The sequence below is a fragment of the Pseudolactococcus chungangensis CAU 28 = DSM 22330 genome (assembly GCF_002441885.1).
GTDB classification, from domain to species: Bacteria; Bacillota; Bacilli; order Lactobacillales; family Streptococcaceae; genus Pseudolactococcus; species Pseudolactococcus chungangensis.
Genome location: NZ_JXJT01000002.1, coordinates 1 through 57,671 on the forward strand (window position 1 = coordinate 1; position 57,671 = coordinate 57,671).

Consider the following 57,671-nt stretch of genomic DNA (forward strand, 5'->3'; position numbering starts at 1 on the left):
ATTATGGTGCAGTTTGACACCACAGCAACAACTTGGGATAGTCCATACTTCCATAATGATTCGACCTCAACTGGTTATGGTGAAAGTCATCTCAAAGCCGTAATTGACAGCTACTATGACACGGCTATCGCACCAGCTTACAGCAATTACGTTCTACCCGTTGATTTAGATTTACCGAATTGGTCACGTTATCAGAATGCTGGCCTTGCCCCAAATAGCGGTACCTCACTAGCTTACAATGACTGGTACTGGCAAGATTGGCAGTCTTACTATACAGATAACCGTTTTGCGACATCACTCGCATCTCTAACAAATGATAATGATGTTGCCAATGATGTGAATGTTTTAAAACAACAAGCCTTTGCTTTAAGCTATGGCGATATCCAAAGTCTGGATAAAAGCACGTTTAGCGCTACAGGGTATTACAGTACTTTGTTAGACTTTACAGCTATTGATGCCAACTACTTTTCCTTTTGGCTTCGGTCGGCCGGCTACCTCTCTTATAATGCGGGCGCGGTCTATTATGGCTACTTCTACTACTATGATGCTGTGGACTACAGCCTGCCGGTTCGTCCCGCTTTAGCCATCCAATTAAGTTAACAATTTAGCAATAGAGAGATTAAAACCCAATTTAAAAACAAGTCACACAAATGATGTGACTTGTTTTTTTGCAAGCGATCTTTATCGCAACGATTTAGAACAGTTTCGAGACAATTTTGGTACTGACAGCTTTTTTTGTTATAATAGAACCATGACAAAACAGGAAAAACATCAAAAAATCATCGAATTAGATGAACATTTAGCCAATAAAATCGCTGCGGGTGAAGTGATTGAGCGACCGGCTAGTGTGGTGAAAGAGTTACTCGAAAATGCCATTGATGCCAAGTCAACACAAATCACGGTCAAGATTGAGGAATCTGGCCTGAAGTCGATTGAAATCATCGATAATGGTGAAGGGATTGCTCACGATGAAGTGGCGGTCGCCCTCAAGCGCCATGCGACGAGTAAAATCAAAGATGTCGATGACCTCTTTCGCATTCGGACGCTTGGCTTTCGGGGGGAGGCATTGCCTTCTATCGCTAGTGTCAGTGAGCTAACGATTAATACATCAGTCGCTGATAATGGGGATGAGAGTGGGACCTTGCTTGTCGCTAAAGGTGGCGAGATCATCCAAAACAGTCCAGCACCCAAACGCATCGGAACACGGATAAAAGTTGAAAATCTCTTCTATAATACACCCGCCCGCCTCAAGTACATCAAGAGTTTACAAGCGGAGCTTGGGCATATCACGGACATCATCAACCGCCTGAGTCTTGCGCATCCTGAAGTGGCCTTTACATTGATTAATGACGGTCGTGAGATGATGAAAACAGCTGGAACAGGCGACTTGAAGCAAGCGCTGGCTGGTGTTTACGGCATTTCGACTGCCAAAAAAATGATCGCGATTTCGGCGCAAGATCTGGACTTCGATGTAACGGGCTATGTCAGCCTACCTGAATTGACCCGCGCCAATCGAAATTATATCACCGTTTTGCTTAATGGTCGCTATATCAAAAACTTTCTAATTAATCGTGCGATTGTCGATGGCTACGGCTCGAAACTCATGGTCGGGCGCTTTCCGATTGCGGTCATTGACATTAAAATCGACCCGTTTTTAGCCGATGTCAATGTGCATCCGACCAAGCAAGAAGTTAGAATCTCCAAAGAGCGGGAGCTGATGGTCTTGATTTCTCAAGCCATTCGTCAGGCTTTGCAGCCACAAACCTTGATTCCAGATGCACTGGAGAATTTAACTCAGCAGACCAAGCCAGTCTATCCAACCTCAAAATCAGAGCAGACACAGTTGCCTTTGCAAAACAAATCCTTATATTATGATACGGAACGTCAAGATTTTTATGTAAAAGAAAAGGCGACGTTTGAAAAAGTGCCAGAAACACTGTCAGAGCTATCTGAAGCCGAAAAATTAGTACCAGATACAACTGAACAACCCGAAGAAGTTAAGATAAGGGAAACGGTCACGCTGACAGTTGCCGATGAACAGGCAGCTAATAAGACTTTTCCTGAACTTGAATTTCTTGCTCAAATGCACGGTACTTATCTATTATGTCAGTCACCAGAAGGCCTATACATCGTCGACCAGCACGCCGCGCAAGAACGGGTGAAATACGAATACTACCGAGATAAAATCGGTCAAGTCAACTATGATCAACAGCAACTTTTAGCGCCGATTTTTATCAATTTGCCACAAAATGACCTATTGACTGTTCTTGAAAAAAAAGACTTGCTCGCTGAAGCCGGTGTCTTTTTAGATGCCTACGGTGATAATCAGCTGATTTTACGAGAGCATCCGATTTGGATGCAAGATGATGAGATTGAATCTGCCACTTATGAATTGATTGATTTGTTATTGGATGGTCGCGAAGTTTCGGTTAAAAAATACCGAGAAGACTTGGCGATTATGATTGCTTGTAAAAGCTCTATTAAAGCCAATATGTTTATTGATGCCGCTAGTGCGCGTGATTTATTGCAGCAATTGGCACATTGTGAGAATCCCTATAACTGTCCCCACGGTAGACCAGCCCTCGTCGCCTTTTCAAATACCGACCTAGAAAAAATGTTTAGACGTATTCAGCAAGGTCACAAAGGTGGCTGGCACACACAATTTTAAAAGCGAATGAAGGAAAGGAAAATGATGAAAGAACAGCTAGAAAATTTGGTCAAACAAGGGCAAAATTTTACACTTCACGGTGATGTTATCGCTAAATTAACAACAATTAAACCGAATGAGGTTCTCGAAATTGGCGAAGACTTTATCAAAATTGGCATTTCGTACAGAAAAGGTGAACTTCGGAGCTATCAGATTATCCCATTCACGGCTATTTCAGGAATTACGGTGGTTATCTAATGTACGACTATCTCAAAGGCATCCTCGTCAAAGTTACACCGACCTACATCGTGCTTGACGTCTCAGGCGTTGGCTACCTACTACACGTCGCTAATCCTTATAGCTTTTCAAATGTCGTGAATGCTGACATCAAAGTCTACGTTCATCAAGTCATTCGTGACGACGCGCATACCCTTTACGGTTTTATCGACGAAACCGAAAAGCGCCTCTTTTTGCAGCTGATTTCCGTGTCAGGTATCGGTCCCAAATCAGCACTTGCCATCATCGCAGCCGATGACAATCTTGGGTTAGTCACCGCCATAGATAGTGGCGACATCAAATACCTGACCAAATTTCCAGGCGTTGGCAAAAAAACAGCCAGTCAAATGGTTCTAGACCTCGAGGGTAAGTTTGAAAATGTTACAGCTAATGTCGCAAGACCACAATTACCAGCAAGTACAGAGTTGGATGACGCTTTAGAAGCTTTGGTTGCCTTGGGTTATAAAGCAACGGAACTCAAAAAAGTACAAAAAAAGCTCGAGGGTACACAAGATTCAACCGAAGGCTACATCAAAACAGCCCTCAAATTAATGATGAAATGACTAATCGCAAGATTAGTTTTTTGCATTCAGCTAAACGAGCATCAATACGAAATAATATGACGTCAAAAACAACCGGAAACGTCTATTTTTTTGATACAATAAAGATATGGAAAACGATAAATTAACATCAGGGGAGTTACAGGACTATGACATTGAAGAAAACCTAGTCGAACGCACCCTGAGACCTCAATACCTCAACCAATACATCGGTCAGAATAAAATCAAAGAACAGCTGGATATTTTTATCAAAGCAGCCAAAATGCGTGAAGAATCATTAGACCATGTTTTACTCTTTGGCCCCCCAGGCTTAGGTAAAACGACCATGGCATTTGTGATTGCTAATGAGCTCGGCGTCAACATTAAACAGACCTCTGGACCTGCCATCGAAAAAGCGGGCGACCTAGTCGCAATTTTGAATGAGCTAGAGGCTGGAGACGTCCTCTTTATTGACGAAATTCACCGTCTGCCTATGTCTGTCGAGGAAGTGCTTTACAGTGCCATGGAAGATTTCTACATCGACATCATGATTGGTGGTTCGGATGCCAGTCGTAGCGTTCATTTGGAGCTGCCACCTTTTACCTTGATTGGTGCAACGACACGTGCTGGTATGCTCTCAAATCCCTTGCGCGCGCGTTTCGGAATCAACGCCCACATGGCATATTACGACCTAGAGGATCTGACTGAGATTATCGAGCGTACCGCTGATATCTTTGAGGCTGATATCACAGGTGATGGTGCTTATGAAATGGCGCGTCGGAGCCGTGGGACACCACGTATCGCCAACCGCCTGCTCAAGCGTGTTCGAGATTATGCGCAAATTAAAGGAACAGGTCTGATTGATGATGACATCACTCGCCAAGCTCTAACCATGCTAGATGTGGATGCCTCAGGTCTTGATTATGTTGACCAAAAAATTCTGAAAACGATGATTGAGATGTACAACGGTGGGCCGGTCGGCCTAGGCACGCTTGCGGTTAATATATCGGAAGAACGCGAAACTCTGGAAGATATGTACGAACCATATCTGATCCAATCTGGCTTTTTAGTTCGGACGCGTCAGGGCCGCTGCGCAACTGCCAAAGCCTACGAACATTTTGGTTACAGTTACGACAAGGGAGAGTAAGCCTGACCTTTAATCTGATACCATTAGAAGAATTTGAAAAACTTGATATTCCTAGCTTCAACATACTAGATGTTCGCCCACGTGAGTAATTTGAGAGTTTTCATATTCAGACAGCTGTCAACATGCCAATTGGTGATGTAGAGGATGGATGTTTGAGATAAATCTTATGATGTTATTTGTCGGACGACCAATAAAGCTTATCGTGCCAGTCATTTTTTGAAAATGCCGGCTTTTATAGTCAAATGGTCGCACCCAGTATGATTGATTATCAGGGTGAAATTATTCGAAATAATGATGATGATTGGGCTAGGAAAGTGCCAGCAAAAAAGGTTGATATGTGATGTGATTTTACCTTACATTAACCGTTGACTTTTCTGACAAGTCTTTATATAATGAGAAGATAAAGGAGGTATCTATTAGTGAAAGAACGTGAGCTACGACGGTCAATGGCTGTTTTTCCAATTGGCACCGTGATGCAGTTGACAGATCTGACAGCGCGTCAAATTCGTTATTACGAGGATCAAGGTTTGATTTTCCCAGCGAGAAATGAAGGGAACCGCCGCATGTATTCGCTTAACGATATGGATGTCCTGCTTGAAATCAAGGACTACCTCAACGATGGCTTAAACATAGCAGGTATTAAACGTGTTTATGAACAGAGCAAGGAAGATTTGGCTAAAGTCAAAAGTCAGTCCATTTCTGACGCTGAAGTACGTAGAATCTTAGAACAAGAAATTATGCAACAATCGAGATTTAACAAACCCAATACAAATTTAAGATAATAACCTATAAGGCAACTGAGTGTAATAAAGAAAAGGTGGCGTGTTTAGCACGCTTTTCTTACAGATCAAAAAAGATTCAAATAGCTTTTTGGGGTAAAGGAGAACAATATGACGATCACACCTGCAGACATTCTTAGGGAAGTCAAAGAGAAAAATGTCACATTTTTGCGCCTGATGTTTACAGACATCTTAGGGACACTAAAAAATGTCGAAGTACCCGCAACAGAAGAACAACTAGAGAAGATTTTGAATAACAAAATGATGTTCGACGGTTCTTCCATTGAAGGATTCGTTCGGATTAACGAATCAGACATGTATCTCTATCCCGACCTCGATACTTGGATTATCTTTCCTTGGGGCGATGAAAACGGTAAAGTCGCAGGTTTGATTTGTGATGTCTACAATCCAGACGGCACACCATTTGCAGGAGACCCTCGTGGTAACCTCAAACGTGCCTTGACCCACATGGAAGCGACTGGTTTCAAGTCATTCAACCTTGGTCCTGAGCCTGAGTTTTTCTTGTTCAAACTAGATGAAAAAGGGAACCCAACTCTTGAAGTGAATGATCAAGGCGGCTATTTCGACCTAGCGCCGATTGATTCAGCGGATAATACGCGTCGTGAAATTGTCAATGTCTTGACTGATCTTGGTTTTGAAGTCGAAGCCAGTCACCATGAAGTTGCCGTCGGTCAGCACGAAATCGACTTCAAATACACCAATGTCTTAGAGGCTTGTGATAACATCCAAATCTTTAAACTGGTCGTTAAAACCATTGCCCGTGAGCACGGTCTCTATGCGACCTTCATGGCTAAACCAAAATTTGGCATCAATGGTAGTGGCATGCATTGTAACATGTCCCTTTTTAACCAAGAAGGTAACAATGCCTTTTACGATCCAAAAGGCGATTTGGAGTTATCAGAGACTGCCTACCATTTCTTGGGGGGGATCTTAGACCATGCCTATAATTTTACTGCCATTACCAACCCGACGGTAAATTCTTACAAACGACTTGTTCCAGGCTATGAAGCGCCTGTTTATATCGCGTGGGCAGGCCGCAATAGATCGCCTCTCGTCCGCATTCCTGCTTCACGTGGGAAAGGAACTCGCCTTGAGCTTCGAGCAGTTGATCCGACTGCGAACCCTTACTTGGCATTAGCTGTTTTACTGGAATGTGGTCTAGACGGGATTGAGCGTAAACTTGACGCCCCAGCCCCAGTCGAAAATAATATCTATATGATGTCAGGTGATGAGCGCAAAGCAGTCGGCATCACAGACCTACCGTCAACCTTGCACAACGCGGTGAAAGCCTTGCGTGAAGATGAGGTGGTAAAAGCTGCCTTAGGTGAACATATCTATACCAACTTTGTAGCAACTAAAAAAGTAGAATGGGCATCTTACGCCCAATTTGTATCACAATGGGAAATTGATAATTATCTCTACCTTTACTAAACTATCTAATTTGACACTAGCTTTTAGACTAGTGTTTTTTTCCGAACATTTGAGTAAAAAGAAAATTCTAAAAATTACAACTATTGTTGCATTCAATCAAGAAATAATGTATAATGATGGTGTTAGAAATTATAACATATAAAATGTCAGGAGAACTTAACGATGGAGAAAGTCAATATTCCGGAAATCTTTGCTGAAGATGTTTTCACGGATGCGGTGATGCAGCAACGTTTGCCAAAGAGCATTTACAAACAATTTAAAAAATCAATTGAAGAAGGAAAAGATCTTGATCTTGCGACAGCAGATGTCATTGCAAACGAGATCAGAGAATGGGCGATTGGCAAAGGTGCAACTCACTTTGCACATTTATTCCAGCCATTGACAGGCGTAACAGCTGAAAAACAAGATTCGTTTATCACAGCACCTAAAGCAGATGGGAGTGTTTTAACTGCCTTTTCTGGAAAAGAATTGATTAAAGGTGAGCCAGATGGTTCATCATTCCCTTCAGGTGGTTTGCGTGCGACATTTGAAGCGCGTGGCTATACTGTTTGGGATACGACTTCTCCGGTTTTTGTTCGTCATGACGCGGCGGGAACCACACTTTTGATTCCAACGGCATTTTATTCTTATAACGGGGAAGCATTGGACCAAAAAGCACCATTGCTCCGCTCTATGCAAGTTATTTCTGATTCATCTATTAAATTACTTCGCCTTTTTGGCAATACGACTGCTACTCGTGTGGCACCTTCTGTTGGTGCTGAGCAAGAGTATTTCTTAGTCGACGAAGCGATTTTCTTAAAACGTAAAGATTTGATTTACGCTGGTCGTACTTTGTTTGGTGCTGCTGCGCCTAAAGGCCAAGAATTGGATGATCATTATTTTGGGACAATTCGCCAACGTGTCGCTGGCTTTATGAAAGATGTCAATGAAGAACTTTGGAAAGCTGGCGTGACGTCAAAAACACAGCATAACGAAGTGGCACCAGCTCAACATGAAATTGCACCAATCTATGCCAATGCCAATGTTGCCGTTGACCAAAACCAAGTGGTGATGCAGACCTTGAAACGCATTGCGTGTCGTCATGATATGAAGTGTCTCTTGCACGAAAAACCATTTGCGGGTGTCAATGGATCTGGTAAGCATAATAACTGGTCACTCGTGACGGATAAAGGCGAAAACTTGCTTGAACCAGGTTCTACACCACATGAAAACAAGCAGTTCTTGCTAGTTCTTGCGTGTATCATTAAAGCAGTGGATAAATACGCTGGCTTGCTCCGTGAATCAGCTGCCGATCCAGGTAATGACCATCGTTTAGGTGCCAATGAAGCGCCACCAGCTATCATCTCAATTTTCCTCGGTTCACAATTAGAAGATATCATAGATCAATACGTTGCTAGTGGTTCTGCTTCTACTTCTATTGAGGGTGGTGTCTTGGCAACTGGTTCTTCTGCACTTCGTGATATTTCAAAAGATGCGACTGACCGTAACCGGACTTCACCATTTGCCTTCACAGGTAACAAATTTGAGTTCCGAATGGTTGGTTCACGTGATTCAATTGCGTCACCAAATATTGTCTTGAATACGATTGTTGCTGAAGCTTTTGATGATGCATCAGAACGTTTGTCAAACGCAGAAGACTTTGATGCAGCAGTTGATGCTTTGATTGCAGAATATGCCAAAGCACACAAACGCATTATCTTCAATGGAGATGGCTACTCTGATGAGTGGGTTGTAGAAGCTGAAAAACGTGGCTTGCCAAATCTGAAAACAATGGTAGATGCAACCGAAGTCTTGGGAGATGCTGATGTTATCGCATTATTTAACAAGTATGGTGTCTTGTCACCAACAGAATTAAAAGCGCGTGAAGAAGTTAAATATGAAAATTATGGTAAAGTGATCAATATTGAAGCCCTTACGATGATTGACATGGCGACGAAACAAATCATTCCGGCTGTCATTAAGTATACAAAATCATTGGCGGACACTGTTCTTGCTGTTAAAGCAGCTGGCTGTGATGCAGCGGTTCAAGCGGGTATTTTGACAGAAGTCTCTGAGTTGTTGAAAGAAACTAAAGCTGCGCTTGCTGCGCTTGAGCAAGTCACAGCAGAGGCAGCACAACAAGAAGAAGGCAAAGTACAAGCTCGTTTTTACAATGAAGTTGTCTTTAAAGCCATGGATGCCCTTCGTGCGCCAGTTGATAAATTAGAAATGATTGTTGACAAAGAAGCATGGCCAATGCCATCATATGGCGATTTGTTATTTGAGGTTTAATCTAAGCAGATTATAAAATTAAAAGGATTTCAAAAGTTTGAACTTTTGAAATCCTTTTGGCTTGATAGAAGAAATGAATTGGAAATTGATTACTGGCATTGTGGATGCGTGAGGTAGGAGTACTGCGTGACTTTTATATCACTTATTTTGGTGCTAAAAGCAATGCCCTTTATCATATCAAGAAAAAAGGGGGCAAGTCTTATTTTCTTAGTTTTGATGAAGAAGCGCGTTTAGAACTTATGGGGCATTCAGATATCGCAGAATAAAAAGTAAAAGATGACTTTGTTTATGCCCAACTAGCCATGTCAGTTGGCATAAAAGAGCGAGTAGATGATTTAACAAATCGCCTATCTCAAGCGGGTTTTGAAGTCGTCGGGAAACCATGTACAACTGGTGATGGCTATTATGAATCTGTAGGCGTTGACCTTGATGGTGATAAGGTGTAAATTACTGCTTAAATACGAAAATAGAAAAAGACTGTCGACACCCCCAATAAGTCAGGGGATACGTTCACAGTCTTTTGTTTATTTTTCAATTTTTATTTTTCGCCTCGAACATGTTCTGAAGCATATCTTGCGCAGTGTAGATGGATTTGTTGAAGTTGAGCATGTAGCTGACGATGATGACTAGCATAAGATAAGGCATGAGCGCATAGCCAAAGACTTCGCAGCCAATCAGAATCGGCGCCCAAAAGGTGTTCGTTGCGGCAGCAAAGACCGCAGCATAGCCAAGTGCGGCAACGAAAGTAACGGGTAGTCCAAGCGCCAATCCGAGCGTTGCACCAAGTGCAGCCCCAATGGCAAACAAAGGCGTTACCTCGCCGCCTTGAAAACCGATTGCAAGCGTCACGACGGTCAGCACCAGTTTCAGAGCAAAATCCCAAGCAAATATCTGACCGCCACCAAAGGCAGAAGCAATCAAATTAGTCCCAAGTCCCGAGTAGCGTCCATGTCCAAGAATGGTGAAGAGAAGCGAGAGGATAACGCCACAAGCGGCAACTTTGACGTAAGGATTTGGTAACAAAGTCGTCAAGCGAGATTTGGTAAATGTTAGGAGCCAAGCGAATGCAAATCCTGTGAGACCGAAAATCGTTCCTATAAACAGTAGTTTAATTATTAGGCTAGCATCAAGGATTGGTAGCTTAGTCAGTATAAATGAAAATTTTTCTAGTCCCAGAAAGTGCGAGGTTTCTGCTGCGACAGTACTTGCGATGAGGGCGGGGACGATCGCTCGATAATAGATAGCACCAGCAATCAGCGCTTCGAGTGCAAATAATGTCGCTGCAAAAGGTGTTTGAAAGAGACCGCCAAAACCAGCAGCCATACCAATCATCACGATAATATGACGATTTTTAACCTTAAAGATATCGCCCAGAAAGTTTGCAAAGGTTGCTCCGATTTGAACGGCAACACCCTCGCGACCGGCAGAACCACCAAATAGATGTGTCAGCCAAGTTGCTACCATGGCGAGCGGGATGAGGCGCTTTGGAATCACTTCATCAGACTGATGCCCCACACTAAAGACGAGTCCCATACCTTGACTGGCTGTTTTACCAAATCGACGATATAGAAAAACAATCAGTACCCCGATTAATGGTAAAAAAGGAATTAGCATGTTAAAATGTTGTATCCGGAAGTCAGTTACAACATCCAAAATGCGACCGAATAAGGCATCTAATACACCAACACCAAGGCCAATCACAACAGCCAAACCTGACCAAATCACGATATTTCGATAATAAGTTTTCATTTTTTTAACACTTTCTCTTGATAAGCGCGTGAATTTTTCAGAATGTCTTTAAAAGTGTTGACGACTGTCTCTGCATAATCAAGATTTTCAACTTGACTCGCCACACGATCTAAAATTACGAGTTCACGTGAATTATCTAGTACTCTACCACCAGTCATTTTTTTAAAGGTAGCCACTTGTGAAACTAAGGTCATTCGTGCCTCCAATAACTGGACTAACTGAGCATCTAAGGTATCAATATCTGAGCGAATATCATCAAGGTTCATTTTTATCTCCAAAATTTGTTATAATAGTTATGGACACCTCAAAAAAACTCAGATCTGTCACTTTTGGCTAAATTTTCCTATCGCGTCGTTATTGTTTCGCGTCTTGCAGTAGCACAGCACTTTCTATGGCGAGTAATCGCAGCCACAAACCTTGTTGCAATGCCTAGCGCTAGAAAAAATTTAGCTCAAAAGTTATTAAAGCACTTTATGCGGCGAGTAACCGTAGCCGCAAAAGCAGTTTTTAGAGGTGCCCTTATATTATAGCAAAAAATAGGTGAAAATATGACAAAAATAGAGAAGTACGACTTAGCACTTCGACAAATTGATGCGCTGCTTGATGAAACAGGAAATGTTTTATCTAATCTCAGCAATGCCAGTGCTTTATTGCGTGGTGTTTTACCTCGTTCAATTTTTGTCGGATTTTATCTGTTTGACGGTGAGAAACTTGTCTTAGGTCCTTTTCAAGGTGGTGTCTCTTGTGTCAACATTACCTTAGGCAAGGGCGTCTGTGGCGAGGCTGCTGAAAAAGCACAAACAATGATTGTACCTGATGTGACACAACATGCCAATTATATTGCTTGTGATGCTGTAGCACGCTCTGAGATTGTCGTTCCAATGTATAAAAACGGTCAGCTTGTTGGTGTGTTAGATTTAGATTCAGCTCTCGTTGATGATTACGGGCAGTTGGAACAAACGTTCTTAGAACGATTTACCGAAATTTTAATCGATAAAACAAACTGGCAGTTTAATCAATTCACCCTAAAAAATGAGGCAGTAAAATGAGTTATCAAGCCCTATATCGTAAATATCGCAGCCAACGCTTTGACGAGATGGTCGGGCAAGAAGTGGTGGCGAGAACCCTAAAAAACGCTATTATCACGGAACAGATTTCCCACGCCTATCTCTTTTCAGGGCCACGTGGCACAGGGAAGACATCGGCCGCGAAAATTTTTGCCAAGGCGATTAACTGTCCTAATCAAACAGACGGTGAACCTTGTAATATTTGTGAGATTTGTCAGGCGGTAACCAATGGTTCATTGGAAGATGTCATTGAGTTGGATGCGGCATCAAATAATGGTGTTGATGAGATCCGTGACATCCGTGACAAGTCGACATATGCACCGTCCCGTGCCAAGTATAAAGTCTATATCATTGATGAAGTGCATATGCTGACGACAGGGGCTTTCAACGCACTCCTGAAAACGCTAGAAGAACCGACAGAAAATGTCGTCTTTGTTTTGGCAACGACCGAGATTCAAAAAATCCCTGCGACGATTTTATCTCGCGTACAGCGTTTTGCTTTCCGTGCCATTACGAGCCATGACATCACCCAGCATCTATCAGAAGTTCTGACGGCAGAAGGCGTGACCTTCGACGAGTCGGCTGTTGCCTTGATTGCGAATGCTGCCGACGGTGGTATGCGTGATGCCCTATCGACCCTTGACCAGGCCTTGAGTTTCGCGGAAAATGGCTTGACACTGGACGTCGCTCTTCTTGTGACTGGTGCTATCTCAAAGCAAGCTTTAGATGCCTATATCTCTGCCATTGCTGACCAGCAGGTTGAAGATGCGCTAACCCAACTTGATACGATATTTGCCGACGGCAAGAACATGATTCGTTTCACTGAGGACCTAATGGCGCATTTTCGAGATATGCTCCTAGCTGGAACCCCTACGGTAAATGTGGATAAGGCTCAGATTTTTGCCTGGATTGATATCGCAACGGAGACTTTGCAAACTCTGAAAAACACAACACAGGAAAAAATTGCAGCAGACGTGATGACCATGCGGTTGTCAGAAACACTCAAAACGGCTGACTATTCACAAGTGATTGCAGATTTACAACGCCAAGTGTCTGAGTTAACAAGTCAGCTCCAATCTGGTCAGTTTCAGTCGTCGCAAACGCCTCAGCAACCATTGTCAGAGAAAAGAGTTGCACCTAAAGCGAGCGGAAATTATTTCAGTAAAGATTTTGTTTTCAAGGCCTTATCTGAGGCGACAAATGAGGCACGAACTGCTATTCAAGGTGCTTGGGAAGAAACCATCAATTCTTTCGACAGTGGCTTTGGTAAGTCGATGCTACAAAATACATCAGCCGTGGCAGCCTCTCAGCAATTCGTTGTCGTCACATTTAAAAGTGAATTTACAGCGCAAAAAGCCATGCAAAATCAGGAATTACAAGTCAAATTTGGGAATTTCATGTCAAATATCGTTGGGTTTGCACCTGAAATCATTGCGTTGACGGATGCTGATTGGCTTGCAATCAGAACAGAGTATGCCCAGTTACGTAAGCAAGGAACATCAGCTACCAGTCCAACGCCTGACGCTAGACTGAAAGACTCGTCCGAACCTGTCAAAAATGCGGTTGTTGATGAGGCACAGGCCTTGTTTGGAGATGTTGTTAAAGTGATTGAGGATTAAAAAAACATGTCAACTTATAGGTTGATATGTTTTTTTGATTGGCGTGATAAAAAACTGCTATTATGATAGACTAAAGATAGAACGTTAAATAAAAAATAAATAAGGAGATTTTATGATAAAAACGAAAAAATCTAAATATTTTTAATCATTTCAGCCTTGGCAATTGTGATTATCGGTTTGATTATCACTTTAATGGTTATTTTATTGCCAAATAAAACAGAGCCACGTCTGACAAGTCAAGATTTTTCGATCAGTTCTGTCCCTTCTTCAAGTCACAACACCTCGTCAAGTAGTAGAGAGTTGATTACTGGGGCAATGACAAGATTAAATCTCAAAAGTTTTGATTTGCAAACTAAAACTTTTACAGGAGATTTCGGTAGCTTAGCCCTTAATAATATCACTAAAATAACTGAAATCTATGGTGATGATCAACATAAAGATCAATATCTCAGACTTGATTTTTCGATAACCAATCCATCAACACATGACATGCCCGTAGCCGATCTGTTGCAAATGTTGATACTCCAGCAGGATGAGGGTGTATTTGACAAGGCGGAGCGCTTGGAGCCGATAGATGCGGATGATTATCCTGAGTTTGGTTTAGACCATCAGCAGACGAATTTGGCTACCACGGTCAAGGCCAACACGACAGTGACAGGTTTTATCGTCTATGATTTGGAAACAGATCAAAAACCAGTTCAGTTTTTGCTTTCAACTGGTGAGAAAGTATTTGAATTTCAATGAGATGAAAAAAGTGTACAGCGATTAAGCTGTACACTTTTAAGTTACATTTTAACTTAAAAATCTGGTCAAGAATTCCTTCGTCCGTTCCTCCTTAGGCGTAACAAAAATTTCTTCTGGTGTGCCACTTTCAGCAACGACACCTTTATCCATAAAAATGACACGGTCAGACACTTCGCGGGCAAAGTCCATTTCGTGTGTCACGATAATCATGGTCAAGCCGCTTTCAGCTAGTTCTTTCATCGTTTTCAGAACTTCGCCGACCATTTCAGGGTCAAGAGCGCTAGTTGGTTCATCAAACAAGAGAACATCGGGATTCATTGACAGCGCACGAGCAATTGCGACACGCTGTTTTTGACCACCTGAGAGCTGATTTGGTTTGGCGTTAACAAATCTATCCATGCCAACAGCAGTCAGGTTTTCTAAAGCGATTTTTTTCGCCTCGGAACGTTGACGTTTCAACACGGTTGTCTGTGCCACGATAACATTTTCTAGCACATTTAGGTTATTGAAAAGATTGAAAGATTGGAAAACCATGCCCAGGTGGGTGCGGTATTTGTTAAGGTCATAGCCTTTTTTGAGGACATTTTCGCCTTTGTAGATAATTTCGCCAGATGTTGGTTGCTCAAGTAAGTTGATGGAGCGAAGTAGGGTTGATTTGCCACTACCTGAGCTACCAATGATAGAGATAACTTCACCAGAGGCAACAGTCATGTGGATGTCCTTGAGGACTTCGTTTTGTCCGAATGATTTTTTGAGATTTTTAATGTCAAGTACGATATCGCTCATTTTTCGCCTCCTAACTCAATAGTTGCCTCTTTTAACGGCAGCTGCATTTGATTAGTGCCCGTGGTATAGTTTTCAGAGTCAAGTTTTTTCTCAACAAATCTTAAAATACGTGTGACTGTGAAAGTCAAAACGAAATAAATCGCTGCGATAATCGTAAAGGTTTGGAAATATTGGTAGTTTTGTTGTGCAACCGTGTTACCCTGGAAGAAAAGCTCAGTAATCGAAATGACATTCAAAACAGATGTATCCTTGATGTTGATGACAAATTCATTACCTGTTGCAGGGAGGATGTTACGGATAACCTGAGGCAAGACAATCTTACGCATGGTTTGACCATGGTTCATCCCCAAAGCACTTGCGGCCTCAAATTGACCTGTGTCAACGGCGAAAATCCCACCACGTACGATTTCACTCATGTAAGCCCCAGTATTAATTGAGACGATAATGAGAGCAGCTAAAGTCTTATCCATAGAAAGACCGAGGAACTGCGCAGAACCATAATAGATGACCATGGCTTGTACAATCATTGGCGTACCACGGAAAATTTCAACGTAGATATTGATAACCCAACCGACAAGAGTTTGCAGTATAGCAAGCGCACGGTTAGCAGATTTTTTAGCGGTGCGGAAGACCCCAATTAAGAGACCGATAAAGGTGCCGATGAAAGTCCCGATGATTGAAATGAATAAAGTCATGCCAGCAGCACGAACGAAATCTCCACCATTGTCTTTAATGATGGCGCCAACTTGTGCCCAAAAACCAATTTCTTGATCAGAATGGGTTTGGAGCCCAACCATGTCATCCATGATTTTAGTTTGCTCAGCTTGACTCATTGTGGCAAGCACTTCATTTATTTTTTCAAGATTTTTATCACCCTTGCGTAGACCGACAGCTGTTTGCGTATCATCAGGGTTGGTTTTGAAACCATTCCCTTCAGAAAAAGTAATCATTTTAAATTTCGAATTTTTTGACTCAGCCGTAATCCCTTCAGGGCGTTCTCCTACGTATCCATCAATGGTACCAGCCTCAAGGGCAACACGCATGGCCGAAAAATCGCTCATAGCAGGTTCTTGTGTGGCGCCTATCATCTGTGGAATTAAATCATAGTGGAAGACCCCTTGTTGCCCAGTGATTTTAGCACCTTTGAAATCATTGATAGATGTGGCATTGGCATATTTGCCGTCTTTTCTGACCATGACAACTAACTGACTTGTATAGTAATTTTGTGAGAAATCAATCTCTTTTTTACGCTCAGCAGTCGGGCTCATCCCAGCGATAATAGCATCAATTTTACCAGAAGTGAGGGCGGGCAGGAGGCCGTCCCATTTTGTTTTGACAATCACTAATTTTTTGTCTAGCTTTTCAGCGATTTTTTTAGCAATTTGAACATCGTAGCCATTAGCGTATTGGTTACTACCGTCAATTTTGACAGCACCATTAGCTTGTGTTTTCTGGGTCCAGTTAAAAGGCGGGTAGCCTGCCTCCATGCCGACACGTAATTCATTGTCATCACTAGCAGCACTAACAAGTGTCGCAGGTACAAGACTGAAGACAAGAAGTGTCGCAAAGATAAGTGAAAATATTTTTTTCATAGGTCTCTTTCTAATCTCTATAGGTTATCCCTTAATTCTACTAAAAATTGACAGAATGTTCAATATAGATAAGTCAGTATTTTGCCTATTGATAGAATTATTATTAAAAATCAGTAATTATTCACAAAATTTGAAAGAGTTTTGTTATAATGAGATCAAACAGTTGTAAAATAAGTGATACTGAAAGCGGTACGACATCGTCGTAAACTTCTGTAGAAAATTAGGGATTTATGGTTCTGCGCTTGCGCAGGTTCAGAAATCATCTATTTTCCTAAGAAGTTAGCTTGAAGTTCAAACGTGTAAATTAAACATAAGAAAGTAGATAAAATGGAATTTATAAAAGCAATTATTTTAGGGATTATTGAAGGTATCACGGAGTGGCTACCAATCAGTTCGACCGGACATTTGATTCTAGCTGATGAATTTATCAAACTCAAACAATCCACTGAATTCATGAATATGTTTAATGTCGTGATTCAGCTAGGTGCGATTTTAGCGGTTGTTGTCATTTATTTTAAAAAGCTCAATCCATTTGATTCGAGTAAGACGCCACATGAAACTCAATTAACTTGGCAACTTTGGTTGAAAGTGATTATCGCGTGTATTCCGGCAATTATCATTGGCTTGCCACTGGATAATTGGTTGGATGCGCATTTTCATAAATTTGTCCCTATCGCATTCATGTTGATTATTTACGGTTTTGCTTTCATTTATGTGGAGAAGTGGGCGAAAACACGTCCAGATACGTTAACTAACCTTGATAGAATGTCTTATCGATTTGCTTTTTATATTGGCTTAATTCAGGTCTTGTCATTAATGCCAGGTACATCTAGGTCAGGTGTGACCATTCTTGGCGCGATTATCCTAGGCGCATCACGCTTCGTTGCGACTGAGTTTACGTTTTTCCTTGGGATTCCGGTTATGTTCGGTGCGAGTCTTTTGAAAGTCGTCAAATTCATGTTAAGCGGAGGAGGCTTTAGTTTGTCTCAGTTTGCTATTTTAATGGTAGCTAGTGTGACAGCTTTTCTAGTGTCTATTGTGGTCATTAAATTCTTGATGGATTATATCAAGAAACACGATTTCACTTTCTTTGGTAAATATCGGATTGTTCTCGGCGTGATTTTATTAGTCTATGCAGGTATTTCAGCGGTATTTGGCGGTTGAAAAATGTAAAGTCAGGGACGAGTTTTATGCCGATTTATGATAATGTTATTTGCCTATATATTACTCAAAATCATTGATAGAGAAACAGTTAGTGCCTATAATGCGAAGTTGACGCTGTTTCTCATTCCTTGTTCTTAGGCTTGTGAGGGTTATACAAGGCAAACGGTGCAGAAATTTTTGAATGCCTTGATTTTTAACCTTTCGATTATCGTAATCAAGAGGAGTTAAATCACGCTTATTCATTTCCAGCAAGCATGTTAAATTAAATGACCTTGCTAAAAAATGATAAAACCTAGTCGATCTAGGTTTTTAGTTTGGAATTGATAATCTATTCCCTCCTGAATAAATAAAAAAGCTTGCCAAATGGTCAAGTTATATGCTATAATGAATACTTGTGAGCAACCCTCACTTACTCGGGGAAAAGCCCCGAGTCATTAGACCAAAAGGAGGAGATACATCAATGGCTACTACAAAGTACGAAATTCTTTACATTATTCGTCCAAACATTGACGAAGATGCCAAAACAGCGCTTGTTGAGCGTTTTGACACAATCTTGACAGAAAATGGTGCAACTATTTCTGAATCAAAAGATTGGGAAAAACGTCGTCTTGCGTACGAAATCAATGATTTCCGTGAAGGCTTGTACCGTCTTGTAACGCTTGAAGCTGATTCAGCTTCAGCAGCAACAAGCGAATTTGATCGTCTTGCGAAAATCAATGGCGACATCTTACGTCACATGATTACTAAAGTTGACGCTTAATTTTAAGCACACTTTAGTTTTCAGGAAGGACAAAACATGATTAATAATGTTGTTTTAGTAGGTCGTTTGACCAAAGATGTTGAACTACGTTACACCCCTGCCAATCAAGCAGTAGCTACTTTTACCTTAGCGGTAAATCGTACCTTTAAAAATGCTAATGGTGAGCGTGAAGCGGATTTCATCAATGTTGTCATCTGGCGTCAAGCCGCAGAAAATCTAGCAAATTGGGCGAAAAAAGGTGCGCTTTTAGGCATAACCGGTCGTATCCAAACGCGTAATTATGAGAATGCCCAAGGTCAACGTGTTTACGTGACTGAAGTGGTTGCTGATAATTTCCAAATGTTAGAAAGTCGTGGCGCACGCGAGGGTGGACAACAAGGTGGTGGTTACACACCTTCACCGTCTCAACCTACAAACTCAAACTTCGGTGGTAATCAGCCGTCACAAACACAGAGTTCACCTGCCACTCCAGATTTTGGCCGTGATAGCGATCCATTTTCTGGTGGCACACCCATGAACTTGAGTGATGATGATTTACCGTTTTAATCACTGATGGACAGGTATCTGTCTAGAATAATATAAGGAGAAAACACATGGCACAACAACGTCGTGGTGGCTTCAAACGCCGCAAAAAAGTTGACTTTATCGCAGCTAACAAAATCGAAAACGTTGACTACAAAGACACTGAGCTCTTGAAACGTTTCATCTCTGAACGTGGTAAAATTTTACCACGTCGCGTGACTGGTACTTCTGCTAAAAACCAACGTAAAGTTGTAACAGCAATCAAACGCGCACGTATCATGGCTTTGCTTCCATTCGTAGCAAACGATTCTGAATAAAAAATTGAAAGGCAAGTCTTACGAGGCTTGTTTTTTTGTTAGTCTACGAAGATATGAGTAGACTAACAACCAAAAATAGAAAAGTTTTTTTGTTTAGCTACGAGGTATCTGACAATCGCAATATCTGATAATTTTGTCTGAGGAGATTTTGAACATAAAAAACTGACATTAAAGGTCAGTTCAGGTTGTAGACAAACCCCATTTTTAAATCAAAATGGGGTTTGTTTTGATATTTTCTAATTTAGAAATAGCTTAACCGTCGGTTTTCTAAATAAAAATTTCCGTATTTCGTAAAAATCTTAACTAGATTTTTACTTTGTCTTCAGTCTGAACTGACATTAAAGGTCAGTTTGTGTGTTGTGATTTGGCTGATGCTTACATTTCCATTGGTGTCATGATTGTTTCACGGCCCATATTATCAACGGCATGAAACAGTCGTGGCCAGTCGTTGTCAAATTCGTAATTAAAGTCAATAACCATAGACGTGTTAGGGTCATCGTCTTGTGAAAAGCGAACTGAAAGCGTCCCGTGGTTGTTCATCAATTCAAAGTTAATCGTATTTTCCAAAATGAAAACACCTTTGAGGTTGTTGTCAATGATGTACCAAAAACTGTCGATAACTTCGCCAGGGATGGATTGAATAGTGCCGAAACTTGCATAACGGGCGATTGTATTTGTAAAAGCCATAGGTTTACCTCGCTTTTTCTATCCCAAATAGGTATAATATAATCATTCCGACTAATAAAGCAAATACTTCAAATGATTTCTCGCCACTTCGTCGTTGAAAAATAGTTTAAAAGCCTCATTCGCTTTATTACCCAACTGAGTATACGTTTATAACTAAATTATATTTTAAAAGTCAAAAAAGGTCAAGAAATAGGAATTCAAAATGCGAATAGATGATGTTTTAATCCAATATGGTGCTGTCAAAAAATCCGACATCAAAAGAGTCCTACGTGAGAACCGTGTATCAGTTAACAATCAGCTCATAACAGCGCGCAATGAACAGGTCGATAGTAGTATCCATCACCTTACGCTAGATGGTCGTCAAATCAACTTTCCGCCTCACCGATATTTCATGGTTAACAAAGCCATGCGCACCCTCTCAGCCAATAAGGATGCTGAACTACCAGTCGTTTTCGACGCTTTTCCAGATACTATCGACAAAGCAGGTCTCTACATCATCGGTCGTCTCGATTTTCTATCTCAAGGTCTGCTTCTCATCACCGACAACGGCAAACTTGGGCGCAATTTGATCAAACCTGAAGCCCACGTTGAAAAAGTCTATCAAGTAGAGGTGAAAGAGCCTCTAGAATCTGACGACGTGAGAAAATTCAGAGCAGGTCTAGTGATAGATGGTGATGTGTCATTAGCCCCTGCTCAATTAGTAATCCTTTCAGACCATACCGCCATTGTCAGCATTAGCGAGGGAAAAAACCGTCAGATTCGCAAAATGTTTTTGAGTGTTGGAAAACTCGTGACCAAACTGGTGAGAACTCAAATCGGACCAATACAGTTAGACGATAGCTTGAAACCAGGTGATTATCGTGCGCTGACAAAATCCGAAATCCTGAGTCTAGCGCCTTATTTTAAAGCAAATTAAAAAGCTCAAAAACTGAGCTTTTTTTGATTTAAAAATCAATTTCGCGTAACTCACGATTAATGACGTCAAAGTCAAAACCTTTTCTGACAAGGGCGTTGCTGACACGTTGTTTGAGGTCATAGCCGTCATATTTTCGACTGTATTTGCGCATGATTTTGTCTAATTCTTTTTGCAAGAGTTCTGATTCATTGTCTTCATCGGATTCGAGCTCTAAATTATCAATGGCAATTTTACTAATATCGTAAGAAAAGCCTTTACTTGTCAGATTCGTTGCAATCTTCATTTTTAAGGCCTTGAGTGGCAGGCGACTATACTTGCTCATGACTAATTTTTCAGCCAGATGCGTTGCGATATCAACTTGTGCATCATAGTCATAAAGGAGTTCTAATTTTTCAAGTGCCAAAGATTTATCAATACCTTTATTGACCAATTTTTGTTGAATTTGATAAGGGCCAGCTGATTTACCTAAGACTTTGCCACGAACGAAGGACTCAGTGTAGGCATTATCGTCAATAAAATGTGATGCCTCAAGCGCATCAATGATTTTAGCGATTTGCACATTTGGAATCTCGTGGTCAATCAAGTAATAAATGACTTCCTTTTTAGTCCGTTGCTTGAAAGAAATATAATAGAGCCCCAGATTTTTTCCCCTAGAAAAATCAGCGAATTCAGCAATTTTCTCAATCTCAGTATCTTCAAACACAGCACCTTTTGACAAAAAGAACCGAACAATCGTATCCTCAGTCACATAAATCGTGCGCTCATCATCAAAAACGACCTTATATAAACGTTTTTTCTTCTCAAGTGAAATAATTTTAGGCATACTTTATTATACGTAAAAAAGAGATAAAATGGTTGAAAACAATCTATATTTAAGTTAATCGTAGGATATTCTAAAGAATAATGAAATGGTTAGTTGTTTTCTTGTTTTTATATACTACTGAATTCAATAGCTAGGAAAGAAAAATGGCAAAAACAGCGATAGAAATACATCGGGAGTCCGTGGTTCAGCTGCGCTTCTAGCAGGGATTAATTCATATGTATTTAAACCATGTTACTTGAAAATCATCAGGAAGTGAATGCAAATAATGTTAGATAATATTTTATTTGTCCTGCAAGTAGCTGCGGGAATTGCCATGATTTATCATGGTTTATCTAATCGGATAGAAGATTATGATAGAAAGATATTTAAAAATCCTAGATTGTGGTATATAGTTGGTGGCATAGTGCTACTTATCCTATAACTTAAATTAATATTTGACTAAAAATTATTCCAAAAAGAAACGGACAGATTTATTTCTGTCTGTTTTTTTTATTGTATATTTTGAAAATTAATAATATTATAATAAATCAGTATAATGGAAATAGAAAATTATTTGTTTATTTTTGTATAAAACTGAATTTAATAGATAGGAAGGAAAAATGTCAAAAAACGCGGTAGAAATGCAAGAAATTGGAACATATTACAAGCAAGTGCGAGAAGAAAGGGGATACACGCTTTCTGATGTTGCGATGTCTAGTGATTATCTGGATAAATCACAGTTATCTCGTTTTGAAAGTTGTGAAAATATGTTATCGGCTGACAGATTTTTAGCAGCGATCAATGGGCTTAATATGACACCGAGTGAATTTTTTGCTTTAAAGTCGAATGAACCAAGTCAATATCACATTTTTGCAACAAAAATGATGAAGTATGTTATGAAAAAGGAGGTGCAGGGGCTAAAATCTTTGATAAAACCTAAAGCTAGAATGAAGATGGATAAAATTTTCAATATTTTAGCTAAATCAGCCATACTTGATATATCTCAAGAGAATTTGATAACAACTACTGAGAAAAAATTTCTCGAAAATTATTTGTTGAACATACCACAATGGACATTTTTTGAAGTCAATATTTTTGGTATGTGTTTAGAGATTTTAGATGAAGATGAAGTCTATGATTTAGGACAAGATATGTTAGCAAGTAATGAATTAACTCAAATCATTGCTTTTAATGGAGAGATTGTTAAAAAGACAGCGATAAATCTCTATGTTTATCTGATTTCTAAAGGTTGGTACAGACGGGCTGAGAAGATAGAAAAAGAATTTGACACGTTACTAACAGACTGGAATATAGAGGAAAAGATTTCTCTGCATATCTTTAAGACATTTTAAAAATTTTTTTGCAGTACAGACAAGAAAAAAGCACTGAACTGTTGGAAGAAGTTCAATACGATATTGAGATTTTTAAAAAATAGGTGCAATTGGCATTGCTAATCAATTTGAAATGGATATTGAAAGATATCGCTGATCAATTCAGGGTATTAAGTAATTAGGGAAGTATGATCTACTCAGGAAAATGTAATATAATTTTCTCTTGTTATTTTACTTATCTTGATTATGTCACTAAAGAATTTATATTTTAGTAAAGTTGTGAATTCGCAACACTTCAGTTTCAAGCGTTGCAGATTCACAACTTTTAAATTTTGGTGACTTTGACATGATAGAATTATTTTATAAATTAGTTCGACCGATTTACATGAAAAATAGGCTAGTATAAACTAGTTGAAGACTTTAAAAATAAAAATGGAGAAATATTATGAACAAAATTAAACTTTTATCGTTATCTGCTATTGCTCTAACCACATTTAGTGTAACTGTCCCAAGTCTTGTAGCTGTAACGAAAGCTGATACAATTAATCAGGTTCAGACTAACATTGAAAAGTCTGAGGAAGTGTTAACAGCTAAAGAAAAGCAAGAACTGTCCGAGTTTAAAGCGACAACAGGTTTATCACCAGAAAAAATTAGAGAAATTGAAAACGTAGATACAAGTAGGATTTATCTTGAAAATGGCAAAACTTACATAGATGGTGTCGAACAAAAAGATTTACAACGTGGAAAATTAAGTTGGGCAGTTAAAGCTATTAGATCAGCCTACAAAAAATTACCAAATAGTGTCAAAAACTATATAGCTGGTTATATTGGACTTGAAAGCTTTCTAAATATTCTTGATGGCTATACTGGGGCTGTGACAGATGGTATTAAATGGGCATTGGAACAAGCAGGTATGCCAAGTTGGATGGCTGATTTCTGTGCTAAAACCATCACAACATTCATTTTGTAAGTAGGATGAAAAAACGAATTTCTCCTAAAAAATTTTCAATTTTAATATTTATCTTTGCGGTCATTACTAGCAAAGTCATTAGTAAAATTTTGTTTCAAGGTTGGATAGCACAGGTAGTCGGGTGGAGTTTATTAGTTGTGATTTTAATGTTGATTTATTCAAAAAAATTCTGAGTAATACTCGTGAATGTTAAAGAAACAATTTGTATTAGGGAAAAAAATATCAAACAGTCCATATGCAGTTTGGACTGTTTTTGTTATTTATTTCGCTTAATATTTTGTCTTATTCTTGTGAGACTAAAGAAATGATAAAATCAAAGCTTTGTAACCATAAGAGTTTACCTCTATTCATAACTTATCGTTAAGAATAACAGTTTAAAATCTAAAAGAAAATGGTAAAATAGAGTCATGACTCTTAAAATAAAGCAAAAAATTCCACTCAAAATCAAAAAAATTGGTATCAATGGCGAGGGCGTTGGTAATTTTAAGGGGACGACGGTTTTCGTGCCGGGTGCGCTCAAGGGAGAGGATTTATATGCAGAAATTACACAGGTTGAGCGTAATTTTGCCATAGCAAAAGTGCTCAAACTCAATAAAAAATCACCCCACCGCGTGGTGCCGATGTGCGATATTTATAAGCAGTGCGGAGGCTGTCAGATTATGCATTTGGCTTATCCGCAACAGTTACTTTTTAAGCAAGATGTGCTGAGACAGGCGCTACAAAAGTTTAAACCAGAAGGTTATGAAACTTACGAAGTCCGTAAGACGATAGGGATGAAAAAACCTGAGCACTATCGGGCTAAGTTGCAATTTCAAACGCGTTTTTTAGGCGAGAAAGTCCGAGCAGGACTTTTCGCAGAGAATTCGCATCAATTAGTTGAAATTAAAAACTGTCTGGTTCAAGATGAAACAACACAAGCGATTATCAATGAAGTGACTGACTTACTGACTTTTCATCGAATACCAATCTATAATGAAAGAAAGTTCGATGGCATTCGGACAGTCATGGTCCGTCGGGCTAATCATACTGGGGAAGTTCAACTTATTTTCATTTCGTCGACTTCGGTCGAGTTGACGCGCACGATTGCGAGTTTGACGGAGAAATTTCCTGAGATTAAAACGATTGCTTTGAACATTAATCGTAAGAAGTCGTCTGAGATTTATGGCGATGAGACTGAGATTCTTTGGGGGGAGCGTGCGATTTTAGAAGGCGTGCTTGATTATACCTTTGAACTCAGCCCGCGTGCCTTTTATCAACTCAATCCTGAACAAACTAATGTCCTTTACCGCGAGGCGGTAAAGGCGATGGATGCGAGTGCTGACGATGATTTAATAGATGCCTATTCTGGGACTGGCACCATTGGGCGTGCCTTTGTTGGTAAGGTCCGGAGTATTCGAGGTATGGATGTGATTGCGGCATCGATAGAGGACGCTAAGGTCAATGTGCCGGATGGAATTTATGAAGTAGGGACGGCTGAAACGGTGGTGCCTAAGTGGGTGGCTGAAGGATTTAGAGCGACCGCCTTGATCGTTGATCCGCCTCGGACGGGGCTGGACGACAAGTTGCTGGACACGATTATTGCGACGCAGCCTGAAAAAATGGTTTATGTGTCCTGTAATGTGTCGACTTTGGCGCGTGATTTGGTTAAGTTGGCGTCGGTCTATGAGGTTAAATATATCCAGTCGGTCGATATGTTCCCGCACACGGCGCGGACGGAGGCAGTTGTGAAGTTGGTGCGCAAATGATTGAAAAAGCAAGGCTAGAGGAAATATCAGAAATTGTGGCAGTGATTGAGAGTGCGCGTGCATTTTTGAAGGTACAAGGGATTGACCAGTGGCAGAAAAGCGCCTATCCTGCTATGGCAGATATTAGGACGGACATTAAGAATGATGTGGCCTATGTTCTGAAGGTTGATGGTAAGATCGCAGCTTATGCGGCCGTGATGACGGGGTTCGATCCCGCTTATAATATGATTCAAGGCGCGTGGCGTAACGATAAGCACGACTATGTGACTGTTCATCGTATTGCGGTATCAACGGCATTTCGCGGTCAGGCTCTGGGACAGCGATTTTTGACCTCAGTTTTTGAGACGTTCAGTACTTATCAAGACTTTCGTGTCGATACGCATCCAGATAATCAGATCATGCAGCATATTTTGACCAAACTTGGCTTTGAAAAATGCGGTGTGGTGATGTTTGAAGGTGCCCGTTGGGCCTATCAGAAAGTGCTAGAAGATTGATGCTCAGGATTGATGAGAGAAAAGAATAGATGAAGGAGTGTTAGATATGACATATGAACAAGAATTTATGCAAGAATTTGAAGCTTGGGTAGCGACACAAATCATGGTCAATGAGATGGCCATGACCCAAAGCCAAGAGGTTGCGGATGAAACAGATGATGAACGCGCTAAAGATGCTATTATTCGTTACGAAAGCCGGTTGGATGCCTATCAATTTTTGCTAGGCAAATTTGAAAACTATAAAGCAGGCAAAGGATTCCATGATTTACCTGATGGTTTGTTTGATCAAGTTAATTATTGATTGTCCAAAATAAAAAACTTTTTTAAAAACTCTTGACGATTGATAGCTACTTTGATATACTAATAAAGTACTGTTTCGCGGAGATGGCGGAATTGGCAGACGCGCAGGATTAAGGATCCTGTGACCTACTTTGGTCGTGAGGGTTCAAGTCCCTTTCTCCGCACTAATTACCGAGCCTAGCGCTCGGTTTTTTTTTTGTCCTTTTCATATATTTTCTTTTAAATAGACATCAAAAAACACCAAGAATATCCTGGTGCGTGATGTTTGTTTATAGTGCTACTTTGGCAGTCTTCTTAGACGAATAAGCTTTGTAAAGTACTATACAAATGATTGGTAAAATACTTGCAACTAAGTAGATATTTTGAAAAGATAGGAAAGTTCTTAATTCACCTAAAGCATAAGGACCGACCCCTAAACCAAGATCTAGACCAATAAAATAAGTAGAGAGTGCAACGCTGAACCGATGCTCGTCTTTAACAGTTTTTAAAGAAACAGCTTGTCCATTTGACATGAAAGTACCGTAGCCAAGGCCGATAACACCGCCTGAGACTAGGAGCAACCAACTGCTGGTTGTCATGCTAAGTAAAATGAGGCCGGCACTCAAAAATAAATAACTAGGATACATGACAAATTTTTCGCCAAGATTATCAAATATTTTGCCTGAGAGTGGTCGAGTAAAGGTGATAACCAAGGCATAAACAACGAAAAATAAGGAACTGACCTGTACTAAATCAATGACTTTGACATAGGAAGATAGAAAAGCGAGGACACTTGAGTAAGAAAGCCCCATCAAGAAGGCCATAAAAGCAATAAATAATGCTTTTTTTTCAATGAAGCTATCGAAAGTACTTTGATTGAGTGCTTTGATATGTTCTTCTGACAGTTTCACGTTTTTAACTGGGAATAAATAGCACATAACTGTGATAATAAAAACGAGGACAATTGAAAAAGCGACAATAAAGTGAAAATCGGTTGTATTTAGTAAAATTAGGCCAAGAAACGGCCCAATAGCGGCTGCTAAACTGGTACTGAGACCATAGTAATTGATACCTTCACCATGTCTAGCTTTAGGGATATAGGCAGTGACAATAGTGTTTGTCGCAGTTGATAAAGCACCATAGCCAAAACCATTTAAAAATCTGACGAGATAGAGTACTGGAATGGCTGGCACGTAAAGATAAGCAATTGTTGTAAGTAAATAAAACAAAGCACCATATCTTAAAGTCGCCTTCCTACCGATTAGTTCTAGTTTTTTACCAATGAGTAGTCGCGCAAGCAAAGTCCCAATAATATAAATACCAGATGCTAATCCTGCTTGACCTAGTGAGGCATGCAAATTACTTTGTGCGATGACTGCAATGATGACCATCAGAAGATAGTAGACTAAATAGACAATAAAGTTAATAAAAGTAATTGCAATGAAACCTTTGTTAAATAATTTTTCATTCGTATTATTCAATGGTTGGTAGACCTCTTCCTAGATGTTTGTTGACAGATGACCATTTAAGTCATGTAATTTTTGAATTTGGCAAGCAACTTGTGCATAATTTTCAGGATAGCGATCGCTCAACTCATTGATAAATAAATCTCTGACTTCCATGAAAGAAGTTGCAAAGTTAGACAATTCGGTATCCTCATCAATGGTATATTTTAGTTTAAGGAAGAGCAAGTTTTGATAAGCATCATTCAAGAAAACCAATGATTTTTCTTTTTCAAAACGTGCATTGTAGGCAGTGTCTAAACGGTTAATAATTTCATTTGTCCAGTTATTCATGTGTATTGCTCTCTTTCTTTTTTATCGCCATTTTTAGTATCAGAAGCATTAGGCTTAAAATGCAAAAAATGGTTGGTGCGTGTAGGTATAAAATGAGTCAGTTGACTTATTTTCAAAGACAGTTGCATCAACTGTCGATCCCTTATTTAAGTATGGTATGATGATGACCTGATAGCTACTCATTTGCTCCTCCAAAATTAAAATATTGATGACATGTCATAGTGTATCGCTTGAAATAGTTTATAGTCAACTCGAATAGCTACCATATAATTTGCTTATAACCTATAAATTTAACTAAAAAATTGGGCTAACATATTTTCTAGAATATGCTAGAATGTAAAACAAGGGGAAAATTTCAAAATGAATCTAAGAGATTTCGAATATTTTAGTTTTTTGGGAGATGTGCTCTCATTTACATTAGTAGCAAAAAAGTTTAATGTTAGTCAACCTAGTATTAGCTACGCTGTAAAAAGGCTTGAAGAATACTATGGATGCAATTTAATTGAAAAAAGTTCTCTTCATCGTTCGGTTCTTTTAACCAGAGAAGGACAAATTCTAAAGAACCAGCTGAAGAGTATTTTGGAAGAATTTAAGATGATTGAAGAAGCCATTGAGCATGCGAAACAGCAAAAAGTTTATGTTGGTTTTCCGTCATTGATCAAAACAAGAGTTTTCTCTAAACTCTTTAAAACCGAAGATAATGTTGATTTCATATCAAATTTTGAATTGATTTCGGGAAGTTCGACAGATTTACTCAATCAACTGTTATCGGGTCATCTAGAACTTAGTTTACTTGGGAGTGTGACACCTATCGAACATCCTGATTTGAACGTCAAATTACTTTATAGCTACGAATTCAAAATTTATGTCTCAGAAGATAATCCGTTAGCTCAAAAATCTCAAATTACATTTGAAGAAGCGTTAGCCTATCCGTTTATCTTATTGGAAGACGGTTTGTCGCATACCAAAGCTTTTGATCATTTAAATGATAAGTATGACGGGAAAGCCAAGGTCTTGGTTCATTTTTCTGATATTAATACAATAGGTCAACTTGTCAAATCAAATGTTGGCATTACATTAATGACGCCCTATCTCCCCTTTCAAAATATGAAAGGACTAGTTGAAATCTCATTAGTGCCGGAAGATAAAGAGATGTTTTACGTGCAATATGCCTTCTTAAAAAAATCGGTTGTTAATGATAATTTTAGTAAACTTGTGATGATATTAGATAATCTTTCAAAACAAGATGGCTTACTATATTGATTGTCAATGGATGCATAGCTATCTCTAACTACAAATTAAAGATAGAAAATGATATAATGAAGTAATCAGTTCGCTTCTATTACCTGTTTAAATACCTGTTTAAAAAAGTAAAGCAAAAGAAGACGATAAAAAACAAAAGCCATCAAGGCACATGTATTAAGGAGATATAGATTACGATGATGAATATGCAAAAAATGATGAAACAAGCTCAAGACTTGCAAAAAAATATGAAAATTGCGCAAGCTGAAATCGAAACAACAACCTTTTATGGCGCGTCTGCTCAAGACTTGGTAAAAGTTGCCTTTACAGGTGACCGTAAGATGACACAGATTGATATCTCACCAGACTTGATTGACCCAGAAGATTCAGAAACCTTGTCAGACATGATCAGACAAGCTGTTAATGCAGCCTTGGTTGACATTGATAAAACAACAGAGCAAAAACTTGGTAAATTCACAAAGGGATTGCCTTTCTAATTAAAAATTGATAGAATAAAGGAAACGAGAAGAGTATCGTGAGACTGCGTTTATAAAGAGAGTAGGAGGGTGCTGAAAATCCTACAAACGTCCTCATGATTGTTGCTTCTTGATAACCATATACTCAATAGTTAAGTGAGTATAAATAAAAAAATGAGTGTCCAGGCACATGGTGTCTGGGAATTTAGGTGGTACCACGTGAAAGCGCCCTAATCTATTGCGATTAGGGCGCTTTTTGGCTTGATTTACTTGTCTTTACTCTAGGAGAAGATATAGAGAAAATGAAAAATGTCTTTAAAGATATGGTGGAAAATTTTAATATTCAAGACGATGAAAGTTTTCCCATCGTAGCACCATTTAATAACGGCTATTGTGACCCTCAATTTTTTGAAAAAGGAAAACGTTATCCCAACTATACAGCTGTCAATGGTATTTACGGTATTTTTGAAGAGGGGATCTGTCTTTATGTTGGTCAGACTTTAAATGGTCTTGCCAATCGTTTGAAACAGCATTATCGTGATAACGATTGGTGTCAAGCTTTAATCAAAACAGGAAAATGTGAATTAAGATTGCTATATGAATTTGATACAGCGAGGCACACGATACGGAGCGTTTCTTGTTAGATGCGATTGAAAATTATTTTATATACGTATATAAAGAGAGTAATCAAGCAAAATATAATCAACATATGAATACAGTAGCGCTCCAAAAGAGATATCCCCAAAAAACCTTAATTTCATTGCTAGAAAGGCATCCGTATGATTATTATTCCAGACCTTATTTTAATCTTGACGCTTATCGTTTATTTGGTCTTAGTTCGTATTAAAAAAGTCAGATTTCGTTTGACAGTGCTCGCTTTATGGCTGGGAACGGCTCTGTTGGTAGATACAGTGATTGCTTACAGAAAAATAGATTTAGGGGCATTTTTTAATTTTTTGCTGGGTATGCTCTTAATCTCTTGGCTGGTTTCCTATTTCGTTATTCACAGAGATAAAAGACGCTTACTCACAGGTTATCTTTTTAATCTGAGTATTGTGATCACTGTCGGTTATCTTGTCGTGCTTTGTCTCCCTTTTGCCACACCACTGCCGATTATACTCAGTACTATCATTGGGCTGATGTTGCTGATGTTACTAACCTTTGGTGGTTATGGCTTGATTATCTATCTCCTTTGGAATGCTCGCATCGTCTTGAAAAAAGAGAGTCGAACGCTTGGTAATATGCTAACGCTTTTACTAGGTCTAGCTGGTCTGGTACTCATTCTTTTTCAACATTTTTTGTTTAAAGGCGGTAGCGTTTTTGCTTACATTTACATGGTCATCATCATCTTCCTTATCTATTATTTTTTCAGTTTCATAACCGTTTTGACAAGCAGTCTCCTCTTCAATCATATCAAACCCAAATTCAATAAAGACTATCTCATCGTTCTGGGCTCAGGTCTACTTAACGGTGAGACAGTGACACCGTTGCTTGCGGGCAGAATAGATGCAGCCTTGTCGTTTGCGAACCAACAACAAGCAAGAACAGGCAAGCAGCCGCTACTCATCATGAGTGGGGGACAAGGTCAAGACGAAAAAATGCCAGAGGCGGTAGCCATGGCAAACTATGCCTTGTCACAAGGTGTGCCAAAAGCTGCGATTATCACGGAAGAAAACAGTAAAACGACCTTACAAAATTTGAAGTTTTCAAAAGCCTTAATGGATGAAAGAAGTCAAGGCAAGCCGTATCAAAGTGCTTTTGTCAGCAACGACTACCATATCTTTCGAGCAGGTCTGTTTGCTAAGAAAGTTGGTCTAAACAGTGACGGCATCGGTAGCAGAACAGCTAGATATTTCCTCCCCAATGCTTTCATCCGCGAATTTGTCGCTATCATTCTCATGCATAAAAAACGCCATATCGTGTTTACCGTGCTGCTTTTGATATTAATTGCTGCGATTATTGTGATTAATGTGAAGTTTGTGGGGTAAGGGATAGAAATCATTAACGATAAATTGAAAATTTAAAGTATTTTTATCCATTATTTTCACTCAATTGAAAATAATTTAAAACAGTTTAACACTATAAAAAATCAAGAAATAGGAGCATAACATGACAGAACTATCAACAAAATTCAACCCAACCGAAGTAGAAGCAGGTCGCTATGATAAATGGCTAGCTGCTGACGTTTTTAAACCAAGTGGCGATAAAAAAGCTAAACCTTATAGCATCGTCATTCCACCACCAAATGTCACAGGTAAACTTCACCTCGGACACGCTTGGGATACAACCTTACAAGATATTATCATCCGTGCCAAACGGATGCAAGGCTATGACACGCTTTGGTTACCAGGTATGGACCATGCAGGCATTGCCACGCAAGCTAAAGTTGAAGAACGCTTGCGTGAGCAAGGCATTTCACGTTATGACCTCGGTCGTGAAAAATTCCTAGAAAAAGTCTGGGAATGGAAAGACGAATATGCGGCAACAATTAAAGCACAATGGGGTAAAATGGGACTATCGCTTGATTATTCACGCGAACGTTTCACTCTAGATGATGGCCTGTCAAAAGCGGTTAAAAAAGTTTTCGTTAAACTTTACGAAAAAGGTTTTATCTACCGTGGTGAATTCATCATCAACTGGGATCCAGCAGCCCGCACAGCATTGTCAGACATTGAAGTCATTCATAAAGATGTTGAAGGTGCGTTCTACCACATCACTTATCCCTTGACAGATGGTTCAGGCAATGTTGAAATCGCAACAACGCGTCCAGAAACTTTGCTCGGCGATGTGGCAGTCATTGTTAATGCGAAAGATGAACGTTACCAAGATATCATCGGTAAAACTGTGACGGTACCTTTTGTTAACCACGAAATCCCAGTCCTCACAGATGAACACGCAGACATGGCAAAAGGCACAGGTGTTGTTAAAATCACACCAGCGCATGACCCCAACGACTTTGATGTTGTTGAACGTCTCAACGCCCAAGGTCATAATTTGCCGATGATTAATGTCATGAACGATGACGGCACAATGAATGAGCTTGCGGCAGAATTTGCGGACATGGATCGCTTTGAAGCACGCAAACAAATCGTTGCTAAACTCGACGAGATGGGTCAACTCGTTAAAATCGAGAAAATGGTCCACAGTGTCGGTCACTCTGAGCGTTCAGGTGCCGTTGTGGAACCACGTCTATCAACGCAATGGTTTGTTAAAATGGATGAGCTAGCTAAAAATGCCATCGCCAACCAAAAAACAGACAACGCAGTCGAGTTCTTCCCGCCACGTTTCAACGACACTTTCACACAATGGATGGAAAACGTTCATGACTGGGTCATCTCACGGCAACTCTGGTGGGGACATCAAATTCCTGCCTGGTATAACGCAGACGGCGAGATGTACGTCGGTGAAACAGCGCCAGAAGGTGATGGTTGGACACAGGATTCTGACGTTTTGGATACATGGTTCTCATCAGCTTTATGGCCGTTTTCAACCATGGGGTGGCCAGATGAGGAAGCCGAAGACTTCAAGCGTTACTTCCCAACGTCAACTCTTGTTACGGGATACGATATCATCTTCTTCTGGGTCAGCCGCATGATTTTCCAAAGTTTGGAATTTACAAACGAACGCCCATTTAAAGACGTTTTGATTCATGGTTTGATTCGGGATGAAGAAGGCCGTAAAATGTCGAAATCCTTAGGTAACGGTATTGACCCAATGGACGTCATCGAAAAATACGGTGCTGATGCCTTGCGTTGGTTCTTGTCAAATGGTTCTGCACCAGGTCAAGACGTCCGTTTCTCTTATGAAAAAATGGATGCTGCTTGGAACTTCATTAACAAAATCTGGAACATTTCACGCTACATCATCATGAACAAGGAAGCGCTCAGCGCAGCAGATACTTATATCAATGTTGATAAAGTAGCGCAAAAAACAGCAGGTAATGTCACGGATCGTTGGATCTTGACTAAGCTCAATGAAACGATTGACCATGTCACGAAAAATTTCGATAAGTTTGAATTTGGTGAGGCTGGTCGTGCTCTTTATAACTTCATTTGGGAAGACTTCGCCAACTGGTATGTTGAATTGACCAAAGAAGTGCTTTACGGTGAAGATGAGGCTGAAAAAGATGTCACACGTAGCGTCCTTGTCTATGTTTTAGACCAAATTTTGCGTCTCCTCCACCCAATCATGCCATTTGTAACCGAAGAAATTTCGGAAAATCTGGGCTTGATTGACAATAGCCTGGTCGTTGCTCAATATCCAGAAGTTCGCCCAGAATTTTCTGATGCTGCAGCCGTTCGTGGTGTAGAAGTGCTTAAAGACATCATCAAATCAGTTCGAAATATCCGCGCTGAAGTGAATACAGCACCAAGCAAAGCAGTGCCGATTTTGATTAAGACAGAAAATGCTGAAATTGAAACATTCTTGAAAGAGAATAGCAACTATCTAACACGTTTCACAAATCCGGAAACCTTAGAGATTTCAGCTGACATCATTGCCCCAGCACAAGCTATGACAGCGATTCTATCAAATGTTGAAATCTACTTGCCGCTTGCAGGTTTGATTAATATCTCAGATGAAATTGCCCGCTTGACTAAAGAATTAGCCAAATGGCAAAAAGAATTGGACATGGTCTCACGCAAACTTTCTAATGAGAAATTCGTTGCCAATGCCAAACCAGAAGTTGTTGAAAAAGAACAAGCTAAACAAGCGGATTATCAAACAAAATTCGATACAACACAAGCACGGATTGCTGAACTTGAAAAATTGTAACAAGAGCTAAGAAAACTAGATGAAGATTCTAGTTTTTTTGTTATAATAATAATAAATAAATTAAGTAATGGGAATTTTTTTATGACAATATTTATGCGACTCAATCGGACGCTCAAACTCCGGATTATCATGACTTTTATCGGGGTTCTGGGATACAGCACGGTGGGGTCTAGTATGACAATTTACTATAATCACTATCTAGGTGCGGCTATTACAGGTGTTTTGCTGATTATCTCAAGTGTATCAAGCTTTCTAATCGGACTTTATGGCGGCCATTTGGCTGACAGGCACGGTAGACGACCGATTCTCCTCATCGGCTCGATAATTTCAATTTTGGGAGCCTTAATTGCGGTGCTGTCAAATAGTCCGATATTTCAAAATCCTTGGACAACATTTGTTGGTTTTTTCCTTTTGAATTTTGGTTTTTCTTTTGAATCTGCGGCAGATAATGCCATGATTATTGATGTATCAGATGAAACTAATCGAAAATATGTTTACAGTCTGAGTTATTGGATTATTAATGTCTCGATTACTTTTGGTGCAGCGCTCAGTGGCTGGTTGTTCAGAGACTACTTGTTTGACCTGTTACTGGGTTTATTAGTCGCGCAGTTGATTAATGGTAGTATCAAGTATTTTTTAATCAGTGAGAGTTTCGTGCCAGCATCCAAAGCCAAAAAAGAACGTGAAAGTTTCATTCAAAACTATGGGGTCGTTGTGCGTGATAAAATCTTCCTCTTGTTTATCGGTGCCGTCATCTTAAACAAGGTGATTTTTGGAAATATTGACTTCTATCTTCCAGTTCACTTGTCAGACAGTTTCAAAACAACGACGATTTTTGGCTTTGAAATTTATGGTCAGAGAATGTTGACCATATTTCTCATGTTAAATACCCTCATCATAATCTTCAGCATGACCTTTATCAATCAACTCACCACCAAGTGGTCAGAGCGAAAAAGCCTCACCACCGGTGCCTTATTACAAGGGCTAGGATTTGCTGCCGCCTTTTTAATGAACAGCTTCATACCGTTAATTCTAGCATCCATTGTCATGACGATTGGTGAGATGATCCTCGTGCCGTCCTCACAAAGTCTGCGCGCCGATCTGATGAATGAGGAGAAAATCGGGACTTACTCAGGTTTTGTGACAATTACAGATCCGATTGGGAGCGTCCTGTCTGGCAGTCTGGTCAGTTTTTCGGTTTACATCCACCACACGGGCGTTGCCGTGGTCATGGTCGTGGTAACGGTGTTGTTGGTCTTATGCTTTAATCAAGTGATGAAGATGAAAACTCAGGCTGATATCGCGTCAAGTAAAAATACTTGACAAAATGCTTGATTTCTCGACTAGACTTTGTTAGAATAGATAAGTATTGAGAAATCAAGGCAACATTATGCTCGGTTATTAAATGAGTATAACAATAAAACCAAAGGAGATTTAGGACAATGGCAGTACCTGCACGTCACACATCAAAATCTAAGAAAAACAAACGTCGTACGCACTACAAAATGACAGCACCAACAGTTTCATTTGATGAAACAACTGGTGATTACAGCCGCGGCCACCGTGTATCCCTCAAAGGATATTACAAAGGTAAAAAAGTTACAAAATAATAGAAAGGACAAACTAAGATGCGCGTAAATATTACTCTTGAACACAAAGAATCTGGCGAACGTTTGTACCTGACTCAAAAGAACAAACGTAACAACCCTGACCGTCTTGAACTTAAAAAATACTCTCCAAAATTGCGTAAACACGTTACTTTTAAAGAGGTTAAATAATTCAACAAAGAAAAGCCCTAGAAACTCAGATTTCTATGGTTTTTTATTTTTAAATCAGATAAACTAGTCAAGAAAATGCCAATACTTCCAGATATTAAAATTACAGACTGTTTTTGCTATCCGTTAATAATTGAGCTACAATAGAGGTGAGTGATATGCATTTAAGTAAAAAATCGAGACACTTATCGCCTATGGCATTGGAGTGGCTGCTTTAGTGGTTTGCGGAAAAGTGACTTACAACATGGCTTAGCCGTTGACTTTGGACCAAAATTGCTCAAAAGTTGCGTTCCCATTTTTTACTCAAACAAGGATAGGGAGATTTTTGTGATACATTTATTGCGCTATGCAAAGGCATACCGAAAGCAGATTATTTTGGGCCCCTTTTTCAAGTTTTTGGAGGCCGTTTTTGAATTGGTGCTACCTTTATTTATGGCACGCTTGATTGACCAAGGCGTGAGAGCAGGGCATCCAGCCACAGTTTGGCGAATGACAGTTTGGATGGTTACCATGTCAGTCATTGGTATGATTTGTGCGGTTATTTGTCAGTATTATGCCTCAATTGCATCGCAAGGCTTTGGTACAAAATTACGCACGCAACTCATGAAAAAAATCAACCAGCTGTCCCATCAAGATTTAAATCAATTTGGAACAGATACGCTGATTACACGCTTAACCAGTGATATTAATCAACTACAGCTTGCTTTAGCTATGTTAATTCGTTTGGTTGTTCGTGCACCATTTTTGAGTATCGGCTCTGTCATCATGGCTTTTTATATTGATTGGCAAACAGGGTTGCTTTATTTAATTTTATTGCCGATTTTTTGTGCTATTTTATTTTTTATTGTGCGCTACAGCGTGCCACTTTATAGACGTGTCCAAGCAAAATTGGACCAGCTCAATGAACTGGTCAATCAAAATCTTAGCGGTGTGCGCGTCATTCGAGCCTTTGCCCGCCGAAAAGAAGATGTCAAACGTTTCGATGATGCGGCTGATGATTTGGCAAACATCTACCAGCGCGTGACCAATCTATCGGCACTCTTGTCACCTGCAACGACACTAGTCATGAACCTCGGTATTGTCGCCTTGGTTTATATTGGTGGCTTTAAGGTCAATACCGGTCATCTAGCACCCGGCGAAGTCCTAGCCTTAATCAACTACATGAACCAGATGCTACTGGCTTTAATCGTTGTCTCTAACCTAGTGGTTATCTTTACCCGCGCAGCAGCGTCTAGTGTGCGTATCAACCAAGTCTTTGAAACGACCCCATCTTTGACCCAGCCCCAGCAAGCACAAACCGCACCGAGTCAGCTAGATTTTATCCGCTTTGAAAACGTCGCCTTTCGCTACGATGCAAACGGCGGTCTAGCTTTACAAAACATCAACTTTAGCCTCAAACCTGGTGAGTTCATAGGCATCACAGGCGCAACTGGTAGTGGTAAAACCACATTGACCCAGCTCATCCCACGTTTTTACGATGTAGCAGCAGGGCGTATCCTGGTCAATGGTTTAGATGTTCGAGAATGGGATTTGGCGGCGCTACGCCACCAAATAGCTTTCGTGCCACAGACCGCAGTACTCTTTCATGGCACGATCCGTGAGAATTTGCAATGGGGGAAAGCCGATGCGACTGATGCAGAATGTTTCCAAGCTTTGGCAACGGCCCAATGTCGTGAATTTGTCGAAAAATTACCAGAAGGACTAAATACTATGGTCATGGAAAATGGTAAAAACTTTTCAGGTGGTCAACGCCAACGTCTAACGATTGCACGCGCCTTAATTCGTAAGCCTAATCTCTTAATTTTGGATGATTCACTTTCTGCTCTAGACTATCAGACTGATTTAGACTTGCGACAAGCGCTCGCACGAGATTTAGATAGTGCTATGATTATTATTTCCCAACGCGTCCGCTCGATTCAGAAAGCTAAAGAAATCTTAGTCTTAGATAGCGGTTGTTTAGTCGGCAAAGGTAGCCACGAATCATTGCTTGCAAGCTCGCATGAATACCAAGCAATTGTTGCATCACAGGAGGAAGAACATGACTAGAACAAATCAAAAAGCCTCGTGGCGGTTCTTTTTACCCTACCTACTTGCCTTTCGCTTAGAGCTTATCTTATCAATTATTTTAGGCTTGGCTAGTGGTGTCACAGTCGTTTTGACGACATATTACATTGGTTTAAGTGTCGACCAAATGGTACATCAAGGTCAGGTTAATTTCTCAACACTTCGTTACATTTTAATGCGACTTGTCGTTGTCTTACTTGTCACAGTCATCAGCCAGTGGCTTATTCAACGCTTGAGTAATCGCCTGTCCTATCGCTCAGTTGCTGTCCTGCGTAAAGATGCTTATGAACACCTGAATCAGTTACCACTACGCTATTATGACCAAACCGCTCATGGCAATATCGTCAGTCGCTTCACGAATGATATGGATAACATTTCAGTTGCGAGCGCTGCAGTCTTTAATCAGCTGTTCTCTGGCATCACAGTTGTCATTATTGCGCTAGTCTTTATGTTATATTTGAGCCCGATTTTGACCTTGGTTGTTTTGATTTCAACACCGATTATTTTCTTAGTGTCTTGGCTAGTTGCGCGTACCTCACAGCAAGACTTTGTGAGCCAGCAACAGATTATTGGAGACATTTCAGGTTATATGACGGAAATGATTGGCAATCAGAAAACGGTTAAGGCTTTTCAACGAGAAACAGTCAATCAAGCCCATTTTGAGGTCTTAAACCAAGAACTCTATATCAAAGGTCAGAAAGCACAATTTTCTTCTGCTTTGACCAATCCCTTGTCACGTTTTGTAGACCATTTGGCTTATCTATCAGTGGGGTGTGTTGGTGGTCTCATGGCTCTCAACGGGTCTACAACAGTGACGATTGGTGTGATTTCTAGCTTTACAATCTATGCCACTCAGTTTTCTAAACCTTTTATTGAGATTTCAGGGATTACAACACAGATTCAGACCGCGTTCGCTGGCTTGAAACGCACCCAAGAACTTATGAACCAACCGATAGAGCAACCAGATGCACCAGATGCACAAGTTTTGGAACATGCTAAAGGGGAAATTGATTTTCAAGATGTCAGCTTTGGTTATGATCCTGGGCAATCCTTGATTACCGATTTTTCACTCAAGGTCGCCCCTGGTGAAATGATTGCCATCGTCGGAAAAACTGGTGCAGGTAAATCAACACTGATTAATCTCTTGATGCGTTTTTACGATGTAGATAAAGGGGCAATTTTAATAGACGGGACTGATATTCGTGATATGACGCGTGATAGCTTACGGCAAAGCTTTGGTATGGTCTTACAAGAAACCTGGTTGTTTGGCAGTTCTTTGCGAGCCAATCTCTGCTATGGTCGTGAAGATGCAACAGATGAAGAAATTTATGCCGCTTTGAAAGCATCACATATGTATGATTTTGTCATGCGCTTGCCAGATAAGCTAGAGACTCAGATTGGTACCCACGCTCTCAAAATTTCTGAGGGTCAACGTCAGCTTTTAACCATTGCACGAACCATGATTAGTCAACCTGATATGCTTATTTTAGATGAGGCAACAAGTTCAGTAGATACCTTGACAGAGCAAAAAATTTCAGAGGCCTTCTTAACCATGATGACAGGACGTACAAGTTTTGTCATCGCTCACCGTCTATCAACAATTCGAAATGCCGACAAAATTTTAGTCCTGAATCAAGGTCAAATTGTTGAAATAGGTAGTCACGACGACTTAATGGCGAGACATGGCTATTATTATCAGTTACAGCAAGCCCAATTTGCCAAGTAAAATTAATAACGAAAAGCGTCTGAGATTTTTCTCGGCTTTTTTCGTATAATAGGATATAGAAATTAAAATATTGGAGAAAATATGAAAACAAGAGGATTTGAACGCGTTACAGCTTATGAAAACGCAGGAATCGACCTACCCCTTAGAAGTACTGCACACGCAGCAGGTTACGACTTTATCGCAGCAGAAACAATCAGCCTAAACCCAGGTGAAATCAAACTCATTCCGACAGGTATCAAAGCCTATATGCAACCAGGCGAAGTGCTCTACCTCTATGACCGCTCATCTAATCCACGTAAAAAAGGTCTAGTTTTGATTAACAGCGTTGGTGTTATTGACGGTGATTACTATGGTAATCCAGATAATGAAGGACACATCTTTGCTCAAATGAAAAACATCACTGATCAAATCGTAGAAGTTGCCAAAGGCGAACGCATCGTCCAAGGTGTTTTTGCACCATTTCTATTAGCAGATGGCGACCGTGCTGAAGGTACACGCATCGGTGGCTTTGGTAGCACAGGGGCATAAAATGGCGAAAGCAAAATCAAAATTCGTCTGCCAATCTTGTGGGTATCAGTCACCCAAATATTTGGGTCGCTGTCCTAATTGTGGCGCATGGAATTCTTTTGTCGAAGAAGTTGAAGCAAAAGAGGTCAAAAATGCGCGCGTGACCCTGACTGGTGAAAAAACACGACCTGTTAAACTAGGTGAAGTCGAAAGCTTGGCTACACCACGCGTTTTGACAAATATGGGAGAATTTAATCGTGTACTAGGTGGCGGTGTCGTGCCAGGTAGCTTGATACTTATCGGTGGTGACCCGGGTATTGGCAAATCAACCATTCTTTTACAAGTGTCAGTGCAGTTGGCTAATATTGGGCGTGTTCTTTATGTTTCAGGTGAGGAATCAGCCCAACAAATCAAAATGCGTGCAGAACGTTTAGGTGATTTGGACTCGGATTTCTATCTCTATGCAGAAAATAACATGCAGAACATCCGAACTGAAATTGAAAAATTACAACCAGATTTTTTAGTTATTGACTCCATCCAAACCGTGATGAGTCCCGAAATCACAGGTGTACAAGGCTCGGTGAGTCAAGTACGGGAAGTGACCGCTGAGTTACTCCAAATCGCAAAAACCAATAATATTGCCACCTTTATCGTCGGTCATGTGACCAAGGAAGGTAGCCTTGCCGGTCCGAGAATGCTAGAACATATGGTAGATACGGTGCTTTATTTTGAAGGTGAGCGCCAGCATACCTTTCGGATTTTGCGGGCCGTGAAAAATCGATTTGGCTCGACCAATGAAATTGGGATTTTTGAGATGCAATCTCAAGGACTCGTTGAAGTCACCAATCCAAGTGAAATTTTTTTAGAAGAACGTTTAGAAGGGGCAACAGGTTCAGCTATTGTCGTCTCTATGGAAGGGACAAGACCAATTTTGGTTGAGATTCAAGCACTTGTCACACCAACAATTTTTGGTAATGCTAGACGGACAACCTCGGGCCTTGATTTTAATCGCGTCAGCTTGATTATGGCAGTACTTGAGAAGCGCGCTAATCTCTTGCTCCAAAATCAAGATGCCTACCTCAAATCAGCAGGTGGCGTGAAACTTGATGAGCCAGCAATTGACTTAGCGATTGCAGTAGCTATCGCCTCAAGTTATAAAGAAAAACCGACTGCACCAGATGTTGCCTTTGTCGGTGAGATCGGATTGACTGGGGAGATTCGTCGTGTCAATCGTATCGAGAGTCGCATTAATGAAGCAGCAAAATTAGGCTTTAAAAAACTCTATGCCCCTAAAAATGCTTTAGCAGGTTTAGAGATACCACCAGAAATAGAAGTTATTGGTGTCACAACTTTAGCGGAAGTTTTGCAGAAGGTGTTCGGTTAATCAAGGTATTTTTATGTTAATTATGATAAAATGAAGATGTGTACCATTGAGTGACACATCTTTATTTTTCAATTGTGGTAGCGTAACCAACCTATCATACAATTGCACTTGAGTTTCGACTCTCTAATGTTAGGGAAAAGATATTAGGATGCACATTACCTGCATCCTTCACCTATTTTCCTAACAATAAGCAGTCGCCTCAACATCTTATTTAACTGAGTTTTGGCTCCTTGAGACTAGGAAAAAAGATAAAAGTGGGCAGACACTGTCGTGTCTTGACGTCTTTTCCTATTTTTCATAGTCTCAAACCAGTCGCCTCAACATCTTGAAGGAGGAATGAATGTATGAAAAGAATTATCATTCACGCCTTGATGGCTATTGTCGGTGCTACACTTGGCGATACGTTTTTACCCGAATTTTGGGTGCTCATCCATCAAAGGCAATTTGAAAACAACGCAGTGGTCAATAGTTTAATTGGCGCAATTATTTTTCTGATTTTTTCTTTTATATTTATCAGACTACTGCTGAACTTTGTCGAAAAAATTGACCAAACGATTGCAACTATCAATATTCCTAAAATTACTTGGGGATTTATGGGAGGAGTGATTGGTCTTATCATTGGCGCTATTGCAAGTATCCCACTATGGATTTTGCGGACACCGATTTTATCAACGATTATTCCGTTTTTATTGATGATGCTAACGATTTATGTTGGGTATAGCATTTCGTCAAAACGTGAAGCTGATATTTTCAAATTTTTCAGTCGAAAAAAAGTAGCGGTGGCTGAAAAAGCAGAGAAACCAGAGAAAAGAGATAAACGTAAAAATAAAAATTACGCTAAATTGTTGGACACAAGTGTTCTGATTGACGGTCGGATTTTTGATATTTTGAAAACAGGCTTTTTGGACGGCGAAATTATCGTGCCTAACTTTGTCTTGTTAGAGTTGCAACTGTTGTCTGACAGTAACGATAACTTAAAACGAGCCAAAGGTCGTAGAGGACTTGATTTAGTCAATGACATGAAGGAAATTGCCAAAGTCACGGTGACGAATAAGGATTATTCTGATATTCATGAAGTTGATACGAAACTTTTACGCTACGCATCAGAAACTGGTGCAGCACTGGTTACCAATGATTTCAATCTCAATAAAGTAGCTGAAATTCAAGGTGTGCAAGTTTTAAATATCAATGACTTAGCAAACGCAGTAAAACCGCAGCTTATTGTCGGTGATACACTCGATATTCAGATTGTGAAAAAAGGGACGGAGCGTCGTCAAGGGATAGGTTATCTGCCAGATGGTACGATGATTGTTGTTGAAGAGACGGCTAATTTAATTGATAAAATGGTTAAAATCGAGGTGACTAAGTCACTTCAAACATCAGCTGGTCGCATGATTTTTGGAGAATTGGCACGATGATTGATCAGGGTCATAAAGCCTATAGCGCGGTACTTTTAGCTGCGGGTTCAGGAAGTCGAATGGCTGCTGCTTGTAACAAGATTTTTTTGACTTTAGCAGATAAGGCGATTTTTCAATATGGCTTAGAGTTATTCTTGTCAGATTCAGATTGTAAGCAAGTAATTTTGGTTGGAAAAGCTGAAGAAAAATCCTATTTTACTGATTATTTATCAGATAGGGTATGCTTTGTTGTCGGTGGCGCAGAACGTCAAGATTCAGTTAGACATGCGCTTAAAGAGGTTTCGGAGGATGCTGTTATGATTCATGATGGGGCGCGACCATTTGTCACGCTATCTGAATTAGCGGCCCTAAAAGCCTACAATAATGCGATTTTGGCAGTGCCTGTTAAGGATACTATTAAGCAGGTCAACCATCAGGAGCAGATCAGTCAGACTGTACCACGTGAAAATCTCTGGGGTGCTCAGACACCACAATTTTTTGAGACCAGTCTCATCCAAAAAGTGCATCAGGATGCGCATTCGAAAGCGTTTCTGGGGACTGACGATGCGAGTTTAGTTGAGGTCTTTTCTGATAAGCCTATTACCATTGTCCCAGGTTCTTATGAAAATATCAAAATCACGACACCAGAAGATTTGATTTTCGGTCAAGCGATTTTAACACATCGGTCTGAGGCCTGAGGTGTTTTGTGATGATTTTTGCTACAATGTAAGCAACATAATCAACAGAAATGGAGTGAAGATGATGGCTGATAACAAAATGAAGTACACAATTGACAGTAATATGCAGTTTCCGATGATTGAAATTGCGTTGGAAACAGGAGAGTTTGCCTACATTCAGCGTGGTAGTATGATCTATCATAATGCTGCAGTAACGTTAACGTCTGAGTTGAACGCAAAAGGAAGTGGTATTGGTAAGCTGTTTAAAGCAGCGGGTCGTGCCATGACATCAGGTGAAAGTGTCTTTATCACCAAAGCAGTGTCAAATAACGATAACGGTATCATCGCACTAGCCCCCTCGACGCCTGGTCAAGTTATGCCCCTAGACCTTGGCAGTAAACAATATCGACTAAACGATGGCGCTTTCTTAGCACTTGACGGTAGCGCCCAGTATACTATGGAACGGCAAAGTGTCGGCAAAGCCTTTTTTGGTGGACAAGGTGGGCTATTCGTCATGACGACAGATGGCATTGGGACATTACTTGTGAATGCTTTTGGGAGCATTAAAAAAATCGAACTCCAAAGTCAAGAAATCACAATTGATAATGCACATGTCGTTGCTTGGTCAGACACATTGGACTACAATATTCACCTGGAAAACGGTTTTGTACAGTCCATTGGCACGGGTGAAGGTATCGTCAACACCTTCCGTGGCACCGGCGAAATCTACGTGCAAAGCCTTAACATTGAAACCTTTGCCAACATCATGAAAAACTACATCGTAACAGACGGTCACTCAAGCTCATCTGGTAACCCACTAGGAGGATTATTTGATGCCCTCACTTAAAATCGGCCACGGTTATGATGTCCATCAGTTGGTAAATGGTCGTCAGTTGATTATCGGAGGTGTGAACATTCCGCATGAAACAGGACTCTTAGGCCATTCAGATGCGGATGTGCTTTTACATGCTATCACGGATGCTATCATTGGAGCACTGGGCATGGGCGACATCGGTCACGCCTTTCCGGATACCAATCCAGAAACTGAAGGCATTGCCTCAACACAAATCTTAGCTGATATCTATCAGAAAATGGTTGAAAAAGGCTATGAGATTGGCAATATTGACGCCACGATTTTGGCTGAAGCACCTAAAATGGCACCACATTTACAACAAATGAAACAAAATATCGCCAGAATTTTACAGACAGATATTGCCAACATCAATATCAAAGCGACAACAACTGAAAAACTTGGTTTTGTCGGTCGTCGTGAAGGCATGGCTTGTGAAGCGGTCGTCTTGATTAGTCAAGTTTAAAGTCAGGAGAAATGCCTTGAAGAAGAAAAAATAATTCAGGCATAGGGACCGATCTCGCTTTAGGCGTTAGTTTAGGTTTGATTTTTTAAAATTTAGCTCTAGGTATTTGTCTTGGTGAATGATTTGGTAGTCTGTATGACCGTGACCAGCACAAGAAAGATAAAGAAGATTAAAGCGCAGCAAGAAAGTTAGCGCTTTTTTTGATATTTTGGTAAAATAGGAATGACGATTGAAACAAAAGTTTATAAACCAATCTTGGTTTATAAGTTAGATTAAGGACGTAAAAATGACAAACAAAATTCGTGTGCGTTACGCACCATCACCTACTGGCTTATTACACATCGGAAATGCACGGACTGCACTTTTTAATTATCTGTATGCCCGTCATCATGGTGGAGATTTTATTATCCGTATTGAAGATACGGACCGTAAACGCCATGTTGAAGATGGCGAGCGTTCACAGCTTGATAACTTGCGTTGGTTAGGGATTGACTGGGATGAATCACCTGAAACACATGAGAAATACCGTCAATCTGAACGCTTGTCACTTTATCAAACTTATATCGATGCATTACTCGCATCAGGCAAGGCATATAAATCTTACAAGACAGAAGAAGAGATTGCAGCAGACCGTGAAGCTCAAGAAGCAAAAGGTTTGCCACCAGTTTATATCAGTGAATATGCCGGTCTAACTGAATCTGAAATTGCTGCTTACATTGCTGAGCGTGAGGCAAATGGTATTGAACCAACAGTGCGTATCAAGGTACCAGAAGGCTCTATTTACAAATGGCATGATATCGTTAAAGGTGATATTGAGTTTGAAGGTAAAAATATAGGTGGTGATTGGGTCATTCAAAAACGTGATGGCTATCCAACTTATAACTTTGCTGTTGTCGTAGATGACCATGATATGCAAATTTCTCATGTCATTCGTGGCGACGACCATATTGCCAACACGCCTAAACAATTAATGATTTATGAAGCCCTTGGCTGGGATGCTCCTGAGTTTGGTCACATGACCTTGATTATCAACTCTGAGACTGGTAAAAAATTATCGAAACGTGATACCAATACCCTACAATTCATCGAGGACTATCGTAAAAAAGGTTATTTACCAGAAGCTGTTTTCAACTTTATCGCTTTGCTAGGCTGGAATCCTGGTGGTGAAGAAGAAATCTTCTCTCAAACCCAATTAATTGACTTATTCGATGAAAATCGTTTGTCTAAATCGCCTGCGGCATTTGACCAAAAGAAATTAGATTGGTTGGACAATGACTATATCAAACATGCTGATTTGGATAAGATTTTCGACATGGCGAAACCCTTCTTAGCAACTGCTAGTCGTTTGGATGACAAGTCTAAACATTTAGTTGAGCTTTACCAACCCCAATTAAAATCAATAGATGAAATCGTGCCGTTAACGGATCTCTTTTATGCTGAGTTTCCATCACTTTCCGATGCTGCAAAAGAAGTATTAGCAACAGAGACTGCACCTATTGTCATCAAAGCCTTTAAAGAAAAACTTGAAGGCTTGGCGGATGCGGATTATGTTAAAGACAACATCTTTCCACTGATTAAAGAAGTGCAAAAGGAAACGGGTATCAAAGGGAAAAATCTCTTTATGCCGATTCGAATCGCTGTTTCTGGCGAAATGCACGGTCCTGAGCTGCCAGATACAATTTATCTTCTAGGCAAGGCAAAAGCTGTTAATCATTTGGCGCAGTTTGTGAAATAACGATGTTTCGTTATGTATTGATTGAGACTGACGAAAAATATTCTGAGATTTTGGCGCTTTATCAGCGTAATAAGGATTATTTTGCATTGAATGGTACAAGTAAACTTGATTTGGTACAAGTTGATGAAGATGTACATTCTGGACCGGCGCACATTACGCCAGAAAATAAAAAATATTTTTTATTGACAGATGATAAAGACAGACCACTTGGTGTTTTAGATTATGTTTTGGGTTATCCAAATGAGGCCACTGTTTTTATTGGCTTGTTTTTAGTTGACAAAATCTTTCAAAGTCAAGGGATAGGACGTGCAATTGTGACAGAGCAGTTGACTTATTTCCGCAGTATTGGCATGAGAAAAGTTCGGCTAGCTGTCCTTGAGAATAACCCTAATGGTCTGGCTTTTTGGCAGCGACTAGGGTTTGAAGTTTTTGAAGAAAATAAGCAATCAACAGATGGTGACTTGGTTCACGTTTTGCATTATCGACTATAAGAAAAATGACCTCAAGACTGAGGTCATTTTTCTTATCCTTAAAGTTGATTAACAAAAAAATCAAAAATTGCACGTTCATCAGGAATATTATCCCAAGTTCCTTCTGGATGCCACTGGACACCTAGTAAACGTTTGGCTTTGTTTTCGACAGCCTCGATAACGCCGTCACTAGCCGTGGCAATCGTTATCAAATCATCAGCCAACTGGTCAATCATCTGATGGTGATAAGAATTAACATGATAGGTTTCAGGAAGAAAATTAAGGCTTGATGTTGGATCAACATTAACGAAATGTGTCGTAAATTTAAATTTAGTTGGGGCTTGCATATGTTTCAGGGTCGCAACTTCAGGATTTCTATAAAGGCTCACGTCCTGATATAAAGTACCACCAAGCGCGACGTTAAGCAACTGATGACCACGGCAAACACCAAGCAAGGCTTTTTCTTGCTTGATGACTTCATGGATAGCCGCAATCTCGAAACGGTCACGTTCTGGATTGATATTGCCAAGCAAAGGATGTGGGTCTTGACCATAAAACAGCGGCGCAACATCTTCACCACCCGTCAACATGACTTTATCCACCAGTTTGATATAGTCAGCGAGCTTATCCAAATCACGGTCAATCGGAATCATAATCACAGTTCCCCCGACGCTTTGCAAGGCGTTGATAAAAGCAGTTCGTGTATAAGTTACAGGAAATTGATGAAAAGGTAGCTCAGGTGTACTTAAATATTGAGAGCCTAGAATACCGATAGTGGTCATATCTTATGTCCTTCTTTTTTCGTTTTTGGCAGATAAAGATGTGATTTTTCCAAATTAACGGTATAGCTAACCTCGCGATTATCACGAACCGTATGCTCAAAATCCGTGCTATAAAGCACAAGTCGCAGCGTATCCCCTGCCTCAAAATCATAAATCGTCGGCTGCAAACGCAACTCAACCCGAAACCATTCATCCGCAATAACAGAATTAATCTCCGTCAGCTGCTGGCGATTTTGTAGATTCATAAAGCCCTTAGTCACAACTTGATAAGGCTTATCCACCAAAGTCAGATCACGCAAATCATCCAACATAAAGTTCCGCCCTCGGTCAATGGTCTTGGGCTCAAGCAGCGTGCTGACATCCGTCAGACGTTTCTTGGAGCCGAAATCTAAAACCTGAGCCGACAGCATCCCTTTTGTATCATTTAGTTTCAGCCGCAAATCAAGCACAATCTGGCCATTGATTTGTAAAGTTTCAGGGAGATGGATATCAATAATGGCAGCATTTGCCTTGTCTTCAAATAAATCCGCTTTAAATGTTTGGAAATTTTTACTATATTGTTCAAATGTCTCAGCAGGATAGTGATTCTCAAACTGGTCGAGCTCACCTGCAAAACCAAGTGGCAGGACTTCAATATCATGCCCACCAAACTCAGGTAGTCTCTCAAAAGATTGGGCAATATTATTTTTTTGCCAAATGACAGGTGGTAAATCAAGCGTTAAGTCACGTGCTAATAATTTAGCTGAAAAGTAGGCATTGATTGTTTCAGAAAAATCAATAGACTGCCAGTTATTCATGTAGATATGGCTACCTTGATGTAGAAAAGCATGTTTGGTAACATGTTCAGGTAGCGTATGCCAAAAGTTAAAGGCATGAGAGGGCGTGACATTGAAATCTTGCAAACCGTGGACGATAAGGATATCAGCTTTAACTTTATCCACATGTGGCAGATAATTTCTAGCGTGCCAGTAGGCATTATAATCGCCAGAGGTGCGATCTAGCGCCTGGCTCATATCAGCGAGTTGCTTTTGGTAGGCAGAATTATTGACCAAGTAATCGGCAGCGTCGAGATTTCGTGAATACGTGAGTTCAGCGAGGACATCGAGGTCTTCACCAGGATAGCCGCCAGGACTGCGGACGAGGCCGTTTTCACGGTAGTAGTCGTACCAGTTCGTGATGCCGGCTTCTGCTAGAATGATATCGAGACCTGCGACACCAGTCGTTGCAGCGCCGTAAGCGAGGGTGCCGAGATAAGATTTGCCGGTCATGGCGACGTGACCATTTGCCCAATCTGCGGTTAAAATATGTGTTTTTTGGCGATTGGTAAAGGCGCGTGCGCGACCGTTCAGCCAGTCAATGACAGCAGTCACACCGGCAATCTGTTGGTAGTCACCTGAGGTCTGGAAACCATCAGAATCACGTGTGCCGACACTCGCGACGTATATTGATGCGAAACCGCGCGCGAGGAAATAGTCGTTAAGCGAGTAGGTCCAAGTGTGGGTGAAGTGCTCAGTAGCTTGATTGTTATCCACAAGCGGTATTTCAGTAGCTGGATACTCTGGCAGTGTGAGAGTTGATTCAGAAATCGCAAGTCTATCAAGCGGTTTTTCGACTAATTCTACATTCATGTGATGTAATTTATCGTCATTTGCCTTGACATTGGTGCCAAAATGATAAGGACTTGCCGTCATAATCGCTGGTAGCTTGCCGTCAAATAGTGGCCGAATAATTTCGACTTTAACTAAATCATACTCACCGCGATTTTGCGTGTCAACCGAACTTTCCACATAGACCACTTCTCGAATGAGCTGGCTGGTATCGAAGGTTGCTAGGCTCTTATCATTGAAAAAATGGTAGTGGTTATCAAGTGGCAACAAGCCCTCGGATACCCAGTGTTCGACTAAGGTCATACCAGTTTGACGACGGGAGTTCATCAAAAGATAGATAGCAGATATCAGTTGTTTTGCAGATGTCTTAGTAGATAAATCAACCAGAGGTAGATTGATAGCGTTAGCAAAAGTGATTGCCTCTGCCAGTTGAAAGTCAAAATTTGCGACAAAATCAAGCAATTGTAAACTAATGGCATAAAAAATATTCCAAGTTAATGGTGTTTCGGAATCTAAAAAATCACTGATTGTTTCTTGGTCAGTAGCTGCTAAACTTGTCATCGCAATCGGCGCAGTCAACAGCCAATTTTTAAGATTGACTTTGGCAGTAGATGAGGTATCAAATTTAAAGCCAAGACTAGCCAAATCGCTCAGTTCTTGGTCGAATGATTTGTCAATAATAGAAAAGTGATTGAATTGCATTGTGTCCCCTTAAATAAATTAGAGTTTTTAAATGGTCAAATTGTCTGAATAAAACAAGCATTCTACAAAATTATAACAAAAAGGTCAATCAAAAGGTCTTAAATGAACCTTAAATTTTCATGAAAGTGTTCAGTATGACTTTACACGTCTAGTATTTTCTGATAAACTTATAAGGTACTTATCATTAACATTGAGCATTGAATTTTGAGGTTTTTTTGAAATCTCGTATCAATTAACTCAATAACTTAACAAAGGAGATTACGCACAAAAATGGACGTAACATGGATGACAAAATATCTTGCTGAATTCCTCGGAACAGCAATTCTCATTATCCTCGGTAACGGCGCGGTCGCAAACGTTGACCTCAAAGGCACTAAAGGATTCGCTTCAGGTTGGATGACCATTGCTTGGGGTTATGGTTGCGGGGTTATGATTCCTGCTTTGATGTTTGGTAATGTTTCAGGTAACCACATCAACCCAGCCTTCACATTAGGTCTTGCCGTTTCAGGGCTCTTCCCTTGGGCACATGTGGCACAATACATCGTGGCACAATTTCTTGGGGCAATCGTTGGTCAAGCAGTTATCGTAATGGTTTATCGCCCTTACTACTTAAAAACAACAAACTCAAACCATATTCTTGGGACTTTCTCAACAATCGATAACGTTGATGATGGTACTGGAACATCACGCAGTGGTGCGACAATCAACGGTTTCTTAAACGAGTTCTTTGGTTCATTTGTGCTTTTCTTCGCTGCACTTGGTCTGACTAAAAACTTCTTCGGTGCTGAAGTGATTCCTGCTATTGACAAATTGTTGTCATCGCAAGGTGGAGCTGGGACGAAAGTTGCGGATATGGATATTGCAACTAAAGTTCAACAAGGTATTGTTGGTTTAACAACTGGTAATGCTGGTTCACTTGCAGTAGCGCATTTGGCACTTGGTTTCCTTGTGATGACACTTGTTGCCTCACTCGGTGGTCCTACTGGTCCAGGTCTTAACCCAGCGCGTGACCTCGGTCCACGTATTCTTCATGCTATCTTACCAAAATCAATTCTTGGTGAAAGCAAGTCTGATTCAAAATGGTGGTATGCTTGGGTTCCCGTTGTGGCACCAATCTTGGCTGGTATTTCTGCCATTGCCTTGTTCAAAATTATTTTTATCTAAGCAACTGCTATCTAATTAGAAATAATAGCTAAAAACCCTGGTCAATCAATTGACCAAGGTTTTTTTATTTGACATGATTTACTAGTAAGAGGTTACTTAATTAAGAAATAACTAACCATACCAAAGGCATTCCAAAGGAAGTGAACAGACAGGTTAAGGTAAAAATTACGATATTTGACATAGAGTCCTGTTAAAACGAGACTCATCAACCCATAAGTCATGAAACTTGCAAAATCTGTCGGACTATGTGCTGCGGTAAAGAGTGCCCAAGCAAAAACGGCAGCGACTTTAGGCCATTTGTTAAACACGAGTTCAAACAGACTGACCCTAAAAATCAATTCTTCGAAGAATCCAGCAGATGTTGCCATAATAACAAAGACAAGTGGTGGTAGGACTTTACCGATGTTATTAAGGAGCTCTTGATTTTCAGTACCATTGGTTCCGGTTAGCATCATGATGACACTTGAAATTAATGCTGATACAAACATGAGTCCAAAGCCAGCAGCGATTTTTCCTAGTTGGAAGTACCGCCAGTTTATTTTAGGAATTAAGTAATATTTAAGCGCCCAAATGTAAGAGAGCCAGACGCAAGCGACGAAGAGTATTAGAAAGAGTCCGATTTTCCAAAGTTCAAAATGTCCTTGGCGATTCGAAGTGATTGCCGGTAACGCGGATGAGATTTGCCATAAAACAAGCGCCCAGATGAAGGTGAGACGAGTTTTCCAAGTTTGGTCGTGTATCTCAAGAGTGGACAATTGTGGCTGTTGCTTAGCTTTATTTTTAGCAATTTCTAAATAATTCATGTATATAAGATAACATATTTAATAAGTTTTCACAATATTTTTTCTAAAAAATCTACCGATGCGACATATTTGTGAAATAAATCATTATCATCTTTGTTTTTGCTAACCACTGGTTAATAAATTAACGTAAAAAAATGATAAATTTTTGTAAAATTTGATAGAGTTGACTATAATAGAGATAACAGAAAATATCCAAAAACTAAATTGCCTCTGAGTTAAAGTCTAAAATGACTTTAGTGACGTGAGAAAAGTGAGAAAAAGAGAGAAAATGAAGACAGTTTTTGATAATACGACCAAAGCCGTACCAGTTATTCGTGTGAATAATCGTGATTTGAACTTAGCGTTTTATAAGGAAGTTTTGGGATTGAAAGTTATCTCAGAAGAAAATGCCCTAGCAATGCTCGGTAGTCAATCAGCTAAAACGCACATGGATACTCGACTGATTTTGGAAGAATCACCAAGTATGCGAACACGTGCTGTCAATGGCGTGAAAAAATTACGTAAAATTGTGATTGAAAGTCCAGAGTTTACAGAAGGATTTGAGGCAACTTCACCTGAAGGCGATGTTTTTGAAATTGTGCCAAGCCAGTCTGAGTCACAGGATATTAAAATTACAGAGATTCAACTCAATACGAGTAACTTGGAAAATACTTTGGCATTTTATGTTGAGGGCTTTGGTTTAACTGAGAAGAAAAATGCTGTTCAGTTACCTTTTGGAAAAATTTCATATTTTGAGGCGCAAGGCCCTGATTTATTAGCCAGTCCAGAAGAAGTCTGGGATTTGGAAATCATCGAATTCGAAGTCGTACCGGAAGTTGATTTACACCAAATTGCAAGCCAATTAGATGATTTAGGCTTAGACTATTATGTGGATAAAAAAGGTAAAATTTTGACCTTAACAGATGGTCAAAATCTAGAAATATGGTTTGTGAAATGATTGCAGCAATGTCGGACAATCCTTTAGAACTTGTAAAAGCTTATGTCGCATCTGGAATTTTTCCGGGTGCGTCTTTTGCGATTGTCAACGGCCAAGCTATAGAGAAATATGTTATTGGCTATGAATGCCTGAGGCCTGAACCAGTGCTGCTACAAACTGATATGAGTTATGACCTGGCTAGTGTCTCAAAAGTCGTCGGCACTGGCACAGTGATGATTGATTTAGTCTTGTCAGGCCAGGTAGAACTTGATGCGTTACTCATAGATTATTATCCTGATTTTAAAGGACCAGGCAGCACCACACTTACCATTCGGCAGCTTTTAACCCATACCTCAGGTATTGACCCCTTTATTGAAAATCGTCATAACCTAGCTTACGACGAGCTACGAGCAGCGCTCAATCAGGTAACTGTCACATCAGATAAGACGTTTCACTACACAGATGTGAATTTTATTTTACTGGGTTTCATGTTAGAGGAGATTTACGGACAAGATTTAGCAGATATTCTGCAAGACCGTGTTTTTAAGCCATTTAATATGCACCATACAAGTTTTGTCGCGCCTGATAAAACAGTTGCGACAGCTTGGAATTTGCCTAAAGGACTTGTCCACGACCCTAAAGCCCAGGTCTTGGGGCGTCATACTGGTTCAGCTGGTCTCTTTTCAGACTTAGACGACTTGATTGCCTTTTCTCAAGCCTATTTTGCCAACCCAGTCTATCTATTGCTACTGAAAGATTACGCAAAAGCAAACAAAGCTAGGAGCTTGGCTTGGGATTTGGTAGGACTTGAAACTTCAGCAGAATCCTCAAAAAAACAAGTGGGACAATGGTTACTGCACACAGGATACACTGGTACTTTTATTCTGTTAAACTTAAAGACCCAACAAGCCGTCATTTTTCTGTCCAATCGCGTCCATTTACGTGATGAGCGAAAGCAATGGATTGCAGACCGAAATGTTTTAATTCAAGCTTTTTTAAAAATGATGAAAATTATTTCGTGAATATCTCTGTTTGGTTGGAACACAAGCAAAAGCTAAGTTATAATCGGTCACAAAAGTGACATATTTTAAGATATAGAAAATCTCTGAAATTTTCTAGAAAATATGGTATAATAGTGCCAAAATTTAAGCGCATGTGGCAAGAAAATAGCAACAAAAAGAAATGTGCCATCACGCCGATGCCGACTAAAATAAAGATAGGAAGTTTTAAGTATTAGCCTTTTAAAAAATGCTTTGAAGATGGGACAATGATATGAGTCGAATGATGCCAGCGCGCATCCGTGCCGAGGGTGCGGAACTTTTTGATAAAGGACTGATGACCGATGTGTCTGTCAGTGGAATGAAACTTTCGGCTGATGTTGATGGTGAGCAAGTCGTTTATGATCTGGATGGTCAAAATGATTTGTGTCTTTGTGATGTCTTTCAACGTAATAAACGCTATTGTCAACATATTGCTGCTGTCGAAGAATATTTGAAAAAAGCAGATATTGAAGCAGTCGAAGAAGAAAAGAAGGCCTATGAAGCTGAAGTCGAAAAATCAAAAGAATTGCAAGCATCCGCTGACTTTTTAGCTAAAGTTAATGAGGATAAATGGGCAAATCAATCGGAAAAAATGATTTTAGAGGTTGAAGTTTCTGATCCTCGGTTAATGGAGTCCTTTTATTACAGTGGCAACTTTTTAGCTTTTACGTTCAAAATTCGTCTATCTACCATGTCTCGATCTTATATCATTAAGGACATTCCGCATTTTGTTACCTTGCTTAGAAAAGGTGGTACTTATCTGATTGGGAGTTCACATTATGTGACGCTAATGCTGTCGCATTTTGATAAAGCCAGTCAAGATTTTCTAAGTTATCTATTGAAAATCACCCCAAGCCATGAAGAAATGGCTTTGACGAATCTTTTTCGTAAGTTGGGGCGATATTTTGTCCCTCATGCAGGACTATTACCAGAGCTATTAGCCTTGACTGTGGCTATGGATTTTTCGATGAAAATATCAGATAAACCAGTCAGATATTTTAGTGTTTTGCCATTAGATGATGAAGGTGACTTGTATCAATTTGAGGTTAAACCTCTGGATGATGTCATTGAGTTGACGATTAAAGAGATGCCACATCAAACCTTCTTTGATGGCGAGATTATCTATCGGGACCATGTTTTTTATCAGTTGGATGCTGAGCAGTTGGAGATATTGAATCTTTTATCCAAAGTGCCAATGACAACAGACAACTTGAGAATGATTCATTTTGATTACGATGACAAGGATAAATTAGCTCAGGCTTTACAAATTTTTGAAAAATTAGGATACGTTGATGCACCTAGTGCCTTTAAAATTCGACCATTTAAACCTCAGTTTATCTTTGACTTGGCTGGTTTCTTAACCTTGCAGATTGCTTTTGATTATGGTGATTTTAAAATTACGAGTTTTAGAGAGTTAGATACGCTAGATTTTTCACGGTATCTACGTTTAGAAAAACGAATCTTTGATTTGGTTAAACGCTCAGGCTTTCCAGTTGGTTTTGATACGCAGACAGTGCCACCTAAAGGTGAGGAAATCTATAAGTTTTTCACTGAAATTTTACCACAATTTGCTAAATTAGGTGATGTTACTCTTTCACCAAGCATTCAAGAATTACAAATCACAGAGAATTTTGATATTGATATTGACCAAAATGGCGGATTGTTAGAGATCAATTTCAGTATGCCCCATGTGCCTGAGCAAGAATTTTCAAAACTGGTGGCGAGACTTCAAGAAAATGCTGGTTATTATGTGACAGAGTCAGGTCAACTTATCTTGCTAGGTGAGCAATTTGATGCAGTCAAGCAAGTCTTGACAGATATGTCAGATGCTGTTCAGGTTGGAGAAGGCAAAATTGCTGTTCCAACTTTTAAAACCTTCCAGCTCTCTAAAATTTTTGGTGACAAAGATGGTATCTCATATTCGAAAAAATTTGAAACCTTATATGAGAATTTGACCAATCCACACGATTTTCCGTATCAAAAACCTGAACAAATCAAGGCGACTTTACGGCCGTATCAAGAAGACGGTGTGCGTTGGATGAATATGCTGAGTAGCTACCATATGGGTGGTGTACTTGCTGATGATATGGGCCTAGGTAAAACTTTGCAGTCGATTACTTATCTGGCAAGCAATTTGTCCCAAGGTGATGTTGCCTTGATTGTTTCTCCGTCTAGTCTGATTTACAACTGGTCGAGTGAGTTTGCTAAATTTGCACCAGACCTTGAAGTTGTCGTTGTGGATGGTACTAAACATGAACGTTCAACGTTAATCAGCAATCCCAAGACGCAGATTTTTATCACGAGTTATGGTAGTTTTTTGAAAGATGTGACGACCTATCAAGCGCTTGAGCTAAACTATTTATTAATTGATGAGGCGCAAACGGTTAAAAACTTTAATTCTAAGACAAATAAAGCATTGTCTCAACTCAAAGTTGACCATACCTTTGCTTTATCTGGTACACCTATTGAAAATCGTGTTGATGAGATTTGGGCGATTTTCCAAATCATCATGCCAGGGATTTTAGGTGACCGAAAGCAATTTCGTAGACTGAAACATGATGCGATTTCTCGTATGATTCAACCATTTGTGATGCGTCGTCGTAAGGAAGATGTCCTTCTGGAATTACCAGAAAAGCTTGAGATGATACAGTATAGTGAGCTTGA

At 40.1% G+C, this 57,671-nt stretch carries 58 protein-coding genes and 1 tRNA gene (1 of these 59 running past the window's edge); 47 read left to right on the forward strand and 12 right to left on the reverse strand.

What is annotated here, in order from left to right:
• The 10 genes from RR45_RS11110 to RR45_RS11350 all read left to right on the forward strand — a co-directional run.
• The coding region (locus tag RR45_RS11110) for a hypothetical protein (RefSeq protein WP_179295320.1) at positions 1–600 on the forward strand (600 nt) is incomplete at its 5' end.
• A gap of 151 nt (positions 601–751) precedes the next feature.
• On the forward strand, positions 752–2,668 hold the full coding sequence (gene mutL, locus RR45_RS01295; RefSeq protein ID WP_031366445.1) for a DNA mismatch repair endonuclease MutL: 1,917 nt from the start codon (positions 752–754) through the stop codon (positions 2,666–2,668).
• A gap of 21 nt (positions 2,669–2,689) precedes the next feature.
• Positions 2,690–2,905, forward strand: a complete 216-nt coding sequence (locus RR45_RS01300; protein ID WP_031366446.1) for a hypothetical protein — start codon at positions 2,690–2,692, stop codon at positions 2,903–2,905.
• Positions 2,905–3,486 carry a Holliday junction branch migration protein RuvA gene (ruvA, locus tag RR45_RS01305; protein ID WP_031366447.1) on the forward strand — a complete coding sequence of 194 codons (582 nt, stop codon included), beginning with the start codon at positions 2,905–2,907 and terminating at the stop codon, positions 3,484–3,486. Before RR45_RS01300 ends, ruvA begins: the two co-directional genes overlap by 1 nt.
• Before the next feature lie 106 nt (positions 3,487–3,592).
• Positions 3,593–4,609 (forward strand): Holliday junction branch migration DNA helicase RuvB, encoded by a 1,017-nt coding sequence (gene ruvB, locus RR45_RS01310; RefSeq protein ID WP_072353435.1) that lies wholly within the window; start codon positions 3,593–3,595, stop codon positions 4,607–4,609.
• A gap of 419 nt (positions 4,610–5,028) precedes the next feature.
• Positions 5,029–5,391: a MerR family transcriptional regulator gene (locus RR45_RS01315; RefSeq protein ID WP_031366449.1), complete on the forward strand. Its 363-nt coding sequence runs from the start codon at positions 5,029–5,031 to the stop codon at positions 5,389–5,391.
• 108 nt (positions 5,392–5,499) lie between these two features.
• Entirely contained in the window at positions 5,500–6,840 is a 1,341-nt protein-coding gene (gene glnA, locus RR45_RS01320; RefSeq protein WP_031366450.1) for a type I glutamate--ammonia ligase, read from the forward strand.
• A gap of 162 nt (positions 6,841–7,002) precedes the next feature.
• A complete protein-coding gene (locus RR45_RS01325; protein WP_031366451.1) occupies positions 7,003–9,111 on the forward strand; it encodes a glutamine synthetase III family protein in 2,109 nt (702 codons plus the stop codon).
• 104 nt (positions 9,112–9,215) lie between these two features.
• The gene (locus RR45_RS11345) at positions 9,216–9,377 is read left to right on the forward strand and encodes a VOC family protein (protein WP_208601303.1); all 162 of its coding nucleotides are present in this window, start codon (positions 9,216–9,218) and stop codon (positions 9,375–9,377) included.
• A gap of 36 nt (positions 9,378–9,413) precedes the next feature.
• Entirely contained in the window at positions 9,414–9,557 is a 144-nt protein-coding gene (locus RR45_RS11350; protein WP_208601304.1) for a VOC family protein, read from the forward strand.
• A gap of 85 nt (positions 9,558–9,642) precedes the next feature.
• Here RR45_RS11350 and RR45_RS01335 read toward each other — a convergent pair whose 3' ends face one another.
• Positions 9,643–10,860: a chloride channel protein gene (locus RR45_RS01335; protein WP_031366452.1), complete on the reverse strand. Its 1,218-nt coding sequence runs from the start codon at positions 10,858–10,860 to the stop codon at positions 9,643–9,645.
• Complete coding sequence (locus RR45_RS01340; RefSeq protein ID WP_031366453.1) at positions 10,857–11,126, reverse strand: chorismate mutase; 270 nt, start codon at positions 11,124–11,126, stop codon at positions 10,857–10,859. The genes RR45_RS01335 and RR45_RS01340 overlap by 4 nt, the downstream gene beginning before the upstream one ends.
• A gap of 282 nt (positions 11,127–11,408) precedes the next feature.
• On the opposite strand from RR45_RS01340, the gene RR45_RS01345 reads away from it, so the two are divergent.
• The 3 genes from RR45_RS01345 (at position 11,409) to RR45_RS01355 (ending at position 14,290) form a co-directional block, all read left to right on the forward strand.
• Entirely contained in the window at positions 11,409–11,909 is a 501-nt protein-coding gene (locus RR45_RS01345; RefSeq protein ID WP_031366454.1) for a GAF domain-containing protein, read from the forward strand.
• Positions 11,906–13,546: a DNA polymerase III subunit gamma/tau gene (gene dnaX / locus RR45_RS01350; RefSeq protein WP_031366455.1), complete on the forward strand. Its 1,641-nt coding sequence runs from the start codon at positions 11,906–11,908 to the stop codon at positions 13,544–13,546. Before RR45_RS01345 ends, dnaX begins: the two co-directional genes overlap by 4 nt.
• Before the next feature lie 165 nt (positions 13,547–13,711).
• Positions 13,712–14,290 carry a DUF5067 domain-containing protein gene (locus tag RR45_RS01355; RefSeq protein WP_244148284.1) on the forward strand — a complete coding sequence of 193 codons (579 nt, stop codon included), beginning with the start codon at positions 13,712–13,714 and terminating at the stop codon, positions 14,288–14,290.
• A 48-nt stretch (positions 14,291–14,338) separates the two neighbouring features.
• Here RR45_RS01355 and RR45_RS01360 read toward each other — a convergent pair whose 3' ends face one another.
• Positions 14,339–15,076: an amino acid ABC transporter ATP-binding protein gene (locus RR45_RS01360; protein WP_031366457.1), complete on the reverse strand. Its 738-nt coding sequence runs from the start codon at positions 15,074–15,076 to the stop codon at positions 14,339–14,341.
• Positions 15,073–16,668 (reverse strand): ABC transporter permease subunit, encoded by a 1,596-nt coding sequence (locus tag RR45_RS01365; protein ID WP_031366458.1) that lies wholly within the window; start codon positions 16,666–16,668, stop codon positions 15,073–15,075. Before RR45_RS01365 ends, RR45_RS01360 begins: the two co-directional genes overlap by 4 nt.
• A 327-nt stretch (positions 16,669–16,995) precedes the next feature.
• On the opposite strand from RR45_RS01365, the gene RR45_RS01370 reads away from it, so the two are divergent.
• The 4 genes from RR45_RS01370 (at position 16,996) to rpsR (ending at position 19,431) form a co-directional block, all read left to right on the forward strand.
• Positions 16,996–17,832 carry an undecaprenyl-diphosphate phosphatase gene (locus tag RR45_RS01370; RefSeq protein WP_031366459.1) on the forward strand — a complete coding sequence of 279 codons (837 nt, stop codon included), beginning with the start codon at positions 16,996–16,998 and terminating at the stop codon, positions 17,830–17,832.
• Between the two features lie 460 nt (positions 17,833–18,292).
• The gene (gene rpsF, locus RR45_RS01375) at positions 18,293–18,592 is read left to right on the forward strand and encodes a 30S ribosomal protein S6 (protein ID WP_031366460.1); all 300 of its coding nucleotides are present in this window, start codon (positions 18,293–18,295) and stop codon (positions 18,590–18,592) included.
• 36 nt (positions 18,593–18,628) lie between these two features.
• Positions 18,629–19,138, forward strand: a complete 510-nt coding sequence (gene ssb, locus RR45_RS01380; protein ID WP_031366461.1) for a single-stranded DNA-binding protein — start codon at positions 18,629–18,631, stop codon at positions 19,136–19,138.
• Between the two features lie 47 nt (positions 19,139–19,185).
• Positions 19,186–19,431 (forward strand): 30S ribosomal protein S18, encoded by a 246-nt coding sequence (rpsR, locus tag RR45_RS01385; RefSeq protein WP_003140392.1) that lies wholly within the window; start codon positions 19,186–19,188, stop codon positions 19,429–19,431.
• Between the two features lie 375 nt (positions 19,432–19,806).
• On the opposite strand, the gene RR45_RS01390 is transcribed toward rpsR, so the two are convergent.
• Positions 19,807–20,118 (reverse strand): DUF960 domain-containing protein, encoded by a 312-nt coding sequence (locus RR45_RS01390; RefSeq protein ID WP_003140391.1) that lies wholly within the window; start codon positions 20,116–20,118, stop codon positions 19,807–19,809.
• Between the two features lie 202 nt (positions 20,119–20,320).
• Between RR45_RS01390 and RR45_RS01395 the strand changes: the two genes are divergently transcribed.
• Positions 20,321–21,034 carry a pseudouridine synthase gene (locus tag RR45_RS01395; RefSeq protein WP_031366462.1) on the forward strand — a complete coding sequence of 238 codons (714 nt, stop codon included), beginning with the start codon at positions 20,321–20,323 and terminating at the stop codon, positions 21,032–21,034.
• 28 nt (positions 21,035–21,062) lie between these two features.
• Here the strand turns inward: RR45_RS01395 and recX are convergent, their stop codons facing one another.
• On the reverse strand, positions 21,063–21,857 hold the full coding sequence (recX, locus tag RR45_RS01400; protein WP_031366463.1) for a recombination regulator RecX: 795 nt from the start codon (positions 21,855–21,857) through the stop codon (positions 21,063–21,065).
• A 265-nt stretch (positions 21,858–22,122) separates the two neighbouring features.
• Between recX and RR45_RS11115 the strand changes: the two genes are divergently transcribed.
• The 7 genes from RR45_RS11115 to RR45_RS01430 all read left to right on the forward strand — a co-directional run bounded on the left by RR45_RS11115 (position 22,123) and on the right by RR45_RS01430 (position 26,840).
• The gene (locus tag RR45_RS11115; RefSeq protein WP_167362559.1) at positions 22,123–22,278 is read left to right on the forward strand and encodes a hypothetical protein; all 156 of its coding nucleotides are present in this window, start codon (positions 22,123–22,125) and stop codon (positions 22,276–22,278) included.
• Positions 22,279–22,456: 178 nt separating this feature from the next.
• Entirely contained in the window at positions 22,457–23,188 is a 732-nt protein-coding gene (locus RR45_RS01405; RefSeq protein ID WP_031366464.1) for a helix-turn-helix domain-containing protein, read from the forward strand.
• 424 nt (positions 23,189–23,612) lie between these two features.
• Positions 23,613–24,137, forward strand: coding sequence for a hypothetical protein (locus tag RR45_RS01410; RefSeq protein ID WP_072353436.1), 525 nt, complete (start codon positions 23,613–23,615; stop codon positions 24,135–24,137).
• A 407-nt stretch (positions 24,138–24,544) separates the two neighbouring features.
• Positions 24,545–25,882, forward strand: a complete 1,338-nt coding sequence (rlmD, locus tag RR45_RS01415; protein WP_031366466.1) for a 23S rRNA (uracil(1939)-C(5))-methyltransferase RlmD — start codon at positions 24,545–24,547, stop codon at positions 25,880–25,882.
• The gene (locus tag RR45_RS01420) at positions 25,879–26,376 is read left to right on the forward strand and encodes a GNAT family N-acetyltransferase (protein WP_031366467.1); all 498 of its coding nucleotides are present in this window, start codon (positions 25,879–25,881) and stop codon (positions 26,374–26,376) included. Before rlmD ends, RR45_RS01420 begins: the two co-directional genes overlap by 4 nt.
• A 46-nt stretch (positions 26,377–26,422) precedes the next feature.
• Complete coding sequence (locus RR45_RS01425) at positions 26,423–26,677, forward strand: DUF1912 family protein (protein WP_031366468.1); 255 nt, start codon at positions 26,423–26,425, stop codon at positions 26,675–26,677.
• A gap of 77 nt (positions 26,678–26,754) precedes the next feature.
• Positions 26,755–26,840 (forward strand) — tRNA-Leu (locus tag RR45_RS01430).
• A 105-nt stretch (positions 26,841–26,945) separates the two neighbouring features.
• Here the strand turns inward: RR45_RS01430 and RR45_RS01435 are convergent.
• From RR45_RS01435 to RR45_RS11490, 3 genes are read right to left on the reverse strand one after another with little or no spacing between them, the layout of a single operon-like run.
• A complete protein-coding gene (locus RR45_RS01435; RefSeq protein WP_031366469.1) occupies positions 26,946–28,136 on the reverse strand; it encodes an MFS transporter in 1,191 nt (396 codons plus the stop codon).
• A gap of 18 nt (positions 28,137–28,154) precedes the next feature.
• The gene (locus RR45_RS01440) at positions 28,155–28,451 is read right to left on the reverse strand and encodes a hypothetical protein (RefSeq protein WP_031366470.1); all 297 of its coding nucleotides are present in this window, start codon (positions 28,449–28,451) and stop codon (positions 28,155–28,157) included.
• Between the two features lie 54 nt (positions 28,452–28,505).
• Complete coding sequence (locus RR45_RS11490) at positions 28,506–28,634, reverse strand: hypothetical protein (protein ID WP_273098475.1); 129 nt, start codon at positions 28,632–28,634, stop codon at positions 28,506–28,508.
• A 177-nt stretch (positions 28,635–28,811) separates the two neighbouring features.
• On the opposite strand from RR45_RS11490, the gene RR45_RS01445 reads away from it, so the two are divergent.
• The 18 genes from RR45_RS01445 to RR45_RS01530 all read left to right on the forward strand — a co-directional run bounded on the left by RR45_RS01445 (position 28,812) and on the right by RR45_RS01530 (position 48,014).
• Complete coding sequence (locus RR45_RS01445; protein WP_031366471.1) at positions 28,812–29,714, forward strand: LysR family transcriptional regulator; 903 nt, start codon at positions 28,812–28,814, stop codon at positions 29,712–29,714.
• 176 nt (positions 29,715–29,890) lie between these two features.
• Positions 29,891–30,190 (forward strand): YbaB/EbfC family nucleoid-associated protein, encoded by a 300-nt coding sequence (locus tag RR45_RS01450; protein WP_031366472.1) that lies wholly within the window; start codon positions 29,891–29,893, stop codon positions 30,188–30,190.
• 281 nt (positions 30,191–30,471) lie between these two features.
• A complete protein-coding gene (locus RR45_RS01455; RefSeq protein ID WP_031366473.1) occupies positions 30,472–30,813 on the forward strand; it encodes a GIY-YIG nuclease family protein in 342 nt (113 codons plus the stop codon).
• Between the two features lie 135 nt (positions 30,814–30,948).
• Positions 30,949–32,157, forward strand: a complete 1,209-nt coding sequence (locus RR45_RS01460) for a YdcF family protein (protein WP_031366474.1) — start codon at positions 30,949–30,951, stop codon at positions 32,155–32,157.
• Positions 32,158–32,278: 121 nt separating this feature from the next.
• A complete protein-coding gene (locus RR45_RS01465; RefSeq protein ID WP_031366475.1) occupies positions 32,279–34,942 on the forward strand; it encodes a valine--tRNA ligase in 2,664 nt (887 codons plus the stop codon).
• A gap of 81 nt (positions 34,943–35,023) precedes the next feature.
• The gene (locus RR45_RS01470) at positions 35,024–36,265 is read left to right on the forward strand and encodes an MDR family MFS transporter (protein ID WP_072353437.1); all 1,242 of its coding nucleotides are present in this window, start codon (positions 35,024–35,026) and stop codon (positions 36,263–36,265) included.
• A gap of 119 nt (positions 36,266–36,384) precedes the next feature.
• On the forward strand, positions 36,385–36,552 hold the full coding sequence (gene rpmF, locus RR45_RS01475) for a 50S ribosomal protein L32 (RefSeq protein WP_003138753.1): 168 nt from the start codon (positions 36,385–36,387) through the stop codon (positions 36,550–36,552).
• Positions 36,553–36,570: 18 nt separating this feature from the next.
• Positions 36,571–36,720 (forward strand): 50S ribosomal protein L33, encoded by a 150-nt coding sequence (gene rpmG, locus RR45_RS01480; protein ID WP_072353438.1) that lies wholly within the window; start codon positions 36,571–36,573, stop codon positions 36,718–36,720.
• A gap of 324 nt (positions 36,721–37,044) precedes the next feature.
• On the forward strand, positions 37,045–38,763 hold the full coding sequence (locus RR45_RS01485; RefSeq protein WP_031366477.1) for an ABC transporter ATP-binding protein: 1,719 nt from the start codon (positions 37,045–37,047) through the stop codon (positions 38,761–38,763).
• The gene (locus RR45_RS01490) at positions 38,756–40,507 is read left to right on the forward strand and encodes an ABC transporter ATP-binding protein (protein WP_031366478.1); all 1,752 of its coding nucleotides are present in this window, start codon (positions 38,756–38,758) and stop codon (positions 40,505–40,507) included. The genes RR45_RS01485 and RR45_RS01490 overlap by 8 nt, the downstream gene beginning before the upstream one ends.
• Before the next feature lie 81 nt (positions 40,508–40,588).
• Entirely contained in the window at positions 40,589–41,035 is a 447-nt protein-coding gene (locus RR45_RS01495; RefSeq protein ID WP_031366479.1) for a dUTP diphosphatase, read from the forward strand.
• 1 nt (position 41,036) lies between these two features.
• A complete protein-coding gene (radA, locus tag RR45_RS01500; RefSeq protein WP_072353439.1) occupies positions 41,037–42,398 on the forward strand; it encodes a DNA repair protein RadA in 1,362 nt (453 codons plus the stop codon).
• Positions 42,399–42,742: 344 nt separating this feature from the next.
• Positions 42,743–43,816, forward strand: coding sequence for a PIN/TRAM domain-containing protein (locus RR45_RS01505; RefSeq protein WP_031366481.1), 1,074 nt, complete (start codon positions 42,743–42,745; stop codon positions 43,814–43,816).
• Positions 43,813–44,493, forward strand: a complete 681-nt coding sequence (ispD, locus tag RR45_RS01510) for a 2-C-methyl-D-erythritol 4-phosphate cytidylyltransferase (protein ID WP_031366482.1) — start codon at positions 43,813–43,815, stop codon at positions 44,491–44,493. The genes RR45_RS01505 and ispD overlap by 4 nt, the downstream gene beginning before the upstream one ends.
• Before the next feature lie 64 nt (positions 44,494–44,557).
• On the forward strand, positions 44,558–45,319 hold the full coding sequence (locus RR45_RS01515; protein ID WP_031366483.1) for a TIGR00266 family protein: 762 nt from the start codon (positions 44,558–44,560) through the stop codon (positions 45,317–45,319).
• Positions 45,306–45,788: a 2-C-methyl-D-erythritol 2,4-cyclodiphosphate synthase gene (gene ispF / locus RR45_RS01520; protein ID WP_031366484.1), complete on the forward strand. Its 483-nt coding sequence runs from the start codon at positions 45,306–45,308 to the stop codon at positions 45,786–45,788. Before RR45_RS01515 ends, ispF begins: the two co-directional genes overlap by 14 nt.
• Before the next feature lie 286 nt (positions 45,789–46,074).
• The gene (gene gltX / locus RR45_RS01525; RefSeq protein ID WP_072353440.1) at positions 46,075–47,523 is read left to right on the forward strand and encodes a glutamate--tRNA ligase; all 1,449 of its coding nucleotides are present in this window, start codon (positions 46,075–46,077) and stop codon (positions 47,521–47,523) included.
• A 2-nt stretch (positions 47,524–47,525) separates the two neighbouring features.
• On the forward strand, positions 47,526–48,014 hold the full coding sequence (locus tag RR45_RS01530) for a GNAT family N-acetyltransferase (RefSeq protein WP_072353441.1): 489 nt from the start codon (positions 47,526–47,528) through the stop codon (positions 48,012–48,014).
• 38 nt (positions 48,015–48,052) lie between these two features.
• Here RR45_RS01530 and RR45_RS01535 read toward each other — a convergent pair whose 3' ends face one another.
• On the reverse strand, positions 48,053–48,775 hold the full coding sequence (locus RR45_RS01535) for a gamma-glutamyl-gamma-aminobutyrate hydrolase family protein (protein ID WP_031366487.1): 723 nt from the start codon (positions 48,773–48,775) through the stop codon (positions 48,053–48,055).
• Positions 48,772–51,084 (reverse strand): Xaa-Pro dipeptidyl-peptidase, encoded by a 2,313-nt coding sequence (locus RR45_RS01540; protein WP_031366488.1) that lies wholly within the window; start codon positions 51,082–51,084, stop codon positions 48,772–48,774. The genes RR45_RS01535 and RR45_RS01540 overlap by 4 nt, the downstream gene beginning before the upstream one ends.
• 270 nt (positions 51,085–51,354) lie before the next feature.
• On the opposite strand from RR45_RS01540, the gene gla reads away from it, so the two are divergent.
• Positions 51,355–52,248: an aquaglyceroporin Gla gene (gene gla / locus RR45_RS01545; RefSeq protein WP_031366489.1), complete on the forward strand. Its 894-nt coding sequence runs from the start codon at positions 51,355–51,357 to the stop codon at positions 52,246–52,248.
• Between the two features lie 92 nt (positions 52,249–52,340).
• Here the strand turns inward: gla and RR45_RS01550 are convergent, their stop codons facing one another.
• Positions 52,341–53,051 (reverse strand): CPBP family intramembrane glutamic endopeptidase, encoded by a 711-nt coding sequence (locus RR45_RS01550; protein ID WP_072353442.1) that lies wholly within the window; start codon positions 53,049–53,051, stop codon positions 52,341–52,343.
• Between the two features lie 268 nt (positions 53,052–53,319).
• On the opposite strand from RR45_RS01550, the gene RR45_RS01555 reads away from it, so the two are divergent.
• The 3 genes from RR45_RS01555 to RR45_RS01565 all read left to right on the forward strand — a co-directional run.
• Entirely contained in the window at positions 53,320–53,988 is a 669-nt protein-coding gene (locus tag RR45_RS01555) for a CppA N-terminal domain-containing protein (RefSeq protein ID WP_031366491.1), read from the forward strand.
• Complete coding sequence (locus tag RR45_RS01560) at positions 53,985–54,989, forward strand: serine hydrolase domain-containing protein (protein ID WP_096823133.1); 1,005 nt, start codon at positions 53,985–53,987, stop codon at positions 54,987–54,989. Before RR45_RS01555 ends, RR45_RS01560 begins: the two co-directional genes overlap by 4 nt.
• Before the next feature lie 250 nt (positions 54,990–55,239).
• On the forward strand, positions 55,240–57,671 hold the 5' portion of the coding sequence (locus RR45_RS01565) for a DEAD/DEAH box helicase (RefSeq protein WP_031366493.1). Its footprint extends 682 nt past the window's final position; 2,432 of the gene's 3,114 nt are visible here — the first part of the coding sequence; its start codon is at positions 55,240–55,242; the stop codon falls past the right edge of the window.

Coding starts and splice junctions, on each gene's coding strand:
- RR45_RS01505 (WP_031366481.1), top strand. CDS start 42,743: ATGAAAAGAATTATCATTCACGCCTTGATGGCTATTGTCGGTGCTACA.
- RR45_RS01450 (WP_031366472.1), top strand. CDS start 29,891: ATGATGAATATGCAAAAAATGATGAAACAAGCTCAAGACTTGCAAAAA.
- RR45_RS01345 (WP_031366454.1), top strand. CDS start 11,409: ATGACAAAAATAGAGAAGTACGACTTAGCACTTCGACAAATTGATGCG.
- RR45_RS01460 (WP_031366474.1), top strand. CDS start 30,949: ATGATTATTATTCCAGACCTTATTTTAATCTTGACGCTTATCGTTTAT.
- RR45_RS01550 (WP_072353442.1), bottom strand. CDS start 53,051: ATGAATTATTTAGAAATTGCTAAAAATAAAGCTAAGCAACAGCCACAA.
- mutL (WP_031366445.1), top strand. CDS start 752: ATGACAAAACAGGAAAAACATCAAAAAATCATCGAATTAGATGAACAT.
- gltX (WP_072353440.1), top strand. CDS start 46,075: ATGACAAACAAAATTCGTGTGCGTTACGCACCATCACCTACTGGCTTA.
- RR45_RS01540 (WP_031366488.1), bottom strand. CDS start 51,084: ATGCAATTCAATCACTTTTCTATTATTGACAAATCATTCGACCAAGAA.
- RR45_RS01325 (WP_031366451.1), top strand. CDS start 7,003: ATGGAGAAAGTCAATATTCCGGAAATCTTTGCTGAAGATGTTTTCACG.
- RR45_RS01440 (WP_031366470.1), bottom strand. CDS start 28,451: ATGAATAACTGGACAAATGAAATTATTAACCGTTTAGACACTGCCTAC.
- rlmD (WP_031366466.1), top strand. CDS start 24,545: ATGACTCTTAAAATAAAGCAAAAAATTCCACTCAAAATCAAAAAAATT.
- RR45_RS01445 (WP_031366471.1), top strand. CDS start 28,812: ATGAATCTAAGAGATTTCGAATATTTTAGTTTTTTGGGAGATGTGCTC.
- RR45_RS11115 (WP_167362559.1), top strand. CDS start 22,123: ATGTTAGATAATATTTTATTTGTCCTGCAAGTAGCTGCGGGAATTGCC.
- RR45_RS01390 (WP_003140391.1), bottom strand. CDS start 20,118: ATGGCTTTTACAAATACAATCGCCCGTTATGCAAGTTTCGGCACTATT.
- rpmF (WP_003138753.1), top strand. CDS start 36,385: ATGGCAGTACCTGCACGTCACACATCAAAATCTAAGAAAAACAAACGT.
- RR45_RS01425 (WP_031366468.1), top strand. CDS start 26,423: ATGACATATGAACAAGAATTTATGCAAGAATTTGAAGCTTGGGTAGCG.
- recX (WP_031366463.1), bottom strand. CDS start 21,857: ATGCCTAAAATTATTTCACTTGAGAAGAAAAAACGTTTATATAAGGTC.
- glnA (WP_031366450.1), top strand. CDS start 5,500: ATGACGATCACACCTGCAGACATTCTTAGGGAAGTCAAAGAGAAAAAT.
- ruvB (WP_072353435.1), top strand. CDS start 3,593: ATGGAAAACGATAAATTAACATCAGGGGAGTTACAGGACTATGACATT.
- RR45_RS01515 (WP_031366483.1), top strand. CDS start 44,558: ATGGCTGATAACAAAATGAAGTACACAATTGACAGTAATATGCAGTTT.
- RR45_RS01535 (WP_031366487.1), bottom strand. CDS start 48,775: ATGACCACTATCGGTATTCTAGGCTCTCAATATTTAAGTACACCTGAG.
- RR45_RS11345 (WP_208601303.1), top strand. CDS start 9,216: ATGCGTGAGGTAGGAGTACTGCGTGACTTTTATATCACTTATTTTGGT.
- RR45_RS01470 (WP_072353437.1), top strand. CDS start 35,024: ATGACAATATTTATGCGACTCAATCGGACGCTCAAACTCCGGATTATC.
- RR45_RS01365 (WP_031366458.1), bottom strand. CDS start 16,668: ATGAAAAAAATATTTTCACTTATCTTTGCGACACTTCTTGTCTTCAGT.
- RR45_RS01405 (WP_031366464.1), top strand. CDS start 22,457: ATGTCAAAAAACGCGGTAGAAATGCAAGAAATTGGAACATATTACAAG.
- RR45_RS01360 (WP_031366457.1), bottom strand. CDS start 15,076: ATGAGCGATATCGTACTTGACATTAAAAATCTCAAAAAATCATTCGGA.
- RR45_RS01395 (WP_031366462.1), top strand. CDS start 20,321: ATGCGAATAGATGATGTTTTAATCCAATATGGTGCTGTCAAAAAATCC.
- RR45_RS01300 (WP_031366446.1), top strand. CDS start 2,690: ATGATGAAAGAACAGCTAGAAAATTTGGTCAAACAAGGGCAAAATTTT.
- RR45_RS01455 (WP_031366473.1), top strand. CDS start 30,472: ATGAAAAATGTCTTTAAAGATATGGTGGAAAATTTTAATATTCAAGAC.
- RR45_RS01420 (WP_031366467.1), top strand. CDS start 25,879: ATGATTGAAAAAGCAAGGCTAGAGGAAATATCAGAAATTGTGGCAGTG.
- RR45_RS01560 (WP_096823133.1), top strand. CDS start 53,985: ATGATTGCAGCAATGTCGGACAATCCTTTAGAACTTGTAAAAGCTTAT.
- RR45_RS01370 (WP_031366459.1), top strand. CDS start 16,996: ATGGAATTTATAAAAGCAATTATTTTAGGGATTATTGAAGGTATCACG.
- rpsR (WP_003140392.1), top strand. CDS start 19,186: ATGGCACAACAACGTCGTGGTGGCTTCAAACGCCGCAAAAAAGTTGAC.
- RR45_RS01490 (WP_031366478.1), top strand. CDS start 38,756: ATGACTAGAACAAATCAAAAAGCCTCGTGGCGGTTCTTTTTACCCTAC.
- RR45_RS01410 (WP_072353436.1), top strand. CDS start 23,613: ATGAACAAAATTAAACTTTTATCGTTATCTGCTATTGCTCTAACCACA.
- dnaX (WP_031366455.1), top strand. CDS start 11,906: ATGAGTTATCAAGCCCTATATCGTAAATATCGCAGCCAACGCTTTGAC.
- RR45_RS01555 (WP_031366491.1), top strand. CDS start 53,320: ATGAAGACAGTTTTTGATAATACGACCAAAGCCGTACCAGTTATTCGT.
- ssb (WP_031366461.1), top strand. CDS start 18,629: ATGATTAATAATGTTGTTTTAGTAGGTCGTTTGACCAAAGATGTTGAA.
- RR45_RS01530 (WP_072353441.1), top strand. CDS start 47,526: ATGTTTCGTTATGTATTGATTGAGACTGACGAAAAATATTCTGAGATT.
- RR45_RS01335 (WP_031366452.1), bottom strand. CDS start 10,860: ATGAAAACTTATTATCGAAATATCGTGATTTGGTCAGGTTTGGCTGTT.
- ispD (WP_031366482.1), top strand. CDS start 43,813: ATGATTGATCAGGGTCATAAAGCCTATAGCGCGGTACTTTTAGCTGCG.
- gla (WP_031366489.1), top strand. CDS start 51,355: ATGGACGTAACATGGATGACAAAATATCTTGCTGAATTCCTCGGAACA.
- radA (WP_072353439.1), top strand. CDS start 41,037: ATGGCGAAAGCAAAATCAAAATTCGTCTGCCAATCTTGTGGGTATCAG.
- RR45_RS01495 (WP_031366479.1), top strand. CDS start 40,589: ATGAAAACAAGAGGATTTGAACGCGTTACAGCTTATGAAAACGCAGGA.
- RR45_RS11490 (WP_273098475.1), bottom strand. CDS start 28,634: ATGAGTAGCTATCAGGTCATCATCATACCATACTTAAATAAGGGATCG.
- ispF (WP_031366484.1), top strand. CDS start 45,306: ATGCCCTCACTTAAAATCGGCCACGGTTATGATGTCCATCAGTTGGTA.
- rpsF (WP_031366460.1), top strand. CDS start 18,293: ATGGCTACTACAAAGTACGAAATTCTTTACATTATTCGTCCAAACATT.
- rpmG (WP_072353438.1), top strand. CDS start 36,571: ATGCGCGTAAATATTACTCTTGAACACAAAGAATCTGGCGAACGTTTG.
- ruvA (WP_031366447.1), top strand. CDS start 2,905: ATGTACGACTATCTCAAAGGCATCCTCGTCAAAGTTACACCGACCTAC.
- RR45_RS01340 (WP_031366453.1), bottom strand. CDS start 11,126: ATGAACCTTGATGATATTCGCTCAGATATTGATACCTTAGATGCTCAG.
- RR45_RS01465 (WP_031366475.1), top strand. CDS start 32,279: ATGACAGAACTATCAACAAAATTCAACCCAACCGAAGTAGAAGCAGGT.
- RR45_RS11350 (WP_208601304.1), top strand. CDS start 9,414: ATGTCAGTTGGCATAAAAGAGCGAGTAGATGATTTAACAAATCGCCTA.